Annotated in this window: 32 protein-coding genes (1 of these 32 cut by a window edge); 10 read left to right on the forward strand and 22 right to left on the reverse strand. The window is 50.2% G+C overall.

Annotation, left to right across the window (positions count from 1 at the left end; all coding sequences use genetic code 11):
• Positions 1-35: 35 nt before the first annotated feature.
• Positions 36-1,202 carry an ABC transporter substrate-binding protein gene (locus tag L6H65_RS03445; RefSeq protein ID WP_236338996.1) on the reverse strand — a complete coding sequence of 389 codons (1,167 nt, stop codon included), beginning with the start codon at positions 1,200-1,202 and terminating at the stop codon, positions 36-38.
• Positions 1,203-1,453: 251 nt separating this feature from the next.
• On the opposite strand from L6H65_RS03445, the gene L6H65_RS03450 reads away from it, so the two are divergent.
• Both L6H65_RS03450 and L6H65_RS03455 read left to right on the forward strand, forming a co-directional pair.
• Positions 1,454-2,179 (forward strand): response regulator transcription factor, encoded by a 726-nt coding sequence (locus tag L6H65_RS03450; RefSeq protein ID WP_236338998.1) that lies wholly within the window; start codon positions 1,454-1,456, stop codon positions 2,177-2,179.
• 674 nt (positions 2,180-2,853) lie between these two features.
• The gene (locus L6H65_RS03455; RefSeq protein WP_236339000.1) at positions 2,854-3,273 is read left to right on the forward strand and encodes a DUF4395 domain-containing protein; all 420 of its coding nucleotides are present in this window, start codon (positions 2,854-2,856) and stop codon (positions 3,271-3,273) included.
• An 84-nt stretch (positions 3,274-3,357) separates the two neighbouring features.
• On the opposite strand, the gene L6H65_RS03460 is transcribed toward L6H65_RS03455, so the two are convergent.
• From L6H65_RS03460 to L6H65_RS03475, 4 genes are all read right to left on the reverse strand, one after another.
• The gene (locus tag L6H65_RS03460) at positions 3,358-3,810 is read right to left on the reverse strand and encodes a DMP19 family protein (RefSeq protein ID WP_236339002.1); all 453 of its coding nucleotides are present in this window, start codon (positions 3,808-3,810) and stop codon (positions 3,358-3,360) included.
• Between the two features lie 55 nt (positions 3,811-3,865).
• Positions 3,866-4,369, reverse strand: a complete 504-nt coding sequence (locus L6H65_RS03465) for a hypothetical protein (RefSeq protein WP_236339004.1) — start codon at positions 4,367-4,369, stop codon at positions 3,866-3,868.
• A 117-nt stretch (positions 4,370-4,486) separates the two neighbouring features.
• Positions 4,487-5,365 (reverse strand): AraC family transcriptional regulator, encoded by an 879-nt coding sequence (locus tag L6H65_RS03470; protein WP_236339006.1) that lies wholly within the window; start codon positions 5,363-5,365, stop codon positions 4,487-4,489.
• A 236-nt stretch (positions 5,366-5,601) separates the two neighbouring features.
• Complete coding sequence (locus L6H65_RS03475) at positions 5,602-6,267, reverse strand: hypothetical protein (protein WP_371877631.1); 666 nt, start codon at positions 6,265-6,267, stop codon at positions 5,602-5,604.
• Between the two features lie 686 nt (positions 6,268-6,953).
• Here L6H65_RS03475 and L6H65_RS03480 point away from each other — a divergent pair.
• Together L6H65_RS03480 and L6H65_RS03485 are read left to right on the forward strand one after the other, a co-directional pair.
• The gene (locus L6H65_RS03480) at positions 6,954-7,280 is read left to right on the forward strand and encodes a YnfA family protein (protein ID WP_236339008.1); all 327 of its coding nucleotides are present in this window, start codon (positions 6,954-6,956) and stop codon (positions 7,278-7,280) included.
• Positions 7,281-7,659: 379 nt separating this feature from the next.
• Entirely contained in the window at positions 7,660-8,046 is a 387-nt protein-coding gene (locus tag L6H65_RS03485) for an SET domain-containing protein (RefSeq protein WP_236339009.1), read from the forward strand.
• Positions 8,047-8,535: 489 nt separating this feature from the next.
• Here L6H65_RS03485 and L6H65_RS03490 read toward each other — a convergent pair whose 3' ends face one another.
• The 3 genes from L6H65_RS03490 to L6H65_RS03500 form a co-directional block, all read right to left on the reverse strand.
• Positions 8,536-12,177: a glycoside hydrolase family 44 protein gene (locus L6H65_RS03490; RefSeq protein ID WP_236339010.1), complete on the reverse strand. Its 3,642-nt coding sequence runs from the start codon at positions 12,175-12,177 to the stop codon at positions 8,536-8,538.
• Between the two features lie 779 nt (positions 12,178-12,956).
• The gene (locus tag L6H65_RS03495; RefSeq protein WP_236339011.1) at positions 12,957-13,406 is read right to left on the reverse strand and encodes a hypothetical protein; all 450 of its coding nucleotides are present in this window, start codon (positions 13,404-13,406) and stop codon (positions 12,957-12,959) included.
• 898 nt (positions 13,407-14,304) lie between these two features.
• A complete protein-coding gene (locus L6H65_RS03500; protein WP_236339012.1) occupies positions 14,305-14,664 on the reverse strand; it encodes a DUF4870 domain-containing protein in 360 nt (119 codons plus the stop codon).
• Between the two features lie 289 nt (positions 14,665-14,953).
• Here L6H65_RS03500 and L6H65_RS03505 point away from each other — a divergent pair, with 289 nt between their 5' ends.
• Both L6H65_RS03505 and L6H65_RS03510 read left to right on the forward strand, forming a co-directional pair.
• Positions 14,954-17,065: a sensor histidine kinase gene (locus tag L6H65_RS03505; RefSeq protein WP_236339013.1), complete on the forward strand. Its 2,112-nt coding sequence runs from the start codon at positions 14,954-14,956 to the stop codon at positions 17,063-17,065.
• Entirely contained in the window at positions 17,019-17,699 is a 681-nt protein-coding gene (locus L6H65_RS03510; protein ID WP_236339014.1) for a response regulator transcription factor, read from the forward strand. The genes L6H65_RS03505 and L6H65_RS03510 overlap by 47 nt, the downstream gene beginning before the upstream one ends.
• A 114-nt stretch (positions 17,700-17,813) precedes the next feature.
• Here L6H65_RS03510 and L6H65_RS03515 read toward each other — a convergent pair whose 3' ends face one another.
• The 3 genes from L6H65_RS03515 to L6H65_RS03525 form a co-directional block, all read right to left on the reverse strand.
• Positions 17,814-18,236: a VOC family protein gene (locus L6H65_RS03515; RefSeq protein ID WP_236339016.1), complete on the reverse strand. Its 423-nt coding sequence runs from the start codon at positions 18,234-18,236 to the stop codon at positions 17,814-17,816.
• Between the two features lie 100 nt (positions 18,237-18,336).
• The gene (locus tag L6H65_RS03520; RefSeq protein ID WP_236339018.1) at positions 18,337-18,591 is read right to left on the reverse strand and encodes a hypothetical protein; all 255 of its coding nucleotides are present in this window, start codon (positions 18,589-18,591) and stop codon (positions 18,337-18,339) included.
• 69 nt (positions 18,592-18,660) lie between these two features.
• Complete coding sequence (locus tag L6H65_RS03525; RefSeq protein ID WP_236339020.1) at positions 18,661-19,719, reverse strand: AraC family transcriptional regulator; 1,059 nt, start codon at positions 19,717-19,719, stop codon at positions 18,661-18,663.
• A gap of 166 nt (positions 19,720-19,885) precedes the next feature.
• Between L6H65_RS03525 and L6H65_RS03530 the strand changes: the two genes are divergently transcribed.
• On the forward strand, positions 19,886-20,467 hold the full coding sequence (locus L6H65_RS03530; protein ID WP_236339022.1) for an NAD(P)H-dependent oxidoreductase: 582 nt from the start codon (positions 19,886-19,888) through the stop codon (positions 20,465-20,467).
• 166 nt (positions 20,468-20,633) lie between these two features.
• A complete protein-coding gene (gene thrC, locus L6H65_RS03535; protein ID WP_236339023.1) occupies positions 20,634-22,022 on the forward strand; it encodes a threonine synthase in 1,389 nt (462 codons plus the stop codon).
• Positions 22,023-22,145: 123 nt separating this feature from the next.
• Here thrC and L6H65_RS03540 read toward each other — a convergent pair whose 3' ends face one another.
• Together L6H65_RS03540 and L6H65_RS03545 are read right to left on the reverse strand one after the other, a co-directional pair.
• Positions 22,146-22,829, reverse strand: coding sequence for a DNA alkylation repair protein (locus L6H65_RS03540; RefSeq protein WP_236339024.1), 684 nt, complete (start codon positions 22,827-22,829; stop codon positions 22,146-22,148).
• Positions 22,830-22,870: 41 nt separating this feature from the next.
• Positions 22,871-23,488, reverse strand: a complete 618-nt coding sequence (locus L6H65_RS03545; RefSeq protein WP_236339025.1) for a DNA-3-methyladenine glycosylase family protein — start codon at positions 23,486-23,488, stop codon at positions 22,871-22,873.
• A gap of 154 nt (positions 23,489-23,642) precedes the next feature.
• Between L6H65_RS03545 and L6H65_RS03550 the strand changes: the two genes are divergently transcribed.
• Positions 23,643-24,056 carry a phage lytic cycle repressor MrpR family protein gene (locus L6H65_RS03550; RefSeq protein ID WP_236339026.1) on the forward strand — a complete coding sequence of 138 codons (414 nt, stop codon included), beginning with the start codon at positions 23,643-23,645 and terminating at the stop codon, positions 24,054-24,056.
• Positions 24,057-24,075: 19 nt separating this feature from the next.
• Here L6H65_RS03550 and L6H65_RS03555 read toward each other — a convergent pair whose 3' ends face one another.
• Complete coding sequence (locus L6H65_RS03555; RefSeq protein WP_236339027.1) at positions 24,076-24,939, reverse strand: hypothetical protein; 864 nt, start codon at positions 24,937-24,939, stop codon at positions 24,076-24,078.
• A 613-nt stretch (positions 24,940-25,552) separates the two neighbouring features.
• Between L6H65_RS03555 and L6H65_RS03560 the strand changes: the two genes are divergently transcribed.
• Complete coding sequence (locus L6H65_RS03560) at positions 25,553-27,838, forward strand: S8 family serine peptidase (RefSeq protein WP_236339028.1); 2,286 nt, start codon at positions 25,553-25,555, stop codon at positions 27,836-27,838.
• Between the two features lie 1,404 nt (positions 27,839-29,242).
• Here the strand turns inward: L6H65_RS03560 and L6H65_RS03565 are convergent.
• The 8 genes from L6H65_RS03565 to L6H65_RS03600 form a co-directional block, all read right to left on the reverse strand.
• Positions 29,243-30,121 carry an ABC transporter ATP-binding protein gene (locus tag L6H65_RS03565; protein WP_236339029.1) on the reverse strand — a complete coding sequence of 293 codons (879 nt, stop codon included), beginning with the start codon at positions 30,119-30,121 and terminating at the stop codon, positions 29,243-29,245.
• 162 nt (positions 30,122-30,283) lie between these two features.
• Positions 30,284-31,015 carry a ZIP family metal transporter gene (locus L6H65_RS03570; RefSeq protein WP_236339030.1) on the reverse strand — a complete coding sequence of 244 codons (732 nt, stop codon included), beginning with the start codon at positions 31,013-31,015 and terminating at the stop codon, positions 30,284-30,286.
• A gap of 276 nt (positions 31,016-31,291) precedes the next feature.
• Positions 31,292-41,155, reverse strand: coding sequence for a non-ribosomal peptide synthetase (locus L6H65_RS03575; RefSeq protein ID WP_236339031.1), 9,864 nt, complete (start codon positions 41,153-41,155; stop codon positions 31,292-31,294).
• Positions 41,156-41,193: 38 nt separating this feature from the next.
• Entirely contained in the window at positions 41,194-44,403 is a 3,210-nt protein-coding gene (locus tag L6H65_RS03580; RefSeq protein WP_236339032.1) for a non-ribosomal peptide synthetase, read from the reverse strand.
• 30 nt (positions 44,404-44,433) lie between these two features.
• Entirely contained in the window at positions 44,434-47,829 is a 3,396-nt protein-coding gene (locus L6H65_RS03585) for a beta-ketoacyl synthase N-terminal-like domain-containing protein (protein ID WP_236339033.1), read from the reverse strand.
• Positions 47,826-52,652, reverse strand: a complete 4,827-nt coding sequence (locus tag L6H65_RS03590) for a type I polyketide synthase (protein WP_236339034.1) — start codon at positions 52,650-52,652, stop codon at positions 47,826-47,828. The genes L6H65_RS03585 and L6H65_RS03590 overlap by 4 nt, the downstream gene beginning before the upstream one ends.
• Entirely contained in the window at positions 52,645-54,018 is a 1,374-nt protein-coding gene (gene fabD, locus L6H65_RS03595) for an ACP S-malonyltransferase (protein ID WP_236339035.1), read from the reverse strand. Before fabD ends, L6H65_RS03590 begins: the two co-directional genes overlap by 8 nt.
• Positions 54,011-57,671: the 3' portion of a non-ribosomal peptide synthetase gene (locus L6H65_RS03600; RefSeq protein WP_236339036.1), read on the reverse strand. The gene runs 152 nt beyond the window's last position; the window shows 3,661 of its 3,813 coding nt (coding positions 153-3,813); its start codon lies off the right edge, out of view; it ends in the stop codon at positions 54,011-54,013. Before L6H65_RS03600 ends, fabD begins: the two co-directional genes overlap by 8 nt.

Below are 57,671 nucleotides of genomic sequence, written 5' to 3' on the forward strand. Positions count from 1 at the left end.
GTTCGCTTCTACCATCATTCGTCCGTCATGAACGGCTATTTGGCCAAATATTCAAACACTCCATTGCGCAGCTGCTTCATGACAATGCCCATCTCCTGAACATCTCCACTGTCAGAGAATGAGCGTGAGCCTGCCGCGCCTTCCCATTGCTTCAACTCAGTCAAGTGCGTGGATATTTCCGCAGGACTTCGCGAGCCTGCTCCTTCAATTGCATCAGCGAGCAGCTTCAGCGAGTCATAGGCCTGAGCAGCCCATTTGCCGGGTTCCACCCCATACTTAGCAATAAACTGCTGTTTGAAATGTTCATTGATCTTCGACTGCTCAAGCGGATTGTACACCGAGGCTACTACAGCATCCTGCACATCCTCACCTGCTGCGGCAAATTCCGCCGAATCAAGCGCATCTCCGCCAATAATCGGTGTATCCACGCCTGCAGCTCGAAGCTCTTTAATGAATGCTATGCCATCTGCCGCTGATGTCGCGACCAGAATAAGCTCGCAATCAAGCGCTTCCCATTTATCCGCTATCCTTCGGACATCAGAGGCTTCCTTGTATCCTGACAAGCGATCCACGATTCTCAGATTGGACTTGCCTGCTTGATCCTCGAACGAATTGGCCAGCCCTCGCCCGTATTCATCATCCGTATAATAAATAGCAATATTGCGATAATCTGTTTCTGCTGCATACAAGGCCAGCGCTTGTCCCAACTGATCATCATTCGGTATGTTGCGGAAAATATAGGAGCTGTTCACATCCGTTAATTTGGGCGAGGTTGAGGCAGGAGACAGGAGCAGAATTCCAGCATGATCATAAATACGCGATGCGGGAATTGTAACCGAGGAACTTCGGTGACCGATCACAGCGGCAACAGAGGTATTCTCAGCGAATTGCTGGGCGATTGCCATTCCTTTGGTTGTAGACCCTTCGTCATCCTCCTCAATTAAACGGATTTTCTTCCCTCCCAGAACGCCCTTCTCGTTCACTTCCTCAAGAGCAAGCTGCAGCCCTTCGCGAAATTGATCATTGCGCTGGGCGAACGGCCAGACAACACCAATGACCACTTCCCCCGACTGGCTCTTAAGCTCCTTCTCTCGTATCTGATCCGGCCCGAGGTCAGAAGAGCATCCAGATAGAACAACCACCATTGCAATTGCAACAACTTTCCATAGCAGCATTCGGCTAGAATGGGCAATGGTTTTCATGTTAAAGAACTCCCTTCAGTACAAACTTTGGCATGACATTGCGTTTAACGTACTCATTATAAGCCAGCCCAAAATCATTAACCATCAAGCCAATGTGAAGTTAACCTCAATTTAATTTAAAATTTCATCCGGGCAATCGACTTCGCAGCCTTAAAATGCGATAATTCTAAATAGAAATCATAATTTGTCGAAAATAATCGAAACACATCATACTTTATTACTAGATTGCTGCAAGAAGGAGCGGCGCAAGCATGTTGAAGAAGACAATACTTGTTGTAGATGACGACTATGAGATCAACGAATTGCTTACCATGTCCTTGAAGCGTGAAGGATATAACGTACTATCCGCATTCGAAGGCAATGAAGCATTGGCCTTAGCTGGCGAGCACTTGCCCGATCTGGTCATTCTGGATGTGCTTCTTCCTGGATTAGATGGATTTCAAATTTGCAGCGAGCTTCGCAAGACGAGCAATGTGCCGATTCTGTTCGTCAGCTGCAAGGATGAGGATATCGATAAAGTGCTGGGGCTCGGACTCGGAGGGGATGACTTCATCTCGAAGCCGTTTAGTCCTATAGAGGTGATTGCCAGGGTGAAAGCGCACATAAGACGGAACTATCTGCTGCACAAAAGCGGCGTTGAGGCTGATCAGACATTGAGGTATGACCAATTGGTCATTGAGCCCGCAACGCATCGGGTACTTGTTGACAACAAGCCGATTTCCCTATCGGCCAAAGAATTCAAGCTGCTGTTCCATCTCGCCAAAAACCCGAACAGGGTATACAAAAACGAGCAGCTGTTCACGCTGCTCTGGGATGACGTACATATGGGGGATACGCATACTGTAATGGTGCACATCTACAATCTGCGCAAGAAGCTGGAGAAAAACCCTGCCAAGCCGCATTATATCCACACGATTCGTGGCGTTGGCTACAAATTCAACGATAAGCCGATTGAGACGGCAGTGGAGCAGCTCTAGGAGGACGATCACTCTGTCCACAAAACCAAGACTAGCCTATTGCGTGCGGCTTCATTTCATATAGGCTGCTGAACCATCGCATAGCCTGCCAACAAGGGAACCCGTTATTGAAAACGGAGTCCTTTTTTTTATTTCGCTTTAAATTAATAGTTGTACGATTGTCCGCATCAACCATACGCGTCATGAATCGCACCGAGCTTAACCCTTGGTCCAAGAAACATGTGGAAACTTATACATTTGATTTTGTACGAGATACCATATACAAAATAGAGGATAAACGCAATGGCGAAATCCTTCCTCTTCATTATATGAAGAATGATAAAGTGACTGTATTTGTGGAATATCGGGGAGAGCCTTACGAAAAGGGGTAATTTCTAGCCAATATTGTGTTTGTAAATATTGGATTAATTAAAGAAGAAATATCTTGCCTTGGTGTTATGGGTCTTATTAATGACAATGTACAACCGCCCGCACTAATGCTGGCAGGTTGGAAATATGATTGGGAATTGCCTGATCAAAGCTAATCACTTTCCGTGGTCTATGAATTCGCAACTTAACAATGAGGGGAGAACTGTCTGTTAGCGATAGCTGGAATGTTGCCCCTATTGCTATTGTGTCAATGATCGAATATGATGAAAACAAAGTAATCCTATCGACATTGAGGTGGTGAGGATATGCGCGAAGTGCCTATGCGTTATGTGAAAGCCAATCAGACCGGAATCGTCCTGTTCGTCATTCTCTCCTTTCTCTTCCAACAGCCATGGATATTGGCCGCATTATGGATCATACAAGCAGCAGGTTTGGTTTCCGAAGGAAAGCTCAACCTCTTCGTAGTCACAGCCAAGCTTATTCTGAAAGGAAAAGGTACAGAAACGCAAGCCGCCGAGCTGCAGCGTTTCAATAATACGCTGGCCGTCATCTTCCTCACACTGGCGCTCATCTCCTTTGCCTTCGGCTGGCAGATTATTGGGTACGCCTTCTCGGCCATGCTGCTTCTTGCCGCAAGTGCGGCATTGCTCGGTTATTGCATCGGATGCACGCTTTACTTCTGGTTTAAGCAAATTCGCGCGGGCAGACGAATCCGCAGAACGTAATCGAAGCCCTAAAAGGGCCGCTTCCATTTCACTGGAGGCGACCCTTGTTCACAGGTGTCCTGTATTAGCGAGTTACGGAATTTTTCAAATAACCGCTACAAAATTCACTTTATGCAATACATAATAATCTTCCAATAAATCAATTACTCTCGGATTGCATTCATAATATTGACTATCAAAGCTTGCATACTCCCCTTCTCTAGAAGCCGCGACAAACTCAAAGATGTCTTTCAATTCCCTTCTAAATTTCGAAGAATATCGTCCATAAGCCTTATCCAATAATTCCGCTTGTTCCATTGCGCCTACAGTCTTCAAAGCGAATATCGTTTCATCGACTTTTGCTGTACCTTGGTTTTCGAAGTATTGAATATGCCCGCCATTTTGAACTTCTGAATCATACCAGAAACATAAATGAGCAACCCTTTGAATTAGATTTAGATCCGAATACGCCTCCATAGCTAATAAATCGATATATGCATTCCATTCTTCATAAGGCGTTTGTTCGAGGATTTCTTTAGATATCCGTCTTATTATCATTGACGTGCCTGCTTTCAGAAGATAGAGATAGAAATTGCCGTTCATACTCGAACATTTATTTTATAGCACCTGCATCTACACTGATGTCCATAACATGTCCATCATTAGTCGTTACATAGACTTTCCAATCCCCTGTCATTCCGCTGCCATCCCTCATTGTGAATGTTCTTGTCAGGCCTTTCCCAGCAGCAACATCAACATATCCAAAGTCTTGTGTACCTTGAGATACTTTGAACATGACTGTTCCGGAACGATTGTTATTCTTAACCTGTATATTTAGTTTGCTTCCATTGCTTGGCGAAGGGGTGAACGAGTTCTCGAATGAGGAAGCACCTACTTGATTGGCGTTATTAATGAAAATCACGTTGTAAGGTGAATCAACACCTGATTCATATTGTATTTCTTGTGGACCGCTCGGCAAATTGACTGAACGTTCAGATGCTGCCGCATCTTCGCTGCCGGCTTTGTAATTCTCTTCTTTGGCTAAAGATATCGAGGATAATAATAACAGCACGACTATCAACGCCATAGCAAGACTAATTCCAGTACGTTTCTTCATATAAAGATAACCCCCTAACTCCTTATCCGGTCGCTTAATAGACGGGCAATAGGGACATTATACCACAAAAAGATGCCCACATTCAGGCATCTCCATGTCCAGGAGCCCAACGTGGGATCATCTTGCTTTTTTTGATACAGGTATCCATATTTCACTTTTGAACGTTGGCGAAGTAACATCTTTATGCTCGTTCCACAACATTTCCGGACCTTCTGCCAGTTCATAATTGGAGGATGGAAACCATTCGGAATAGATGCGTCCCCATACATTTTGCAGCGTGTCAGGGAAAGGGCCGACTGCTTCAAATACAGCCCAAGTATGAGCAGCTACTTCAAGCTGTGACAGGTTATCCGGGCCATCATTCGTTGTAGCTGCTCCAATGTAATGGTCGAACTCGCCCTTCTCCTCCATCCGGCCTTCAGAAAAGTTGGTAGACGCGCTTATAAGGCCCGACGGAGCAACATTAGACAGTCCTTTCAGCGTGCCGATCAGTTCTTCGGTTAAGCTTTGCCACATCGATGCAATTTCCGGATTAACCCCTTGGAAAATAATAGGAACTCTTTTCGTAAGACCAACGATTCGAAACGCTTCTTTTTCTTCAATACGATAGTTCATTTCACTGCCTCCTTTAATGGACAACTGAAAAGTCATGCGTGGAAAGGCTTTGAGCGGTTGACCAGAATTTTTTGCTTCAGAAGGCGTTATGCTGTGCAAGCTTTGGAATGCTCGCGCAAATGAGTCCGGCGAGTTGTATCCATACTTAATCGCAAGATCTATGATCCTTATATTGCTCTTATTAAGCTCCATTGCTGCAAGAGAAAGTCGTCTGCGGCGGATGTATTCCGACAGTGTTACGCCAGCCAAAAATGCAAACATTCGCTTAAAATGATATTCCGAGCAGTAAGCCAGCCTCGCTACTTCTTTAAAATCAATTTCTTGCGCAAGATTTTCCTCAATATAGTTTAATGCCTCATTCATGTCCTGGAGCAAATTCATTTGCAACCTCCCTCCCACAACCCTAGAATAGCAGAAGCTGAACGTATCTATCCGACAATCCGTGCACAAAGAAGTCGTGTATGCGTTGATGTCATCATTATAAAATAAGAGCGGCTGCCCCTCAACTTACCCTCAACTATGGCTATGGCTCTGCTCGCCCCTTGCGATCAATAAACAAATCGAAAAACCGATACTGAATCGTATCGGTTAGTCCGTATTCAATCATTGCTTCTACATTACCTGAAAGCATTTGGGAACTGCATCACGATTCCGTTTGTGAATGCATCCGCCATTTCCAGCGCCTGTTTCTCAATCTGATCATAGGCCTCGATATCCGCTTTATAATTACCGGTCAGCCTGAAAACCGCTTCTTCCTTCGTCATTCGCAAATGCTCATACAGCATATTCGTCAACACCTGCTTCGGCCAGTATGGATTGATGCTGCTTAGGAAAGCAGCGAGTTCATCCGCATTGGCATACCATTTCTTCTCCGCATCTGCGGCTGCCTGGCTATCGCCAGCCTTGGCCGCTTTAACAAGCTGGGCAGCAAGTACGAGATGCTCTCTCATTAAATTGTTAAACCGCGCTGCAATCTCATCACCATAGTAACGCCTGAACACGGCCGCCATGTCGGGTGCATTTCGAAGGAGACGCTCCGTAACAAACGCTTCATCCGGCAAATTCGCAGCTATGCTAATGATCAGCATCCTCGTCCACGCAACATGCTGGCTCCATAGCATTCGAAAAGCCTGGTTTAATTCAAGCTCTGCCTTACTGATACATGCAGCGTGTTTGGTTCGGATATTTCCTGGAAATGGTTCGGATGGTTGAGCATAAGGAATATAATTCAACTGCCCGTTGATGAAGTAAGGCGGGTACGTTCCTTGATAGCTGACATTCATTGCAAGAAACGAATTTGGAAATCGCGGATCTGAAGTCCATGTCATCGAATCATACATACTTGCGTCCTCCCAAACATAGTTATTCACCTAATAAACATATGTAAGGGGGATGCCAATGGTCTGGGCTGATGGACCACTTCTTGCATCGTTGCGACCTATTCCTTCCTGTCGAAAACTAGCCCCCTAATTTTCTCTTCAGTCTCCGCAATTGGTATTACATGCAGCTAGCATCACGATCGATAAAGTCAGAACTAGCCCGACTGTCGTCTTTCTGTTCCTTTGTTTACGCTTGCTACGCTGTTGCAGCATGGATTCCTCTCCTTTCATTGTAGCCTCCATATAAGTACTCATTGCTGTGACTTGTATAGCTCCGATATCTCTTCATATTGAGCTGACTGTCTTAACCGCACGGCAACTTTATTGCTCCGCACTCACGTCTATTTCCTTATGTATTTAATCCGGAAAATATCTTTCTCGTATGCAATAATGTTTCCTTGAGGAAACATTTAAAATATATTCCCTAGCGGCTGATTTGTCAACATAATTAGTTCCCCAGCCAAACGGCTGAAGAGCGGAATAATTAGCAGCAGGTTTTCATATCCAACGGTTCCGATTACAATAATATTATTGATTAAAATAAAAATGATAATCGTTTATACCATTAAATAAGAAGGGAACATGGTCAATTGATATTCACTATTTTCATTTTCTTTCTTGCGGGGCTGGCTGAGATTGGCGGCGGCTACTTGGTTTGGCTGTGGCTTCGTGAATCCAAGCCTCTATCGTACGGTATTGTCGGAAGTGTAATTCTCGTCGCATATGGAATCATTCCAACTTTGCAAAGCTTCCCGTCGTTTGGACGGGTGTATGCAGCATATGGCGGTGTATTTATTGTTCTTGCTGTGCTTTGGGGATGGCTTGTCGATAAGAAAACGCCAGACCTGTACGATTGGATTGGGGCTGCTGTTTGCATAATTGGAGTTTCAATTATGTTATGGGCTCCGCGAAGCTGAACACACGCATAAGTAAAAAGAAGACCGTCGTTTCCTATTCCTATAATACCTATTCCTATAATAACGTCGCGTTCTCTCGATCTGACAATGCCGATGGAATGATAAATGGATTTCACATTGCGGGCAAATCGCCGATTCGAACGGTCGCCGAGATCCCGTTCTATCACAACAATGGCAAAAACAAATCATCCCAATGCGTTTGAATATGCCCCCTCCACTTTGCCGCCCTCTCTATCTAGCATCCACTTTGAAACAATCCACATTGAAACAACTTTGAAACAACTTGCCCTTTGACCGAGGGTGGGTTAAAATTATTGTTTCCACAGGTATCACGAGAATAAAGGCATGATCCAGACTATAGAGTGCGTAGGTGATTGACATGATTGAGATAAAAACATCCAAACTAAGCAACGGAGAGTTCAACAGAGGGGTATTTGCGACACGAAATATAACTAAAGGCGAGCTGCTGCATGAAGCGCCGGTCATCCCTTATCTCAATGAGGATCACGAGTTCATAGAGAAAACGATACTTGCAGATTATGTGTATGAGTATGGAGCTAACCACACCGCCATACTTTTGGGATATGGTAGCTTGTTCAACCATTCCTATACGCCTAATGCCACGTACGATATTAATTTTAAGAATCATACCTTTGACTTTTACGCCTATACAGATATCTGCGCAGGGGATGAGATTCTGATCAATTATAATGGCGAAGTCGACTGCGACGATCCGCTATGGTTCATGGAAACAGATAAAGAATAATCCGTTCACACCGTGTGCCCCAATAAGAAAAGCCGTCAGGGATTTTCATCATGACGGCCTTCTTTGGTTTGGAGATCAATGCGGCGAAAACTTCGCTCCTCGATATACCCTATCTGATCTGCGCAATGCTCAAAGTAATCTCATCGCTCGGGCTGTAAAGCGATTTTTCATGCTTACACGAACGATCGCGCAACTTTTGAGAGCTGTAAGCGTGTTTTGTCCGCTTACAATCCCCGCCAACGTCCCGCAGCACTCGCCGCATATCAGCACAACCTTCGCTCACTAACAGCTTAAATCCAAGCTAAGGAGTCCGAAGTCCAGAAAATCTTTCCTCCTCAACCGCTCACCGAATCCATGACTGCTGTTCTGCTCAGGCCGCTTACAACGACGGGGCGTCCAGTAGTCAGTTTTTACTGACTTTCTGGACAGCCCCGTTAATACAGCTTGCATTCATCTCTATCTGAATAGCGTCAGGTTTTCATCTAACGCTTATTCAGGAATAACAATAAGCGTAGCAGAGCGCTTCGGCAGCTTCAATGAGACAACGCCATCTTCGCCTGCTTCGATTTCGCCGCTCTTTGCAAGACGCGAGCCCGCATCGAAGCGGTATACATCTGCAGCGCCGTCAAAATTTTGCCCAGCATTAACGCTAACACTGCGTGACAATGTATCCTTGTTAAACAGCAAAATATACGTCTTCCCGTTCGTTCCTTCAATCGTATAAGCACCCACTGCGTCGAAAAGCGTGGAGCTCGTCTTAACGCTGCTGCCTTCGATTTTGGAACCATTGCCATCATAGTCCAGATACAGCTTGAATGCGTCCTCAATTGGCGTACCCGCACGGAAATTGCCGAATCTTGTCGCCAAATCCACACCTTCTCTGCCGAAAATTGCGAGTGCCTCCGCTTGAGCCAGACCGGCAGTAATTCCGTTGCCGTTGCCGAAATTATACTCCGTAATTGCCAGCTTGATCCCCGGCATATTATTGTCCACGATCTCCTTCATTCTCGGAATCAAACGAATCGGCTCTTGAATCCAAGAGTTGTCGATGAAATCATCGTCGTATAGAGATTTCAATGCCTGGAAGCGCCTTTTGGCCGTTTGCGGCCCCTCGTCTGCTGTCGGCACCGGAATCTCCTGTGAATAATAGTGGATGTCCAAATAATCGATCAAACGAACGCCTGTGTTGTCCTCATGCTGTTTTGCCTGCTGCAAGTACCACTCCAGAAAAGGCTTGCCGTCATGGGCAGCACGGTCAGGACCCTCTGCGCAATTGTCAGCGGACGAATAGAAATATGCGCACCAGCCCCATGAGACCGGGCCGAATAATTGGGCATCCGGGTCCTGCGCTTTAATCGCGGTTCCGTATTGTAACGTCTTATCCCACAGCTCGTCATAGGTCGGAGCCTCAGGATGTACATCGCGATGTGTAACATGCCAAATTTCCGGCTCATTATCCAGAGCGTACATATGAACACGGTCATTCGTTCTTTGAGCCATATGGTCGATCCAGCGCGTAGCAAAATCTGTGCCGACCTGCTTGGACGTGTCCGTCGGATCATTGCCTGTAACGAGTGATCCATCAGGACGAACACCGTTTCCTGCATCTCGAAGCTCTGATGCCCATTCCCGCTGCACCCCATATTTTTGCTGAGAAAATCCGTAGCTTATCGTGCGGTCCTTCGGTGTCCATCCAATCGTCGGAATCGTCATCAATACATTACCGCCGCCTGCATGGACTTCGTCAATAAATCGGTCCGACATCGATCCGCCAGGTAGCTGCTCCGGCTGATCATTATCATATGGATAATTGATATAAAACCAGTCGTTCGCCCGATTCGCTACGTCCAGCTCCCAGTTGTAACGTGTCGTCTGATTGCCGCCCCAGCGCTCGATCGGGAACGTCAGCTCGGAGTCTGTCGGATTGCTCTCATCGTAATTGATGCCGTAAATATCATTATTAATCGGCTTGCGCGCTGCCGCTTGATCAACAGTTACTGTAATAAGCGGCAGCTCAGGCTCAGGCAGCTGACCTGAATTCGGATTGCGAAGCAGCACGATATCATCGAAGTACACCGCTCCTTGATTGTCCTCAGTAGCCGCTTGCAGTATGAGACCGTCAAATTGACCAAATTCGACACCAAGGTCCGTCATGCTAACGGTCACCTTGGACCATTGTCCTGCGGGCAAAGAATTACCCGGCAGCAATTCGTTCAGATCAACAGCACCAAGGGATTGATTGCCGTCATAGGCATGAAGCATGAGCAGCTGTCCGCCAACTGTCCCGCCATGCAGCCAAAATTCAAAGCCGTAATAATGCTCAACTTGTTTCTTCTCATCGCCGGTGATCCACACACCGTCCCAGCCGTCCGGCTCGAATTTGATTGAACGGGAGCCGCTATGCGCCTCTTCTTCGTTTGCAAAATCTTTCTCATGCCAGCTTAGATTGCGGAATCCGTCACTTAACGCATCCTCGTAGACCAGCTCGGAAGCTACATCCGTCACTTGAACGTAGGCATCTGCCGTTAGTCCCTTATAGGATGCCGTCACTTTCGCAATTCCCGCAGCATGTGCTGTGAGCTTGCCCTGCTCCACAGATACAATATCCGAACGGTCAACCGACCATTCCGTTTGCTCCGTAATTTGCCCTGTTTCACCAGATGCCAGGAAGGATTCGCTTTGCAGCTGCTGCTCTTCACCAGGAAGCATTACGATCCGAGGCTTGTCTATTCTCACCTCAACAATGGCAGCTTGAGCGGCTTTCTTGGATAAAAGCGCGATATCGTCCACATACATCTCCGTCTGAGCACCTGATGTTGCACCTACCAAACGGAATCCGTCGAACAATTGATTCGTCAGATTCATATCCGCAAGCGTTACCTCTACAAGCTTCCATTCACCGGCTGAGATACCTTCTGGCAGCCAATGATTCAGCCCCCGCTCGGCAACCGCAACTCCTCCTGCTGTCAGGACAAGCTTAACATCCTGACCGCCGGAATCGCCGCCATGCACCCAGAATTTCAGCCTGTCAAATTCCTTGACAGTCAGAATGCGGTCGCTGTATAGATACAGCGCTTCATCACCGTCTGGCAAATATTGAATCGCCCGTTCGCCCGTATGAACAACGGATTCTTCCTCCAGACTGACCTCGGCCCAGCTGTAATTGGTTATTGATGAAGCCAATGCATCATCGAACAGGTAAAAGCCCTCCACCGGTTCAACAGGCAGCACCGGGTCGCCTTCGGTTACCTCGACAGGAAGTAGCGCTTCAAAGCCTTCATACGCTGCCCGAATAAACGTCGAGCCGCTCTGAAGACCTCTAACCAATCCGCTGGCAACTACGGCAATAGTCTCATCCTGAGAGGACCACTGCACGCCATCGCCGGCTGCTGTCAACGAACCGTCTTCATGCAACACATGAAGCGTAGCAGGCCCAAGCTTACCGCTCTTCAGGTCAAGCTTCTCCTGTTCAAACACGATCCCGGTTACAGCCGCATCACCTTCGGGCTCTTCGTTGGGATCTGGCTCTTCATTAGGATCTGGCTGTTCGTTTGGATCAGGCTGTTCGCCGACATTTTTTTCATCGAACGACATATCGTCCATGTAGATCGGCTCTTGCTGACCCGATCCCCATATCAGAATACCGTCCAGCAGACCAGTAACGCCGAATTGTGCGAGCGGCACATGAACGAGCTTCCATTCATTTGCTGCAACTCCGTCAGGCAGCAATTGGCTGGAGTCGATCTCTGCAATGCTTTGACCGCCCAGCGTGAGCCATAGCTTGAATTTCTGCCCCCCGTCTGCTCCTCCATGAACCCAGAAGCTCAGCGACTCGTACTCCTGCGCATTCATAACTCTGTCCTTATAGAAATATAGGGCCATGCCTTCATCTGGGTCAAACTGAATCGACCGGCTTCCACTATGGACCATTTCCGTCTCTTCAAGACTCATTCTTGCCCAGCCATAATTGACGAACGACTCGGATAAAGAATCGTCATACACGACCAGCTTGTCCGATGATTGCCCGTATGATTGCGATACAGGCATAACAAACTGCCCGAGTAGAAGCGCCGCAACAAGCAGCGCCGCCAATGTCTTATTCCTGAAAACTTTATTCCTTGCATTCTCCATTACGTATTTCCTCCTCTTTAATGACATCACTTGCTTTCCTGTACCAGACCTTCTTGACGGTCCAGCCTGCTGGAAGGTTCGAAACCGAGTGTGCGATCGATCATCTTCTTCTTAGCTCCTACGTTAGCGGATGAGGCTCAGAATCGGCCGTTTGCGCGATGAATTGGCCACGCTGAAGCTCCTTTCCACGCAGACTCCAGTAACAGCGCTGCGATGTCTCTGTTCTACGCATACGCATTCAAAATCCGTCCATATACGTCCAATAGCGGGACTTGCCACATGTGGTCGACCGCTGTCATGCAACGCCACACCCGCGCAGGGATTCCAGCCGGGTGCATACCGAGCTGACGCGGATCGCCCCTCTTCATTCACCTGCTCATCGAACAGGTCATACATCCCTCCTTCCGCGCTCTATAATCGTTTTGCCGACTTATTCGTTCGAAGATCATAGCCAACCCAATGGTTGTCTGCTTGGGATTTTGTGCAATGGGTTTCTTTTTCTTGGAGAAGACTTGTGAATTTCAATGAAGTAGTGTCTGAGTTTACTAGCAGCTTTTACCGGAATTCCGGGAGGGGAAGTCGAATTCGATTGGGAACGGGCGAAGTACTCGCTTATCTGATCGCGACAGACATACGTTTATCGCTCAGAGCAATCCTTTCTCATACAAGCAAACCTCGTTGTGGTTAAACGCTAGCACATATCGCCCTACTACGTGCTGAGAGCTGAGCGTAGTACAGTGCAATGCAGGGAGTAAATTATACCGTGCTCATTGTCAGCATCACGGCTTCTTCTCATAGACGAGCGCGCCGGTCACTGTTTTTTTATTCTCCTGATCTAGCTGGAGGTTGAACACGAACAGCTCATTGTTGGTTGAGCCTGAGAAGCTATAGAAGCCGGCTTCTTCAATTTTGAAGCTTTCCTTATAACCGGCCTTGTCTGCATAACCCTGATACAGCTTCACAGCCTCCTCGAAGGGCATCTCCGTTTCAATTGCAACCGTAATGTTGCCGGACGCCTCGCTTTTTAAAGAGGATGTAATCTTAATCTCTGCTGGAAGTGGAATATCGCTCGGAAAGCCCTCGGGAACCTCCGTTTTGCTGGAGATCGTAAGCTGCTTCCCTTCATCAGTCTCATAGGTCAAACTGCCATTGTCCTCAGAGCAGCCTGCAGTAAACATCATTACAGTCAAACTAATGGCTGCGATTGCAAAATACCGTTTTCGTCTCATTTCATTCCTCATCCTCTCTCATCTGTTGTTCTCCTTTTTCGCTTCGAGATCGAGAGCGTGCGGGCGAGAATTCCATACCTTCGTCCCCCTAGCTGCAAGTTTCGCAAAAAAATGATCCTTTCGAAAATAATCCTTTCGAGAGATACGCACTCTGTTAGGCGGTTTTTCATGCTTACAGCGCGCTCGCCCTCGGATTTTCTGTCTGTAAGCAGGTTTTTCACGCTTTCGGGTGCGGGGTGGCACTCCTTTCGAGCGATACGCACTCTGTTAGACGGTTTTTCATGCTTACAGCGCGCTCGCCCTCGAATTTTCTGTCTGTAAGCAGGTTTTTCACGCTTTCGGGTGCGGGGTGGCACTCCTTTCGAGCAACAAGCACTCTGTTAGGCGGTTTTTCATGCTTACAGCGCGCTCGCCCTCGAATTTTCTGTCTGTAAGCAGGTTTTTCACGCTTTCGGGTGCGGGGTGGCGCTCCTTTCGAGCGATACGCACTCTGTTAGACGGTTTTTCATGCTTACAGCGCGCTCGCCCTCGAATTTTCTGTCTGTAAGCAGGTTTTTCACGCTTTCGGGTGCGGGGTGGCGCTCCTTTCGAGCGATACTCACTCTGTTAGACGGTTTTTCATGCTTACAGTGCGCTCGCCCTCAAATTTTCTGTCTGTAAGCAGGTTTTTCACGCTTTCGGGTGCGGGGTGGCACTCCTTTCGAGCAACAAGCACTCTGTTAGGCGGTTTTCATGCTTACAGCGCGCTCACCCTCGGATTTTCTGTCTGTAAGCAGGTTTTTCACGCTTTCGGGTGCGGGGTGGCGCTCCTTTTGAGCGATACGCACTCTGTTAGGCGGTTTTTCACCGCTTACAAGGGGCGCAATCCCGCACGATTCGAGAATTTGGCAGGGAGTGTTTATTTGTTTGGAAACGATCCCTGAATAAGCTTCAGATTTCCGATGAGAGGCATAGGCTCCATTCTGCCGCGGACTGCATGAAGAACACCGATAACTGCAACCGCAAGAACGCCCAGCACACCAATTGGAATAATGATCAGCCAGCCGATAAAAGGAAGAATTGCGCCAACGAAATGGATGATTAACACAGCCAGCAGCAGCAAGAGACCTTGATTCGCATGATATCTGGCGAATTTCGATTCCTTGGCCGCAAGTAAAGGGATAAAGAAGAGGAGATAAGCGAGGACTGCCACTGCCTTGTTGTTGTCAATATCTGATTGCTCCGTTGCATTAATGATCGAATTGTCTGTGTTTGTCATTCTGTTCACTCATTTCTGTTCATCATGTGAGGCATCTGCGAGTATGCGAGCAGCTTCTGCAGCTTCAATCGTTTGTTTGCTTTCCATTTGCGATTCACTCCTCCCTGAATTGAAGCCAAAGCATGCGGCATCCAAGCCTTAACTATCGTACTAGCAGCTCATTCCCGCTCACAAGAGACACCTTCCCGAGTGAGTCGGGAATTATTCGGGAACTCTTTTCCCATCGCTGGAGGGATTGCCCTATGTTATACTTTTACAATAGATTGTTCTCATAGAAAGGAAAGCGGCAATGGGCAGTCATCATATCCAATTTCGAGACTCTCTCCTTCGGACGGGAATGCATGTGCTATGGTGGGCGCTTGCCATCTCGTCGGCGTTTGTGTCGCTATTCAGCCACGGATTAGGGTTCAATATCTATCATCTGTCTTGCGGCAGCGACCCCTGCAGCAGCTTTCTTCAGATGAATACAGCGCAGCTCGAACAGCTGGCAGCGGTCGGCATAAGCCCTGATCTATACGGCAGTCTGACTGTCGTACTGCTCGCGCTGCAGAACCTGTCCTCCTGGGTCGTCGGTATTCTGCTGTATCGATACGGGTGGAAGGATCATTACTGCATAACGGCCTCTATGCTGCTTATTGCAACGGGCACTATATTCAGTACAGACGAGGTTCTGTTCGGAGAACTGCCTCTGCTGAACACCTTATTCCAGCTGCTCAATATACTTGGGGGAACCTACGTCTCCTTTCTGATGCTTTTCCCTAACGGGCATTTCAAGCCGCGCTGGACCTCTATTCCCGCCCTGCTTTGGATTGTTCATATTGCTGGCGTTTCCCTCCTCTCGTTCATCCCGCAATTCCAGAGCTATTGGCCTCCTCAAGCAATTGTTTATTTCTTTGTCGCCTCGATGCACATTCTGGCTATTGTTATGCTGGCTTACCGCTACACACAGGAGACATCGCCTGGAATACGGCGTCAAATGCTATGGCTAATCGTTGGCATCAGCGGGTATGCAGGCGCGGGGATTATCGGCAATTTGTTCAGTGATCATGCAGTAATGATCATGCTTGTCCAGGTAACGCTGTATTCCAGCCTGCTGTTCATTCCTTTCCCGATAGGAGTCATCGTCCTGGAAAGTCGGGCCAGACATATGTCGAACACATTCAATAGGACGATGGTTTATATCGTATTAAGCGTCCTGGGTGTGCTGGCGTATGCCCTGCTTGTCGGGGTGTTCGGATTTCTGATTCATGGAAAGGCCAATGCGATCGTATCGCTGCTTGCTACAGGATTGCTAGCCATATTGTTCCAACCGCTGCGAGAACGGGTTCAAAAGGCGGTTAACCGTCTGGTCTATGGCAAATGGGAGGACCCGAACCGCGTGCTTTCAAGGCTGACCAAGCAGCTGGAAGAATCCTTAACACACACAGGGCTGCTTACCTCCATCGTCGAAAAGGTAGCAACTGCTCTGCAAATCCCGTATGCGGCCATCGAAGTATACGTCTCCAATGGCATGGAGCAGCTCGCGGTCTATGGTGATCCTGTTGATGAGGTGCGTTACATCGAGCTGGAGGTGCAAGGCTTGCCTGTAGGCCGGCTGATCCTTGGCGATCATCGGCATCAGCAATCAATGCCGCCCGGCATGCACAACATGGTCGAGGATTTGGCCCGTCAGGTAAGCATCGCCGTTCAAAGCTACAGTCTTGCGGACGATCTGCATCATTCGCGTGAACGGCTCATCAATGCGCGGGAAGAAGAGCGAAGAAGACTGCGTCGGGATCTGCACGACGGTCTCGGCTCATCACTGGCCAGCATGACGCTGCGACTGGACGAAGCGCTTCAACATCATGGGATCGATCCGGACCGATCCAGACAAGCGCTTGAGACTGTTCGGCATCAAATGCGGGAATCGATAGCCGATATCCGGCGGCTTGTCTATTCCTTGCGGCCGCCCGCATTGGATGAGTTCGGATTGGCATTTGCCCTGCAGGAGCTGTCCCTGCAGTATGAGACTCCCTCGCTCCAGGTCGTTATGGAAGGAGCCGAGCGCGGTCTCGACCTGTCAGCTGCCGCTGAAGTGGCCGTCTATCGAATCGTGCAGGAGGCACTCACGAATGTTGTGCGTCATGCGAATGCGAGCATATGCCGTATTGGGCTTCGGATGGACGAGAACGTCCTCCATATCCGAATTAAGGACAATGGGATTGGAATGTCGGCGAGCATAACGCCTGGCGTTGGAGTTCGATCTATCAAGGAGCGCGCGGAGGAGCTAGGCGGAGCCTTCGCTCTGGCTTCTGAGCCGGGCAACGGAACTGATATTCAGGTTAGCTTGCCAATCATGAAAGGGAGCGCTGATCATGCAAGAAACAGAAAAGGAAAGATTGCGAATACTGCTGGCGGATGACCATCCGATGTTCTGCGAGGGACTGCTTTCAATTCTTCAATCCGAGGAAGGATTAGAGGTGATCGGACAAGCACATGACGGAATTGAGGCTGTGCGTCAGGCTGAGCTTCTGCAGCCTGATGTCATATTGATGGATGTCAATATGCCGGGCAAGAACGGTATCGAGGCGACACGGGAAATTATCGGGACCTCCCCTCATATCGGAGTTTTAATGCTAACCATGTTCGACGACGACATGTCCGTCTTCTCCGCCATGCGATCAGGCGCCAGAGGTTATTTGCTCAAGGGAGCCCAGAAAGAGGAGATTGTCAGAGCCATACAGGTGGTTGGTGGCGGGGAAGCGATCTTCAGTTCAGTCATCGCGCGTAAAATGATGTTCTATTTTGACGCTATGATGAACAAAACTGCCGGAAACGTCCTGTTCCCTCAATTGACCGAGCGGGAAAGAGAAGTGCTGGAATGGATTGCGCGCGACCTTGGCAACACGGATATAGCCCGGAAGCTGGGACTTTCGCTGAAAACCGTCCGCAACCATGTATCCAATATTTTAAGCAAGCTGCAAGCAGCGGATAGGACTCAGGCGGTCATTATTGCGAGGGAAGCCGGAATGGGCGGGCTGAATAGCTTGAGCTAAAAGCGGGCAATCGTTGCTGCAGTCTTATTCTATCTCTTAAGCGACGGAGAGGCTGAACCCTGGCAGCAAACTGCTGGGACAGCCTCTCTTTCACATCGACTTCACGTGATCACATTAAAATTCATTTATACCGAGATTAAACTGCCAATGTATGCCGAACTTGTCCGTTAAACTGCCGTAGGCTTTGCTCCAAAATGTTTCTTGCAGCTCCATCATAACTTTACCGCCTACCTGCAGCTTATTAAATGCGGACTGCAAGTCCTCCAGCGAGTCAATAACTAATGAAAGACTAATGTTGTTGCCTTCGACAAAAGGCATCCCGGGAAATACATCGGAGAACATCACATTGCTGCCATGAATTTGAAGCCGTGTGTGCATGATCAGGTTTTTGGCTTCCTCTGGAAGGGGATATTCCGGATTAGGCGGCGCTTCTCCAAAAGTCATCAGCTTCGGTGCTTCCGTCCCGAAAACCTCTGCATAAAACGTTGCCGCTTCACGGCAGTTTCCATTAAAATTCAAATAAACATCAACAGACACAATCTCAGCTCCTTTGAAAGTGTACACTTTGCATGCAACGTTATTTCATTTATATAATAATGCATTCACCATTCGTAATCAAACGTCCGTTCCGAAGAGGTTATAAAAAAATAATTACGAAACAGGAGATCAGAATGACGAATATCCCCATAACTACTGCTGAATGACCAATCGTATCCTTCGTCATGATCCCAATTGCCACCGCAGCCAAGCTATCCAGAATGGCCAATACCAACGGAAATAAAGACTCCACAATAAAAGTGAAAACGAAACAATGTAAAGCTATTATTGCCAGTAATAAAGCGAAATAGGATTTCATTTCCGCCGTATCTGCTTCTGAAATAAATTTCTTCATGTGCACCATCCTTTAATAAGCAGTAATTTCTTTCTTTCTTCACAATTACTTTGTTCACAATTTTTTTATTCACAGACTGCTGGTCTGGACTCCGATGTGATCAACCCGAATGCCCTCGCTCCACAAATCCATCCTGTAATGTCTTGGCGTGACCCCCGTCCACTTCTTAAAGGCGCTTTGAAAGGCGCTTGGCTCTGAGAAATGGAGCAGATAGGCAACCTCTCCAATCTTATATTCCGGCTTAGCCAGATATCCCATAGCAAGCTCTCTCCGAACCCGATTCAAGACATGCTGAAAAGTCGTATCCTCCTGCTTCAATCTCGCCTGAAGGCTCCTTACACTCATCTTGAATGCCTTGGCGGTATCCTTTAAGCTCGGAAAATAATTCGGCATGCGCGCAATAATCCAATTGTACAGCTGGTCCGAAAATATTCGACCCTGAAACAGCCGCTGCTTCGCATCCTCGGCAATGGTCTCGAATGTAGCTAATAGCTTCGCATCCGCGAACAAAATTGGATAGTCCAAAATATCCTTGCTCAACGTAATCAAATTTGACGTCTTGCCGAACTGCGGCGTAATCCCAAGCACCTCGCTATACACTCCAATCGCTGTCACCAGTCCATGCTGAAATTGAATCTCCTTGAGCGTGATCGCTCTGCAGCTTAGCCGTATCATCAAATGATACAACGAGCTGGTCATTTCCTCTATGCAGTGGCGGGACGGCGATCTGCGAGGACTCGAATAGGATATCTCAATAATGATCTCGTTCCCCTTAGCTTCCCAGTCAATGTTCAGGCCGCTGCATATGAGCGCATTATATTTTTGATACGCAGTTAACGCCTGACCGAGCGTCTTGGAATGCGACATCACATATCCGATAACACCCAAATCCGCTACCTCCAGATGCTCTCCCTGATGCAATCCGAAGGATGTATCCGCTGTGATGTCTGCAGCCAGCTCTAACAGCTGCAAGTATTCATCCCCAGACAATCTGTTCTCTGAATCATAAAACAAGGACTCGTCAAAATTCGCCCTTCTAAAAAAATCATCCTTGTTATATCCCTTGGTCACAATCGTTTTCACAATGGGATAAACAAAGGAAATCGAAACTCCCGTATCGTGTGACAACCGCTCACCCCTCAATTTTATGCATCTATCATAAATTTTTAGGCATCTTTCATCATGTTCTCATCGTTACAAATGTCTTACGCTTATTGTAATCTTAACACGCACTGCGTGGAAGATGAACGATTTAAACCAAATATTTGACATATAATTTCGAGGAGGCAATGAAATGAAAACCAATATCGCCATCATCAACGGGCATCCCGATATCCGCAGCTATAACACAGCACTGGCCGAAGCGTATAAGAAAGGAGCGATCGATAGCGGAGCGAATGTTCGCAGCATTCATGTCGGCTCCTTGAAATTCGAGCCGAGTCTGAAGTTCGGCTACCATAAAAGAATGCAGCTGGAAGAGGATCTAATTAGCGCGCAAGAGACAATCCGCTGGGCCGACCACCTTGTATTCGTCTATCCGATTTGGTGGGGAACCGTGCCTGCTATACTGAAAGGATTCATTGACCGTGTGTTTCTGCCTGGCTTTGCCTTTCAAAGTCGTCCGAATTCCATCCTCTGGGACAAGCTGCTGGTCGGCAAATCTGCTCGCCTCATCGTCACGATGGACTCCCCGTCCTGGTATAATCGATTGGTGTACAGACAGGCGGGACATCGGGTTATGAAACGCGCCACGCTGCAATATTGCGGCATCAATCCTGTCAAAATTACAGAGCTGAGCCCGATCCGTTCATCCTCAGAGCTGACACGCGCACAGTGGCTCGCCGAGGTTGAGAAGCTGGGAATGAAACGCAGCTAGCGGGGCTATTCCATGCCGATTCCTCGTCAGCTCCACCTTGCAGACGACGGAATTCAGCAAAATTGTCTGTTTTTTTAAAAATGGATTCGATTATTCTTCCAAACGATGATATGATTTTATCTAATGAATCACGTTATTCGCGCATATCATTTGGGAGGAATTACGAATGAAGTTTAAGAGTACAAGAGGAAATGTCGGCAAGATAGGCTTTATCGACGCTTTTATGATGGGGCTTGGCGATGACGGCGGCTTGCTGGTGCCGGATGAAATCCCGGTTGTATCGACGGAAACACTGGAGAAGTGGCGGGAGCTTAGCTATCAGGAGCTGGCGCTTGCAATTTTTGAGCTATACATGAATGGAGAAATTCCAGAGCAGGATTTGAAGAAGCTCGTCTATGACAGCTACGCGACTTTCCGCGATCCGGCAGTAACGCCTGTACGCAAGCTGAAGGATGACCTGTACCTGCTGGAGCTGTTCCACGGCCCTACCTTCGCCTTTAAAGATATCGCCCTGCAGTTCATGGGTCAATTATACACGTACGTCGCGAAGCAGCAGAATAAGCAAATCCATATTCTTGGCGCTACCTCGGGCGATACTGGCGCATCTGCCATCGAAGGCGTTAAAGGCAAAGAAGGCATCAAAATTTGCATTCTGCATCCACACGGCAAAGTAAGCAAGGTGCAGGAATTGCAAATGACGACGGTTCAGGATGACAATGTGCTTAACTTGTCGGTAGACGGCAATTTCGATGACTGCCAGCGAATGATCAAGGAGCTGTTCGCTGACCTCGACTTTAAGGCCAGCAACCACCTTGCTGCGATCAATTCGATTAATTTCGTGCGTATTATGGCGCAGACCGTCTATTACTTCTATGCCTACTTCCAGGTGGCAAAGCAAACAGGCGCGAAGCAGGTCAGCTTTAGTGTGCCGACCGGCAACTTCGGCGATATTTTTGCCGGTTATTTGGCGAAGCGAATGGGACTGCCTGTCGGCAAGCTCATTCTGGCCACGAATGAGAATAATATTCTGGAACGGTTTGTTCTGGAGGGCGTGTACAAGCCTGGCGACTTCCGCTCGACGTACAGCCCTTCAATGGACATTCAAGTAGCTAGCAACTTTGAACGTTATTTGTATTATGTGCAGGGCGAGGATGCGGCGCAAATCCGCACACTGATGGAGCAGTTCAAGACCGCAGGGGAAATCGTTATTGCTGGCGAGACGCTTGCCAAGGTGCAGCAGGAATTCGGCGCGCATGGCGTGCAGGGGCAGGAATGTCTGGACACGATCAAGCATTACGATACAGTTTCCGGCTATTTGCTTGATCCCCATTCCGCATGCGGCGTAGCTGCGGCGGACAAGTATAGCAGCGGGCAGGAAATTATTGTATCGCTGGCAACAGCACATCCGGCAAAGTTCAACGAAGCGATCAAGCTGATCGATATTGAGCAGCAGTTCCCGGAGCAAATTTCGGCGCTCTTCGAGAAGCCTCAGCGTCAGACGCGTGTTGACGGTTCGCTCCAATCGGTTGTGCGCGAGCTGGTCGCTTTTTATTAAATCAGCCTATAACGGATCAGGGGGCTGCAGCGGAAGGATATATCCTTCTGCTGCAGCCCTCTGTTAGTTCTGGCAAGCCTTCTGCTTCTTCGAAGTGCAGTCCGTAACAGGTGCGCCTCATCTTCATTTTCGTTTCATACTGCGAATGAGCAGCTTCGTTTCCTTATCCACTCGGAAGGATTCCGTCATTTTCTGCAACGCTTTGTTGTAAGTGAAATCGTCCAGCGAGCATGTCCTCAGGTAGGTCATCGTAGGCTCAGGCAGCTTCATATAGCAGATCGAGACAGCCCACGCCACTGCCATCTTGATATAATAGCCGTCATGCTTCACACGATCCAGCAGCTCCAGAACCTCGTTAATATACTCCTCCTCGATGTAGAAATTCAAAAGCATGACGGCACCGAATCGCAGCTCATATTCCTGCTCCGACTTTAAATACGGCTGCAAAAAATCCCATACTCGGCCTTTATTCGTTTTTGTAAATTTCAACCCGATGCAGAAGCAGTCGCATACCGACCAATTATCAATTTTCGGCACAAAATCAGCCGTGCAGCGCAGCGACTCTTCAATATCCGCCCCAGCATAGCCGATAACCATGCCTTGCAGCATCGTTTCCTCGAAGTACTGATTATCAGCCTCTTTCAGATAGGCGCGCCAATCGTCTTTGGCAATTCTCTTAGCTAGCTTGCGCAGCTCCGGCAGTCTTACGCCCACTAGATTGTTAATCGTTGGAATAAGAGCGGCCGCGAATTTTTGATAATCTGTATCAGCCAACTCCAGCAGCTGATCCTTGATTGCTTTTTCCAAATGCAGTCTTCCCTTCTCTCCACCGCTGCTTCTCTGCTCTTCTACTCAAATGAAAGTGCCCACAGGTATATGGAAGCCACTGATCCATGAGGGGAATAAGCAATACGATACTGATCAAACTGCTCCCTTGTTAAAGTTTGAAGCCCATACAGCTTCATCATGCCCCGGCGAATGGCAATATCGCCCCAGCTGACGACATCCGGGCGCTCCATCGCATTGATCAGCAGCATTTCTGCCGTCCATTTGCCAATGCCATTTAATGTCGTTAATTTACGAATAACCTCACTATCTGGCAATTGATGCAGCGTTTCCAAGTCAAATGCGCCTCCATCAATGGCATGGGCAATTTGTTGAATGCAAACCGCTTTTTTCATCGTCATTCCGCAGCTTTGAATCTCATCGGCAGACTGCATAGCCAAGTGATGCGGAGAAATGTCTTCGAAACGCTCCTGCAGCCTTCCCCAGATTGTGTGAACGGCCTTCACAGAAATAAGCTGTCCCACAATAGCATAGACGAGCGCTGTGAACAGATCCGGTATAATGACTCGCTCCACCTTGCCCAATCGCGACATCGCCGCACCAAGCGTTTCATCCACGCTTTTCAAATAATCGATTTCCTCTTGGCCATAGTCAAAAAGTTTGGTTGGTATGGTTCGCACACTGCTTGTCCTCCGCTGTTCCTGTTATCTAGTATCATCACTAATATACCCTACCCCGCTTCATAAGTGCGGATATTGAAGTATAATAGCAATATATCGAAAGTAATGTGCATTCGCTTCTGTTGATAGACAGATCCTATGAGGAGGGTATTTCGTGTCACGTTCAAAGAAAAATCAAGTTATATCTATCGAAGAGCATCTGGTGAATTTCCAGGATCGGGCTATTATTCTGCTTCTGAATGAAGGATTGACCAAGGAACAAATTCTTGCCCTGCAAATAGATGATGTGGACAGCGTTAACCTTAAGCTCCGCCTCTCGCCCGGCTCCGATTCGATCGCGCTCGATGAATATTTGAAAAATATTATTATGAAGGCCTATGAGGAAGAGGAATATTATGCCAACAACGGCCATTCCGAAATTAAGAAACGATTGGAGAATCAGTCCGGCTATGTGATCCGATTCGCTGAGGGCGTGCGAAGAGATATATTTGGCATCAACTTTAGAATCAAGAACATCGCTCTTCGCTATGAGCTTCAAGAGCCTTACCCTTGGGAGAGCAGCCGCTAACCCCCTGTAAGCATTCCTGCTATTGCCTGTCGCTCGCCCTGGATGCAACCTGCATAATCTCCATCCAATCGAGTGGCAGCTTCATATCGTCATGAGAGCCGCTGGTGCTGCTGTCCGCTTGCACTGGAGCATTATCCGCTTCATGATCTTGCAGCACTTTAAAGCTGCTTGCAGCCTCATTGAATATGTCGCGATTTTGCTTGATGGCGAAATCTCTGGAGAAGAAGGTCAATTGATAGAAATGATTTTCCGATTCCAGCACATATACAACGATTATGATATCCGTATCGTTTATTGTGCAAAAGATATCTGACTGTACGGCCGACAAGCCGTTTAGCTGCAATTCAGTCGGCTCGGATGCTATCCCGTTCTCAATCCTGCTCAACCATTTCTCAGTGACCAGCTTATGATAGTCCCCTGTCGTCGTATGTTCCCGCAATAATTTCTTATTCTCTGCGATGACAAGCATCGATGATAGCGACGAAATCTTGGCTGCCTGAATAGCAGCCGCATTATTGTATCCCGATAGATTAGACCATCCATATGGCAGCTTAATTTGCATCCTGCTCTCGTCATCGGAAACTACGATTTCCTTAGGTTCGTCAATGATCGTCTTTGGAAGCTGTTTAGCCGTCGTCGTTTCTTCGTCTTGCAGCACTAGGCCTGGCTCTTGGTTGTCGGCCGCTTGTGCGTCCTTCCCTTCAATATTGCCGCCTGCAGCACTCAGCTCTTCGTTATTCTCCCTCGCAACACCCTGCTCGCTGCTTATGTCCGCCGGTTTCGAATCACTGTCACCGCTATACAGCGCCATAAGCAAGATGATAATCACGATTACAATAAATATAAACTGCTCTTTATAACGAGCTCTCTTAAACCCAAACATCTTACTCCCCCTAAATCTAGCTCATCCTTCTATCATAATCCGCATTACACACTAATCTACATCCCCTAGTATAAATTCCCGAGGTATAAATTGATAGTATGGGATCACAAATAATGTTAACTATTACTAGCATTTTACACCGAAATAACGAAACAATTCTCAAACTATCATTTATTAAAAGCAATAAAATGATAAATTACATTGACTTTCAAAATAATAATTTTGTTATCCGTCTGTAAGATTATAAAAAACCTTTCATTTATTCATAAAAAATCCCGAAATAAATATATCCTATGTACCTGTTATTTTTTTGATTAGAATCATTTTACCCTTAACCACTTCATGATATCGTTACGAAAATAGGTATTATAAACCTTTTTTAGATCATGGAGTGAAAGTCGGACTTCTCTTTGAATATTATATTTCGCTAGTAATAGCAAGAATACAAAGGAATTCCAGTCATTTCGAACTCGTTCTCAAGACTCATGCCTAAATCGGTAGACGTGAATCCAAGTAACATCATCCATCCCCAAGCATAATGACCTATTGTCAGAAATGGTAGTTGATTGATATATAATTAATGTCATTACCAATTTTGCAAGGGAGGAATATTATGTTTGGGAAGTTTATGAAATGGACAGTTATCGCATCGATGATGTCTCTGTCCATCGCCGCTGCAGGTCCGGCATCGGCAATTGCCAAAGAGCCGCAAAAGTTCGTGGACGAGCAGCTGTTGAAAAATCCGTCGGAGGAAAAACGGATCATCGTGCAGTACAAGCCCGAAGCAGCTGCGGAGCGAAAGGCGAGCAAGAAGAAGTATAAGAATCACAAGCAATTCAAGCATGTTCATGCGGAAGCGATGACCGTAACTCAGAAGGAGCTTGAGGAATTAATTGCTGATAAATCCATTCTTTCGATTGAAGAGGATGGCATCATTCAAGCAGACGCTCAAATAGCAGACTGGGGAATTGAGCGCGTACAAGCGGATAAAAGCAGGGCGAATGGCGTTACAGGCGATAATATTAAGGTCGCTGTATTTGATACCGGGATAGCCGACCATGAAGATCTGAACATTCTAGGCAAAATCAATTACACGGTCAGCAGCACAGCCAGCGATCTTAATGGACACGGGACGCATGTGGCCGGAATTATCGCAGCACTCGATAATACGGTTGGAGTAGTAGGTGCTGCGCCGGATGTCGACCTTTACTCGGTCAAAGTGCTTGGGGATGACGGCAATGGCCTTTATTCTTTTCTCATCGACGGTATTGATTGGGCTATCGACAACGATATCGATATTATCAATATGAGCTTAAGCGGAACGAGCGATGCACCGACATTGGAGGAAGCATGCGATACCGCCTATGAGAACGGCATTCTGATATTCGCGGCGGCTGGGAACGAAAGCACGAACTCCAGCGGCGATGATCCGACGCGTTATCCGGCCGGTTTTGACTCTGTAATCGCGGTCGCTAATGGAAATATGACGGATGGGCGGAACACACAATCCAACAAAGGTCCCCATCTGGAGCTGACAGCGCCGGGTACAGCCGTATTCAGCACTGCTATCAGCAACGCATATACGAGCAAGTCCGGCACCTCGATGGCATCGCCGTATGCAGCCGCAGTTGCTGCCTTGTATATGGAGCAGAATCCAACGTACACGAATGTGCAGATCAGGAACAAACTTATTGAAACTGCCGATGATCTGGGCGATCCGGGGCGCGACAGCTCCTTTGGCTATGGAATGGTTCAAGCGCCTTTCCGCGAGCTTTCAGGCACGGGGCTTTATGCGGAATATTATAACAATGCGGATCTCACAGACCTCGTAATGACAAGAATTGACGACAAGGTCACTTTCGGTTGGGGATTGGGCAGTCCGGCAGCTGGCATTGACCCGGATACATTCAGTGTAAGATGGTCGGGTCAGGTACGTCCGCTTTACTCCGAAACCTATGAATTTACGACGATTACAGATGACGGTGTTCGACTATGGGTCGACGGTCAATTGATTGTTGACGACTGGAACAACCAGACGGTAACAGGCAATACTGGAACCATCTCGCTTACAGGCGGGCAGAAATATGACATCGTTATGGAATACTATGAAAATACCGATAGCGCAAGCGCTGACTTAGCATGGTTTAGCCTCCATCAAAATTATGAATTTATTCCTAAGCGCCTGCTCTATCCTGCTGTGCCTGTCTCTAGTCTGGCAGCACCAACTGGACTTACTGCAACGGCCGGTGTGGGCAATGTGTCATTGAGCTGGAACGCTTCCAGCGGCGCAACAGGCTATAATGTCAAACGCTCAGCTTCAAGCGGCGGTCCTTATATGACAATTGCTTCAAATGTAACGGGAACAAGCCGTTTTGATATCGCGCCACCGAACAATATGACCTATTATTATGTTGTCAGCGCTGTAGACGGTGTGGCAGAAAGCGCGAATTCCGCCCAGGCTAGCGCTCTGGTGGAAGCAAACGGGATACAAGGCCAATATTTCAACAACATGGATTTCACGGATTCGATAGCATCGCGCGTTGATACCAACATCAACTTCAACTGGGGCACGGGCAGCCCTGCATCCGGTGTTGATCCCGATACATTCAGCGTGCGCTGGAAGGGACTTATTAAGCCGCAATATTCGGAAACCTATACCTTCTATACCAATACGGATGACGGGGTGCGGCTCTATGTGAATAACGTGCTGGTCATTGACAATTGGACGGATCATGGGCTCACTGAGGACAGCGGAACGATCACATTGGCAGCCGGACAGAAATACAATATTAAACTGGAATACTATGACAACATCTTCGATGCGGTCGTTCAGCTGTCGTGGTCAAGCAGCAGCCAGGCGAAGCAAATTATTCCGGGAAGCAGATTGTACTTGCCGTAATGCAACATATATAGAGAGGCGGTCCTGCAAGCAGCTTGCTGCTAATAGGGCCGCCTCTCTGCTTTTAGCTGGTCGGGTTACTCTGTCCCTGTGAAGCTCCATTCGATACAGGAGATGTATTTTACACTAAAATAATAATTCAAAGTAACTCCTAGCCACCTACTCCCTACACTCCCTACTCCCTACTCCAAATTTTCAAATTTCCAAATTTCCAAATTTCCAAATCACAAATCACAAATCACAAATCGCAATGCGCAACTCATAATTCATAACTCGTAACTCGTAACTCGTAATTCACAACTCACAACTCGCAACTCGCAACTCATATTTTCATACTGGGGGATGTGTCAACGCCGTGGGAGTTTTGCAGGCTGTTGAGAAGGTCCACGGGGACATTTTTCAGCTTGGCGGGGTCCGCATCAGCCATCGCTTGCTCTCGAATATCAAGCGCGCTCTGCGTGACTGATTCGTGCTGAAACGTAGCATATCCGCCTTATGGAGATAGCCAAAGAGCTTTCTGCGATGCATTGGCATCTGTAAGAAGGTTTCTCAGCCTTACAGCGTGCCTCAGCCCACTTTTCCGAGCTGTAAAGCGGTTTTTCCGCCTTATGGAGATAGCCAAAGAGCTTTCTGCGATGCATTGGCATCTGTAAGAAGGTTTTTCAGCTTTACAGAGCGCCTCGCGCCGCTTTTTCGTGCTGTAAAGCGGTATTTCCGTCTTATGGAGATTGCCGAAGAGCATTCTGCGATGCATTGGCATCTGTAAGAAGGTTTTCTCAGCCTTACAGCGTGCCTCACCCCACTTTTCCGAGCTGTAAAGTGGTTTTTCCGCCTTATGGAGATAGTCGAAGGGCTTTCTGCGATGCTTTGTCGTCTGTAAGCGGGTTTTTCAGCTTTACAGAGCGCCTCGCGCCGCTTTTTCGTGCTGTAAAGCGGTATTTCCGTCTTATGGAGATAGTCGAAGGGCTTTCTGCGATGCTTTGTCGTCTGTAAGCGGGTTTTTCAGCTTTACAGCGTGCCTCACCCCACTTTTCCGGGCTGTAACGCGGTTTTTCCGCCTTATGGAGATAGTCGAAGGGCTTTCTGCGATGCATTGGCATCTGTAAGAAGGTTTCTCAGCCTTACAGCGTGCCTCAGCCCACTTTTCCGAGCTGTAACGCGGTTTTTCCGCCTTATGGAGATTGCCGAAGAGGATTCTGCGATGCATTGGCATCTGTAAGAAGGTTTCTCAGCCTTACAGCGTGCCTCAGCCCACTTTTCCGAGCTGTAACGCGGTTTTTCCGCCACATACAGTGAATGTCTGGACTGACCTGAAGCACAAAAAGCATGACGACTCTCAGCTAACTAGAGTGGTCATGCTCATTATGTAGTGTTGATACCCGTCTGTCTGGACGGATGCTTCCGCTACTTAGCCATACCGACAAGCTCTCTTTCCTCCACGGTTGATACAACCGCCGACGCAGGTATTTCCTGCAAAGGCTTTTGTGGAACATGTGCCGAGCCAGCAAGCTCGAATGGTATGCATAACGGTACGCCTGTTCGCGGATCAGCAAGAATATCGGCCTCAATTGCGAATACCTCGCGCAGCACCTCTTTGGTCATAACATGCTTCGGCGCACCCTCGCTGACAACTTTGCCGGACTTGATCGCAACCATGTGCTGGGCATAGCGGGAGGCATGGTTTAGGTCATGAACGACCATTACAATTGTCCGTCCTTCATCCTGGTTCAGCTTCTGCAACAATTGCAGCACCTCCAACTGATGCGCCATATCCAGAAAGGTAGTCGGTTCGTCCAGGAACAAAATATCCGTCTGCTGAGCAAGCGCCATCGCAATCCAGGCACGCTGCCTTTGGCCGCCTGACAGTTGATCAACTGGACGATCCATAAAGGCATCCATTCCTGTCACTCCGATTGCCCAGCGAATGATCTCCTTATCCTCGCGGGTCAAGCTGCCAAAGCCCTTTTGATGGGGAAAACGTCCATAGCCGACAAGCTCGGAAACGGTCAGTCCGTCCGGGGCAGTCGGATTTTGCGGCAGAATAGCAAGCTGCCGAGCCACTTCCTTCGTTGATTGCCCGTGTATCGTCTTGCCATCCAACAGCACATCGCCTGATTGCGGCTTCATGATACGGGCCATCGTCTTCAAAATAGTCGATTTGCCGGAGCCATTGGAGCCGACAAGAGCAGTAATTTTCCCAGTCGGTACAGATAAATTCAAATTGTTCACGATCAAAGTTTCCGCATAACCGATATTAAGTCCCTTCGTATTCAATCGTTCCATATTATATCTTCCTCTCTATTCATCAATCCGCTACGGTGATAATGATTCTCATTTTTAATGACAATTTATCAAACTTCATCTTCACCTGTCAATAGATAACCCGATTCTTTTTCACGGGCGCAGGTAAAATGAAGGCTGAATTGTGAATTATCCGTATTCGGTTTATCCAAACCAATGGCTGATATAGACCATCATCAACAATCCGATAATAAAGGAATAGGTCGAAGATCGCTCAAAGCCATGTCCATGGCTTTCAGGAATCAATTCTTTATAGACAATGAACAGCATTGCTCCAGCGGCAAAAGCCAACCCCACACCAATCAAGCCTTCAATATAGTTCGCCGTATAATATCCCGCCACCGCTGATACAGCCTCCATCAAGCCAGTCGCGAAAACAATCAGGGTCGATTTCAGTTTGTTTACGTTTGAGTTTATGAGGAATACAGCTAGAATAAGACCTTCAGGAATATTCTGAGCGCCAATTGAGATCGCCACCATCGGGCCTAACCCTTCATTCTGGCTCGCATAGCTGAATCCAGTGCTCAGCCCTTCAGGAATGTTATGAATGAACAGGGCGATAATAATCAGGATGGATTTGGAATCAAATGATTTGACATGGCTGTCGTTCTCCACATCAATATGAGGGATATTCTTCTCAATAAGATCCAGGGCTACGATTCCAAGCAAAATGCCGATGGTCAGCGCAACAATACCCGATTCTTTAATCGCTTGCGGCATCAAGCCAAAGGTTGAGGCAGACACCATAATTCCAGCCGTAAAGGCAATGAGAATATCCTTCCATCTCTCGGACAGTTTGCGTATAAAAAATATAGGTGCGGCTCCTAAGATGGTAGCCATAGCTGATAGTATACTCCCGAGTAAAGCTGCCTCCACGAATGAATCTCCTCCGTATTATTCTGCATCATCGATCATCGATAGTGTACTTAATCTGCAGATTTAATGCAAACTACTGGTGTGAAGGATCAATGCTGACAAGGCCAGCTGCGATGCTGGCTGCTTCCGGCACATGAATCGAATTGCAGAAAAAACAAATAAGCTGTCCCAAAAGCAACAGAAACGTTACTTTTGGGACAGCCCTCGTATTCGCTGCGGCTGTTTGTCATTGCCGCTTACCCGGCTCTAAAGCCGCCTCTAAAGCCTATCCTGTCATCATCCGGTCGTTACGCCAAGATGGGGCTGAATAACAGCTGCCATTGCTTTAATTGTATTATGCTCGTAAATATTTATTTCTCCTGCTGGCAGACCGCTGGATTCCAGCTCAACCTCAAGTCGAATAGCAAGCAGTGAGTGTCCGCCAAGATCAAAGAAATCGTCGTTCACTCCTACTTTGTCTACCTTTAACACTTGCATCCATACGGCTGCGATTGTATTTTCTAGCGCAGTGGATGGCGCATCATTGCCCTCGCCGCCTTGAAGCTGACGCTCCTCGGGTTTCGGCAGAGATTTCCTGTCGAGCTTGCCATTCGGCGTAAGCGGCATCTTCTCCACTCGAATGATGAATGAAGGAACCATGTAGCTTGGCAAAGAGCGGGACAGCTGCTCCTTAAGCGCGCTCGCCTCTACCCCGTTATCCGCCGTAAAGTAAGCGCACAGACTCGCTATTCCCGTTTCATCCTCAATCGTTGTCACTGCCGCTTCGTATACTCCTTCTTGCTGAAGAAGAGCCGTTTCTATCTCGCCCAGCTCGATTCGATGACCACGGACTTTGACCTGTGTATCGATTCTGCCTAAGCAAACCAATGTTCCATCAGGAAGCCATTTTGCCAAATCACCCGTTCTGTACATCATTTTGCCAGGAAGAAATGGACATGGAACGAATTTCTCCGCTGTCAGATCAGGACGGTTCCAATACCCTCTTGCCAGCCCGTCACCTGCAATGCACAGCTCTCCGGCAGCGCCATGCGGCAGTAGCCCGTCATACTGATCTACGACAAATACTTGGGTGTTGGCGATTGGTCGCCCAATTGTAATGTAATCACAATTCGTGACCTCCTGCATAGTAGACCAGATCGTCGTTTCTGTCGGGCCGTACATGTTGTACAGTCGGGCATTCGTAAGCTGCTTCAGGCTGTCCAGCATGAGAGGCGGCAGCGGTTCCCCGCCTAGCAATATTTCTTTAACATACCGCAAGCAATCTGTTTGTCCGGCATGCAGCAGCATCTGCATCCTGGATGGCGTCATTTGCAGCATATCAATGTCATAACGGCTGATGGCTTCTGCGATTCGTTTAGGGTCCTTCTGCGTCTGCTCATCCGCGATGACAACTGCTGCTCCAACCGCTAGCGGCAGAAGTGCTTCTAGGACGAATATATCGAATGAAACCGTCGTCAGAAGCAGCACTTTTTTCTCAGCGCTGAAATCGATCGCCGACGTCATTCCTGTCATGAAATTGACAACCGACCGATGCTCAATCATGACGCCCTTCGGCTTGCCTGTCGATCCCGAGGTATAGATCACATAAGCGAGATCCTCCGGTCCGGCAGCAGCAGCTAGCTGCGCTGCGCCTGCGCTGCTCAGATCCCCCTGCGCTGCGGCCAGCAGATCATCGAAAGACATGATGGCGCCGTCGAAATACAGGCTGCTCGTCTCAACGCCTTTGGACAACAGCAGCTTCGCTCCGCTGTCCTCCAGCATATGGCGAATACGGTCCACCGGATATTCAGGATCAATCGGAACGTAAGCCGCTCCTGCCTTCCATATGCCAAGCAGTCCGGTAATCAGATCAGGGCTGCGCTTCATCATAATGCCGACAATGCTGCCGCGGCCTACGCCTGCTGCCGTGAGGCCCGCGGCCAGACGCGACGACTGCTCGTCCAATTCCGCATACGATAGCGCCTGCTGGTCCCCGATAACGGCTGCTGCTGCAGGAGTTGTCCGCGCCTGCTCTGCGATCCACTCGTGGACTGTAATATCTTTCGCGTACGTCATTGCCGTTTCATTAAATTGAATTTCCAGCTTGCTGCGTTCTTCCGGCGCTATCATTTGGATGGCTGACAGCTGCCCAATAGGGTCAGCAATAACCGCATCCAGAACACGATGCAAATGGTCCATCAAACGGATAGCTGTCTCTTCCGTAAACAATTTAGCCGCGTAATCCAGATAAAACTTGGGCTGACCGTCTGTTTCCACCACTTCCAGCAGCAAATCGAATTTGACCATCACATGCGGAGTATCCATCGGACGAATATGAATTCCACCAACGGAGAGGGTGTTCACCTCCACATTTCTCATAATGAGCATCGTATCGAAAATCGGATTGCGGCTTGGATCACGGCGGATGGAGAGCTGGTCTACCAGCCACTCGAATGGCACAGCCGCATTGTCGAATGCCTTGAGGGCATTGTTTTTCACTTCCTCCAGAAACGCCAGGAACGTCTTCTGTCCAGACGGATAATTGCGCATCGCCAGCGTATTGACCATCATACCAATCATGCGATCCAGATCGGCATGATTGCGACCGCCGACAGGCGAGCCGACAATGACATCCTCTTGCCCGGCATGCTTGGACAGCACTATGGTATAGGCGGCGAGCACGACCATATAAGGCGTAGCGCCGCTTCTCTCCGCTAGCCGCTTCAATTGCTCCCATTGCGCAACATCCAAGTTGCGCGAGACCGTTCCACCCTCGAAGGACTGGGCTGAAGGCCGCGGATAATCGGTTGGGAGCGCCAGCACCGGCAGCTCGCCGGATAATGTATGTTGCCAGTATTGCTTCTGAGCGTCCAGAAGTCCAGTTTCAAGCTGCGCATTTTGCCAGACTGCATAGTCCTTGTACTGCAGCCGCTGCTCGGGCAGGCTCCGACCCTCGTATAAGGCAGCGAACTCCTCCGTAACAATATCCATCGATAATCCATCGGCTGCAATATGATGCACATCGAAGAGAAGCAGGAATCGCTGCTCCGACAATTCGATAATGCCGAAGCGGCACAATGGCGCTGATTCCAGCGCGAATGGCTGGATGAACGAAGCGATGATGCCCTCCGCATCTTCATTGTCTGCAAGCTTGTGGTAGAACAAACGAGCATCCGCCTGCTTGTGAATGCGCTGAACCGGCTCCCCTTCCTCCCATTCGAAGGTGGTGCGAAGCGCTTCATGCCGCTCGACTATCGCCTTGAAGGCTCCCTCCAAACGATCAATATCAAGCTTTCCTTCAATCAGCCATGTGCCCGGCATATTGTAGCTCGTCTCCACGCCTTCAATATGCTGCAATATAAAAATTCGCCGCTGTCCCGGTGAAAGCGGGTAGACCTCCCTTTCAGGAGCGGGCTCAATGGCAACATGACGAACTACCTCTGCGTTCTCCATCCGTTGTGCCAGCCCTTTAACCGTTGCGTTCGCAAAGACATCTCCCAGTGAAAGCTCGATATCCGCAGCTCGATGGAGCTGCTTGATCATGACGACAGCGTTCAGCGAGTGACCGCCAAGCTCGAAGAAATTGTCGTTCACCCCCACCCGTTCAATACGAAGCACCTGCTGCCAGACAGAAGCAACCACATTCTCAAGCTTAGTGGACGGCGCTTCATAACGGTCGCTATGCTGTACAAGCAAGCCGCTGTCCGGCTTCGGCAGTGCCTTGCGGTCCAGCTTGCCATTCGGCGTAAGCGGCATCCGATCCAGCCTGATTAGATAGGCCGGAACCATATAGCCAGGCAGCGTCCCGGCGAGATGGTCGCGGAGCCCGCCCAATTCCTGCCCATCCTTCGAAACATAGTAAGCGCACAAGCTCTTTGCGCCCGCATCCTCTTCCACTGTTGCAACGGCTGCTTCAAGCACATGATCGGCCTGCAGCATCTCCGCCTCAACCTCTCCAAGCTCAATGCGATGTCCGCGAATCTTTACTTGAGAATCTGCTCTGCCCAGACATTCCAGCGTCCCATCAGACAGCCATCTTGCCAAATCTCCTGTCCTGTACATGAACCGGCCTGGCAGAAACGGGCAAGGAATGAACTTCTCCTCTGTCAGCTCTGGGCGGTTCCAGTATCCTCTTGCTAGACCGTCACCTGCAATGCAAAGCTCCCCTACAGCCCCAATCGGCTGCAATCCGCCATATTGATCGACGACAAACAGCTGCGTATTGGCGATTGGACGCCCAATTGTAATATGCTTCGCATGCGTGACCTCCTGCAGAGCCGACCAGATCGTCGTTTCCGTCGGTCCATACATGTTGTAGATCCGCGATGGCGTGATCTGTTTCAAGCTATCCAGCATATGTGCCGGAAGCGGTTCGCCGCCAAGCATAATCTCCTTGACGCCTTGCAAGCAAGCCGTTTCTCCCGCATGCAGAAGCATCTGCATTCTGGACGGTGTCATCTGCAGCATATCGATGCCATTGCGAATGATGAGCTCCGCAATCTCCTTCGGCTCCTTCTGCTGCTGTTCATCTGCGATGACCACTGCTGCGCCGACAGCTAGCGGAAGCAGCGCCTCCAGTACGAAAATATCGAAGGAAACAGTCGTTAGAAGCAGCACTTTTTTCGCCGGGCCAAAATCGATTGCAGACGTAATGCCCGCGATGAAATTGACGACAGAGCGATGCTCGATCAGAACGCCCTTCGGCTTGCCCGTCGATCCGGAAGTGTAGATCATATAAGCCAGATCATTTGGCTCTGATTTCGGTTCCACCCTAGTGGCGGTGGCGGTGTCGTTATGACTGGTTCCCGCCGAAGCAAGCAGATCATCAAAGAATACGATGCTTCCGCTATACTGCAAGCTCACCGCACCTGAGCCGTCCGTCAGCAGCAGTCTCGCGCCGCTGTCCTCCAGCATATGGCGAATGCGATCTGCCGGATATTCGGGATCAATCGGAACATAAGCTGCCCCTGTCTTCCAAATGCCAATCAGACTGACAAGCAGATCGGGACTTCGCTTCATCATAATACCGATCATGCTTCCGCGCTCCGCGCCCGCTGCGGCAAGGCTGTGAGCCAGACGCTCCGCCTGTTCATCCAGCTCGCGATAGGTCAGGGAACGTTCATTCCCGATTACAGCCACAACATCCGCAGAGGCCGCTGCTTGCTCGGCTATCCATTGATGCACGGTCTTATCCGACGGATACGGCGCGGCTGTATCATTGAACACTGTAGTCAGCTTCCGCCGCTCCTCTGACGAGATCATCTCAATGGCAGACAGCTGCTGCTGCGGATTCGCCATTACGGAATCCAGAATGTGCAGCAAATGATCCACCAAACGCATTGCTGTCTCTTCTGTAAAGAGCTTCGTCGCATATTCGAGAAACAGCTTGTGCTGGCCATCGGTCTCCAGCAATTCCAGCAGCAGATCAAACTTCACCATCACTTGCGGCGTCGAATAGGGTCGAATATGAATACCATCCAGTACAAAAGAATTGACTTCCATATTTCGCATGACGAGCATCGTATCAAAAATCGGATTCCGGCTCGGGTCCCTGCGAACAGAAAGCTCCTCCACCAGCCATTCGAATGGCACATCCTGGTTCTCGAATGCCAGAAGCGCATTGTTCTTGACCTCATCCAGAAAAGCGAGGAACGTTTTGTCGCCTGTCGGATAATTGCGCATAGGCAGTGTATTGACCATCATTCCGATGATCGAAGTCAGGTCGGCATGGCTGCGCCCTCCAACCGGCGAGCCGATAATAACATCCTCTTGACCCGAATATTTGGACAATACGAGCGTGTAGGCAGCAAGCAGCAGCATATATATCGTGACGCCATTGCTTTCAGCAAATAGCTGCAGACGCTCCCACTCAGCTGGACTCAGCTCCTTGGTGACGACGCCCCCTTCAAAGGACCGGGCTGCTGGACGCGGGTAATCAGTCGGAAGCTGGAGTACGGGCAGCTCGCCGGAAATCTGCTCCTTCCAATAACGCTTCTGAGCATCCAGTTGGCCAGTATTCAATTGCTCATTCTGCCATACAGCAAAATCCTTGTATTGAATACGCAGCTCCGGCAAGCTGCTGCCTTCACAAAAAGCAACGAATTCCGAGGTAATGATATCCATTGATAGCCCGTCAGCGACAATATGATGAAGATCAAACAGCAGCAGGCTGCGATCCTCGGCCAGCTCTACAATTCCGACACGGAACAGGGGCGCTTGATCCAGCGCGAAAGGCCGGACAAAAGCGTTAATATGCTTCTCCGCATTCTCGCCATCCGCCAATTGATAAATGGTGAGCGGAATTTCCACCTCTTTATGAATGCGTTGAACCGGTTCGTCATTATGCCATTCAAAGGTTGTTCGCAGCGATTCATGCCGATCCGCGAGACTTTGAAAAGCTTGTCTCAGCCATTCCTTGTCCAGTTTCCCTTCGATAAGGCGTACATCGGGCATATTATAGCTCGTACCGACACCCTCCATATGCTGGAGAATAAACAATCTTTTTTGCGCCGAAGTAAGCGGATAAACATCATTGAGCGGAGCCTGCGGAATCGAAATATGCTCGATTGTATTCGAGCTGTCCAACTGCCGGGCAAGCTCCTGAATTGTCGGATACAGGAAGACATCACCTAGTGAAATATCAACATTCATCTCGCTATGAATCAGCTTCACCAGTGTAATGGCATTCAGTGAATGACCTCCCAGCTCGCTGAAAGTGTCTTCAATATTAATGGTATCGAATCCGAGAATTTCACCCCAGATTGCTGCAATCCGCCGCTCGGTTTCTGTTGCAGCATTACTCGTTACAGCAGTCAAGCCTGCCGCTTTGCTTGGCTGCTCGCTGCCAGAGCGAGCTGACGAATCCGCTTGATCAGCAGCCTTCCGCTGAACAGTAATCGCTCTGATCGTTGCTATATGCTGACGCAGCTCATCGGATATCCGGATTGGCAGACGATCAACCATTTCCCATACTTGATGCGTCAGATTCAACTGGCCGATAACGACATTCGTCAGGCCGCTGTCCAACGCCTTGGCAAAGGCTTGAAGGGCTGTCCTCGTACCCAGACCCGAGAAGAACGATTCTTGTGTCCCGTAATCGACCGCCATCCCCGTCTCGCTCCAGCCAGCCCAGTTGATTGCCAGCGTTCGTTTCCCTTTTCCCCTGCGATATGCCGCATAACTATCCAGAAAGCTGTTGGCAGCCGTATAATCGCCCTGTCCTGCAGCGCCCGCAAGCGTTGCAATCGAGGAGAACAGCACGAAGAAATCAAGCGATTCCTGCGCGGTAGCAAGGTCAAGCACAACTGTTCCAGCAACCTTCGGACTTAACACCTCACGGAAAGCAGAAGCTTCCTTACGGGCGATAAAGCCATCTCCCGCTGCGCCAGCAGCATGAATGACGCCGTTAATACCGCCGAAGAGACGCTTCACATCGGACACAATCTCATTCATCCGCTTCTCATCGGTGATATTGCCGTCATAGCAGACGACAGTTGAGCCGGATTGCTCCATCTCGCGGATCGCTGCGATTTGTTTGACCAGCCTTCGATTGATGCCTGAGCTTTCAATTAGCTCATCCCATATAGCGCGCTCCGGCATGATGGACCGATTAACGAGTATGAGCTTGACATTATTTAATGTTGTTAAATACTTGGCGATTTCCAGGCCCAGTCCGCCTGTGCCTCCTGTTATGAGATAAACGCCGCCAGGTACAATTGAAATATGTCCGGCAGTCCCAAGCTCCTCGATATCAAGCTCGTCCAACTGCTTGACATGTCTGAGCTCGCCATCGTAAACAGTGATCTGGCTGCTGCTTGAGGAGGTCAGCTCACGCAGCAAGCTTGCGACAGACGTTCGTTCATCGATGTCGATGCCCCTGCAGCTTATATGGACATACTCTTCCGAGATGACCTTGCTTAGTCCTATTAGCGGCGCATACGCTGGATTAACAATACGAGCAGCCGACAAGCCTGCCATCGCACCATATGCAACAATCAACAGCTCCAGCGGATTGCGCTGCTTTAATTGACCCAGAGCCTTCACGAGGTTGAACAGACTCCACACGCCGCGCTGTTGTGCGTCCTCCAATTCGGCGCTCGCTCCCACGTCATTGCTGACTGCCGCGAGCATATGCACGATTTGCGTAATCCTTCCCTCTCCGGCTTCGTTCAGCAGCTTCTCGTAATCGTCCGGCGCTCCCGAAATCGTGAACCGGTTGGCTGATTCCTTGCTGTAACGCTCGCCCCATATAACATCAATGACATCAGCGCCCTGTGCCCGATAGACGTCTGACAGCTCACGCCCGGTACCTTCTTCAAGACGCAGAATAAGTACGGCGCCAGCTGGCCGCGTCTTGAGCGAATCAGCTGAGAATGATCCGCCCGTCCCGTCCGGATCTGCCAAGTCGCTGCGCACCCACTTCACTTGGTGGTACAGACTCCCGTTGCCGCTTAATGCCTGGCTCGTCTTATGGGCATCCTCAATCACAATTGAAGCATGACCCTCAATCTCCAGCAAAACAGCTCCTGTGTCATCCATAATGGACAGATCGTACACCGTTTGTTCCTGTCCTTGTTGCACGAGTGGACCATTGCTTCCGCCTGGCCACGAAAGGCGGCTGAACAGCTTTCCTGTGAGCGGCGCGTACACGTTAACGCTTCTCATCCCAATCGGGAATACGCGATGTCCGCTCCCCATATTATATACGGACGCCTTTTCCAGCAGCGCAGGATGCAGACTATAGGCGTCCAGATCATCGGCAAATTCAGCAGGAAGCTCAGCGGCAATAACCGCTTCATTCTGACCTTGGCCATAGGAGGCCATGCCCTGCCATCTCGGTCCATAGCCGAATCCGCCCCTATCCTCAGCAAGCAAAGCAGTTGAATCAGGAGTCATGCTGCCGCAGCGCTGCTGAAGCTGTCCAATATCGGCTTTCTCCGGCACGCGCGAGCCATGAACCGCCGCCTCGCACACCGCATGGATCGTCCAATTCTCCGAAGAGGAAGCATCACTGCCCGCCGAGCTGGCAATTTGGATACTTAAACGCTCTCCAATCACCTCAATAACAGTACGAAGAACCTGCTTCTTCCCTTCCTGGGCTATGAATGGCGTGTAGAATTGAACATTTCGCAGTCCAATCGTGTCCTGCTTGAAATGCACCCTCGCTGCATAGACAGCCATATCCACATATGCCGTACTGGGAAGGGTATTCATATCCGCCAGCTTGCGCTCCTTCAATACCCATAGCGCAGAGAGCTGGATATCGCTTTCGAATACCCATTTCTTCACCGATTGCTCCACGCAGCGCTGCATAAGCGGATGCATGTCATTTTTACGGCTGCGAGGCCCGGCATAGGCGCGATTGCTGCTCGCCCTCGCGAGCTTGTCAGCTATCTCGCGCTGCTCCTCCTCTGTGAATAGCGGCAGCTCCCGCAGCGGAGTCGCTGGCTGCTGCAGAGCAAGGCTGTAGAGCAGCAACAGCTTCTCAACGATGGCATTAATCGTATCTCCGCTGTATATCGTTTCATTATATTGCACTTGAATGGCAAGCTCGGCTCCGGATTTCTTCTCGAAGCGGAAGAGAAGATCGATCGGCAGCCCTTCAATCAGCTTCGGATCATGGATAGAATCCAGCATAATGCAGGCATGAACGAGCGGTTGCTCCTGAGCGTCCGCTGGCAAATCCAGCAATTCCCCCAGCTTCTCCAATGGGAAATTGCGGTTTGCATTCGCTTCCGTCACCGTCTGCTTGACAATGGCAAGCAGCTCCTTGAAAGAGCTGCCCGCGTTGACTGCTGCACGGAGCGGAACGATTGCATTGACGAGCGGTGCTGCCTCCTTGCCCGGCTTAAACACCGGCATGCTTGAAGCAGCCTCCTCCCTTCCTGTATAAACAGAGAGCAAATATTGAATACCCGACAATAAAATAACGTACAGCGCATAGTCCGATTGATTGGAGATGGCAGCCAGCCTGCCGCATGTTTCTGAGGAGATTCCAGCTTCCTTCACAGCACCCTTATACTCCCATTGAGCGGGGTATGGATGATCAACAGGGAATAACCCGAAGCTGAATTCGCTGCCAAGCTTGTCGATCCAGTATGCTTTTTCCTTATCCAGCTTGCCGCTGTTGAGCAAAATGTTGCGCGTTAACTTATCTATCATTTCACCACTCCTATAAGGACTTCTTCAAAGCTGGTTCATTAAAAAGCAAAATCAATCTCGTCTGTCAGCTCTTCTTGCTCGCTTTCCCATTGAATCTGGCTCCATGCAATCTCTTTCAGAGATGAATCGCGGTTATCGGCGAGCTCGGCCAGAATGGCAGAATAATCATCCATCATGCGAACAATTGTCCCCTTCTCGAACAAATCCGTACTATAGCTGAGCTGCAATGCAATGCCTGCCGCCGATTGCTTGGCCTCGATGACGAAATCATAACGCGACAATGCCAGATCAATGCCGGAAGAGCTGATCGCAAGTCCCGGAATACGCATCTCCTGATCCTCGAAGTTCAGGAAGGTGAGCATCACATCGTACAGAGAACGGCTGCGATCGCGTTTTTTCGGGGCAAGCAGCTGCTCCAGCCGGTCAGCAGGAAACTCCTCATGCGCAACGGCCTGCAAGGAGCGCTCCTTAACTTCCCTAAGAAACACGCTGGCTGTCTTATTGCCCTGAGGAAAATTACGCATCGGCAGCGTCTGAACAAACATGCCTGGAATATCCGCCCATTGGGCCGCGCCTCTGCCCGCGCTTAGAGAACCGACAATGATATCCTCTTGTCCGGTATATTTATACAACAGAATATTTAATCCCGTTAATAGAATCATATATAGCGAGCTGCCCGTCTCGACAGACAAGCGGTTTACTTTGCTGACCGTCTCACCTTCAATGGTGAGATGGAGCGTTTCGCCGCGTCCGCTAAGCGGCCCGTTCCTTGGACGATCAGTCGGAAGCTCCAGAACAGGCAGCTCGCCTGAGAATTCGTTCATCCAGTACAATTCCAGCTTGGCCAACCGGTCAGCAGTGAATGCCCCCTCCTGCCATACAGCAAAATCCTGATACTGCAGCTTGGGCTCGGGCAATACCGCTCCCTCATACAGCTGAGCAGTCTCATTCATAAAGATGCCGATCGACGCGCCATCGAATATGAGATGATGAGCATCGAAGAGCAGCAAATGCAAGCTCTCTGACAGCTTCACCAGCTCCATGCGCAGCAGTGGAGCGCTTCCCGTGTCAAAGGGACGCACAAACCTGCTAATAAGGCCGTCCAATTGCTGCTCATCCCCGTCTATGACCGGAATGGTCAGCTCGACATTATGATGGATAACCTGAACCGGTATGCCGCCTGTCCATTTGAACGATGCCCGCATCATATCATGCCGCCGCACGAACTGCTTGACAGCATCGCAGAATCGGGCGGCATCAAGCTCGCCCTCAATCCGTATCATTCCAGGCATGTTCCATGAAACCCCGCCTGTATCCATCGCAGACAGAATATACATCCATTTCTGAGCAAAGGACAGCGGGTAATGGTCTCGAAGTCCAGCCGATTCAATCGCCGCAGCCGCCTCTCGATCAGAAGCTTCGATACAGGCCGCGAGCTGTCTGACCGTTGGATTGTCAAAAATATCGAGCAGGGAAACTTCCACCCCGAACTGCTGGCTAATGCCGGCAATGAGCATGTTCGCCTTCAAGGAATGGCCGCCCCATTCGAAGAAATGGTCCAGAACGCCAAGCGAGCTGATACCGAGCACCCCTCTCCATAACGGGAGCAACCTTTCTTCCGCTACACTTGATGGCAGCTCAATCTCGCGGGTTCCCGATTCCAGCGGCTCAGGCAGAGCGTTGCGGTCCAGCTTGCCATTGCGCGTAAGTGGCAATTGCGCAAGCGGGACGAAGTGAGCGGGAATCATATAACTTGGCAGTCCTTCAGCCGTAAACGCATGAAGCGATGCCGCATCTGCTTCCATCTCCGACCTGGGAACGACATAAGCGCATATACAGGGCTCGCCTCCGGCATCGCGCCGAGAGACGACTGCGGCCTCGATCACATCAGGATGCTGAAGCAGCCGCGCTCTCACCTCGCCCAATTCAATTCGAAAGCCTCTTATTTTCACTTGATCATCGGCTCGGCCGATAAAAGCAATATTGCCGTCCGAGAGCCGTCTAACGATATCGCCTGTCTTGTACATCTTGCGTTCGGACTCCAAGGATTCGAAGGATTCGAAGGAATCAAAGGGATCGGGAAGAAAGCACTGCTCCGTTAATTCTGGCAGATGGAGGTAACCACGTCCTACGCCAGCGCCGGAAATGAACAGCTCCCCCGTCCCTTCTCCTTGAATGACGGTCCTATCTTCATCGAACAGATAAACCGTTTGATTGAGAAGCGGCTTGCCGATTGGAATCGAAGCTGCTGTCTCCACGCCTGGTCCTGGCGGCACAATCTGATAGGCCAACGAATCGACGCAGCATTCTGTCGGACCATAAATATTAGTAACAGCAGGCTTATGTTCGCCGAAGCAGCTATAAAACGCCTCTATCGTCTGACCTGTCAGCTCCTCGCCGCCAATGATGAAATGCTGGACTGCCGTTGATTGGCCTGCGGCCGACATCGCATAAGATAATAAGCTCAAATGCGCCGGAGTGCCGTCCGTAATCGCAATGCCATGCTCGGCGTAGAAGGCAAGCAGCTTGCGTCCGTCTATGCGGACATCCTCTGGCACGATATATAAACAATGTCCGAACAGCAAAGCCGCAAAAATTTGCTGTACAGACGCATCAAAATAATAAGGTGCGACAAGTGCGATTTTCAGAGGAGTCAACGAGTAGTGCTTGTACACGATATCCTGCAGGCCCGCCATCAAATTCAGCACATTCCGATGCTCGATCATGACCCCTTTTGGTCTTCCTGTCGTGCCGGAGGTGTAGATGATGTAGCTGAGATCATTCGGTTGATTCGGATAATTAACTTTCTCGGAGGAAGCTGCCGCAGCCATGACTTCATCTACAGCCAGCACGTATCCCGTACATTCGATCTCGTCAACTACATGCGCCAGCTCGTTCTGCGTGACAAGAGCAAGAGCCTTGCTGTTGCCCAGCATGTAGGAAATCCGTTCATGCGGCAAAGCAGGGTCGATCGGCAAGTAAGCAGCACCTGATTTCAAAACACCCATAATAGCCGCGATCATTTCCACTGACCGATTCATCATGACCGCTACGATGCCGTCCGGACCGGCTCCTCGTGCCTGCAGCAAGGCTGCAATCGCATTGGCGCGGTCGTCAAGCTCCTGGTACGACAGCTGTCGACCTCCGCTGACAACCGCCGCTGCTTCTGGCCATCGCTGTACACTTTCGGCAAATCTGGCATGCAGCGAGCTGCTGCACCCTGCTTCATTGACTGTCGAATATGTCATTTCCGCCCCACACTCCCCTTCACAACCGCCTTAAAAATTAATTTCGAACTCAAACGCATCCATTTCCTCCACCGGCTCCAGATCGATGTCTGCAACACTCAGCGTTATATCACGGAACAGAATCGTCATGTCATTGGTTATCTGCTCCAGCAAATGCTTATAATCCAGCTCAAACCTGCTGATGAAATCATCACGGAACCAGCCCTGCACATAAGCAAGCTCGAAATGAAGGATGCCATCCTCTTCGCTCGCGCTTAAATCCAGCTCAGCCAATGGTTTGAGAACAGGCTCGATACCCATCTCCGTCCCCTTGCGAACCGCCAAGACTTCGTTCTGATTCCATGCATGCTCTTTCATGCCGAAGGCAGCCTCGAAAAGCGGTGCGTTCCTGTTAACCGCTTGCTTCTCCTGAACGGCTCCATTCAGCAGCTCCACCGGCAAATGCGCATACGCGTCCGCTTCCCGAGCATGCTCAGCAACTTCACTCAGAAAATATTCGAATGTTTTGTATTCATTGGATGGATTGCGGATAAGCCTCATGCTTGACAGCTGGCCGATCATCGTCGCCAGAACGGGATGCTTGCGCCAATTCCCTTTACTGATTACACCAATATCCGTCTGCCCCGAGTATTTGGACAGCAGCAGCATATATGCAGCAAGCAGCACGTTCTCGACCGTCGCATCCCCCTGTGACGCCAGCCTCTGCAGTTTGCCGGCAAGGTCTGCTTCCGCAGTGAAAGCGAGCCGGCCAGACGCAAGGCTCGGATTCAAGTCATGCGACACATTCGCCAGCTCCAGCTTAGGCAACGCTTCCGTCAAAATGCGGCTGTAATAGCTGCTGCCCTCAACTGGCTTGGCTAGAAGCTGTTCCTGCTGCCAGGCGCAGAAATCCTTGTACTGCAGGCCAGGCGCAGAAACCGCGACACCCGCGTACAGCTCTCCGAGCTGCTCAACCAGAAGCCTGGCGGAATGCTCATCTGCGATCAGCGCATGGAGATCCAGTGCAATAGCACTCGTATTCCCGGTCGCCTTCACATAGCCGACGCGAAACAGCGGCGTCCGCTGAATATCGTAAGGACGCAGCATATTTTGCAGCGCAAGAGTCTCAAGACTCTCCAGCCGTTCAAGCTGCACCTCCGCATGGCTGTGAATCTCCTGGACAAGCTCGCCATTGACCTCATAGAAGAAGGTGCGCAGCGGCTCATGCAGACGAACGAGCTCGCTGACTGCCCGTTCCAGCAATGCAGGATCAATATCTCCCTGCAGCTGCAGAGTTGCCGTAATATGTGGATCGCCAACATCCTGTGACCCGCCATATTCCCGATAGAGCCGATTTTGTTCCGCTGATACCGGATAATGCTGCCGCTTGCTTGCCGGAGCAATAACTAGCGCTGCCGGGACGTTTGTTTTTCCCTGTTCGATAGAAGATGTCTTGATTCCCGTGCCCTCTCCAGCCTCTGGAAGACGCATCCAGCATCTTGATTTCTCGAATGGATATACCGGCAGTCTGACCTTCCGTCTGCCTTCCCCGCGATACAGAGCTTCCCAATTCACTTCCGCTCCAAGCACATACCATTTGCCCAGCTCATGCCAGCTTTCCTCATTAAGGCGAACGTCTTCCGTCTCCATGATGCGCTGTACAATGAGTTCCGCCTGACTTGAGAACGTTCGAATCTCGCTATCCAGAAACTCCGTCTCAGCCCGTTCCGTTTTTTTGCCGCTAATCACTTTGTGGAAGCCATAGTGAATACGGCTCGATGGCGCTGGATTCGCCCTCCATTGACAAAGCGCGGCATGCAGTTCATCTGTCGTACTGACGAGAACCGCAAGCCGGTACGTATAATGTCCGCGCCCTGTTGATGCTGTATAACACAGATCAGCCAAGTCCATATCGCTGTCCGAGCTCAATCTCTGCTCGTAGCTGTCAACCAATTTGGCAAGTGCATGCTCGCTCTTGGCTGTCAGAGTAAAGAGCCGGTATGCTCCGCTTCCATCCTTGGCATTGGAGTCAATAATAGAATCTATCGCTCCTGCCGGGGCTTCCTCCAGCACAACATGACAGTTCGTCCCGCTAAAGCCGAAGGAGCTGACTCCGCAGCGCCGCGGCTGCGAGCCCGCTTCCCAATGTGTGAGCCGATCATTGACATAGACCGGCGATTGCTCGAAGCTAATTTTGCGATTCGGGAATTCAAAGTGAAGCGTTGGCGGGATTTCCTTATGCTTCATGGCAAGAATGCATTTGATAACGCCCGCGAGTCCGGCAGCGGCATCGATATGTCCGATATTCGATTTAACCGAACCGATCGAGCAGAATTGTTTCTTGTCCGTATAGCGTCTGAAGGCTTTCTGGATGCCATCGATTTCGATCGGATCGCCAAGCTTCGTACCTGTGCCATGCGCTTCGATATAGGAGATCGACGCTGGATCAACATCCGCGTCCTTCCATGCTCGTATGATGACATCCTCTTGCGCGATCGCATTCGGCGCCGTAATATTGATCGAATTCCCGTCCTGATTAATCGCGCTTCCCTTTATGACGGCATAGACGTCATCACCGTCCCGCAGCGCCCGCTCCAGCGGCTTAATGAACAGCGCCGCTATTCCTTCACTAAGCGAGGTCCCGTCTGCGCGGTCGTCGAATGCCTTGGCTCTGGAGTCGCTGGACTCAATGCCATACTTGACAAACCCGTCCAGCGGCAGCAGATTCAGCCGAATGCCGCCGACAAGCGCCTGCTCGCATTCACCGTTCTGAATCGCCTTGCAGGCTTGGTGCAGCGCAACCAGCGATGAGGAGCACGCCGTATCAATGAGCATGCTCGGTCCCTTCAGATCAAGCAGATGCGGAATTCGGCTGGCAATAATCGCCGAAATATTGCCGGCTACTGACATTTCGAAAGCTGCCGGGTCTACATAGGATACGAATTGGCCGTACATAGGCCAGCCGCTGTAACCAATGTAGAGACCTGTGCGCGAGCCTGTCAGCTTCTTGCCGCCATAACCCGCATCCTCCAGGGCATGCCAGGCGACCTCCAGAAATATGCGCTGGTTAGGGTCCATCAGACTGGCCTCTTTGGGCGATATGCCAAAGAAATGATAATCGAAATGGTCGATCCCATCGAGATATCCGGCCCTGCTGAAGGAGGTCTCTTCATCCTTCATATACGTAAACTGCTTGAAGGGCTCGACATCGGCAATTCTGTTGTCCGGAAAATCGCCGATGCTATCGGTTCCGCTGCGCAAATTGCTCCAGAATTGCTCCAGATTATTGGCCCCCGGCATCCTTCCAGACATGCCGATGATGGCCATATCGCCGGTCCCGGATGCAGCTGACTCCGCCTTGATGAGCTTTAGCAGCTCTGCACCAACGGATCTGTCCATCTTGCCTTTTGCAATATTGCCGAATATGGCTTGGGCGAGCTTGCTCATCTCATTCCCCCCAGTTTCATAAAGCTTTCCATAGCGCTCTCCACGCTGACTTCCCCTTGCTCCAATGCGTCCAGCAAGCTCTCGATCCCCAGATCAATATCTTCAAGTTCCACAATCTCGCTATCTGCCGCTGCTTCGTTTCCGGCATCCAAGGAGACCATATATTGCGCCATATCCGATACAGAGGTATAAGTAAACAAGTCGGCGATAGACACACGTCCCGGGAACTGCTCCTCCATCAGGGAATGCACCTTTGTAATCATGATTGAATCCCCGCCGATATCGAAGAAGCTGTCGTACACATTGATCTCCTCGAATCCGAGAACCACGCGCCAGATGGCGGATATCGCTGTTTCCCAATCCACGGCAGAGGAAAGTCCTTCCTTCCCTTTCCGTAATGCCGCCGCAGCTTTCTTCCCGTCTGCCGCTCGCACAGCAGAATCCTTCCGATTCAGCTTGAACTTCCGACGAATTTCTTCACTGAAGTTGATTGGCACATCGGACAAGCTGTAGCCGTTGAAGGAGCCTGCGGCATTAAGCTCCCCGACAATGATTCTCTCCGCAGATGGCGTGTGCAGAATCTGGTGGAAGGCATGAATGGCCTGTGCGGTCGGAAGCGCTTTGAGCAGATTATCCCCATTGGTTCCATGATCGACTGCCATGCCGGTCTCCTTCCATGCCGGCCAGTTGATCGTAATTGTCCGCTTTCCTTTGCGGTTCCGATAAGATGCGAATGCATCCAGAAAGCTGTTGGCAGCCGTATAGTCCGATTGTCCAGGCACGCCCATCAGCGTTGTATTGGATGAGAAAACGACGAAGAAATCTGGATTGTCGCCCTCTGTCAGCTCATCCAGCAGAAGCGCTCCATTGACCTTTGGCGCGAGCACCGCATGGAAATCATCGAGCTCCTTCTTAATGATATAGCCGTTAGCGGGCAGGCCCGCCGAATGAATGATGCCGTGAATCCGTCCGTACTTCTCCCTGATCCCGTTAAGCGCATTGGAGAGCGAATCGCGATTGCCCGCATCTGTTCGAATGAACAGGACGCTAGAGCCGGATGCTTCAATTTCCTCAATGGCGCGTATCGTCCTGCATAGCTTGAACTCGCTGCCATCGTTCACAATGGTTGACCATTGCTGGCGCGGCGGCAGCGCTGATCGTCCCAGCAGCACGATGTTCACCTGTGCTCTCAGAGCCAAATATCTGGCTATTTCGAGACCGATGCCTCCTGTTCCGCCTGTAATCACATACGTGCTTGCAGGTGCAATAACTTCTCCACCGCTTTCGTCCACCTGCAGCGACAGCTCCTGGAATTGCTCGATCCAGCGGCTGCCCCCGCGATAAGCGACCCGTTCTGCAGCCTCGCCTGGCGACAGCAGTTCCTTTAGAAGCAAGTCAAGTGATGTGTCAAAAGCGACATCGATCGTTCTGCTTTTCAAATTCGGATATTCCTGGCCGACAACTCGGCTAAGCCCGCTTAACGCCGCATATTCAGGAACGACGAACGATTCTTCTCCCGTTACACTGTAGGCATGTGAAGTGAGAATCGCAATATCAATCGACTGCCTGTAGTTATGGGCCAGCAGCGACTTCACAAGCTCGAACACGCTATTAACGCCATTCGCGAGCTTTGCATCTGCGGCATCCGTTCCGTCCGAATGCGAATGACCTGCTTCCCCGAAGGTCAGCATATGAATGATCCGAGAGATTGGCTCTCCCTTCACGGCCTGCATAAGCCGTTCCATTCCATCCCGGCTCAAAGCAAATTGATAGCTCTGCTCGCCCGTTTGCTGGAACTGATCCGCTGGATGAGCAACAATGACCGAATAAGCCTGCTTCCTTAGCGCAGCAGCCAATTGCTCCGTCCTTGCATCAGGACGCCCGATCATCAATACGCTTCCAGACACCGAGGTGCGAGCCGCTTCAACAGCTGTAATTTCCTGTTGTACCCATTCCATTTTGTGGAACAAATGATTGCTGCCTGCTCCCTGCGCGCCTAGCCGGTTCTTCCGCGCTTTCTTCAAGCTGTAGCCGCGAATATCCGCGATTACTGCGCCACCTGGACTTATCAGCATGATGTCGTAGCTGATTAATTCCGTCGTTTCGGTAATCGGCGACTTCAGTCGAACATAGCTGTAGAACTCTGGCGGCAGCTGCCGATAGACTGTCAGGCTTCCGTAGGAGAACGGCAAATAAATGCTGTCATCTGTCAACGAATTGACTTCGATTGCTTTGGCAATAAGCGGCATCGTTGTCAGCGCATTGTCCATCATCGAAGGGTAGAGTGTGAATTGCGACAGTTCCCCCTTGAACGCATCAGGAATGCGAATATGGGATAACAGCTCCGAATCTCCCACATACATTTCCCGGATATTGTTCCAGCGAGGTCCGAATTCAAACACAGATGTATCATTGTACCGTTCCAGATCAGGAACCATATGACCGGATTCCAGACGACGAATGATCGAATCTATCGACTCGTCATGATGCGCTCGATGTCCTTCACGGGGCTTCAGCTCGAAGCTGCCCTGCACATGCTTGGTAAAGCTTCCCTCTCCCGCTGTGCTCTCAACGGTAAACAGGTAGTTGCCGGAAGCTTTCCGAATGACAAGCTGAACATCGGCCTGCTCCCCCTCCTTCACCGTAAGCGGCGCATGGAATTGAACATCCTTGAATGCGACAATTACATCAGGATGAGATTGCGAGCATACTTGAAGCACCATTTCCAAATAAGCCGTGCCGACGAGAACACTGTCATTCATAATTTTATGCTCGCTCAATACCCAATGCCGCGAAACGTCATAGGATGTTGCGTAGATTTCGGTGTCCAGCGTTACAGCAACCTGCTTGTCCACTAATGGATGAAGCGCTGCAGCGCTGCCTCTTGCACGGGTATCTATCCAGCACCGCGTCCGTTCAAAAGGATAGATTGGCAGATGAACGCGCTGACGCGTTTCATTCCGATAGATCCGCTCCCAATCCATGTTGGCCCCCTCGGTATAAAACCGGCAAACATCGGACAGCAGACCGCTGTTCTGCCCTTGCTCATTTACGTATCCGTCCAACATGCCGTTGGCCATTTGTGTGATCGATTGGACCACATGCTCCGTTAGCTCCCCCGCTTCCTTAGTCGGTTGATTCGCTGATACGATGCGGTGAGCACCGTACCCTACACCATCAGTTTGAAGGCTCGCGAGCGATGCGGATTGTTCGGCCGCAAGCAGCTGCTGGAGCAATTCATCCTGACTGTGAAAAACAAATGCAATCCGGTGGCTGTACTGCCCCCGTCCCGTGTTGGCTGTAAAGCATATATCTCGCATAGCGGCCGCATCAGCCCAGCTGATTCGTTCCCGATAAGATGCAATAAGCCGCTTGAGCGCCTGCTCGTCCCTTGCAGAAAGCGTCAATACCTGGCTTCCGAAGCCCGCTGCGGACTGCGATGGCTGCGAGACAGCTTTGTCAGGCGCTTCCTGAAGCACGACATGACAGTTTGTTCCGCTTAATCCGAATGAGCTGACACCGCATCTTCTCGGATAGCGCGTGCTTACCCAAGGGGCAAGCCTGTCATTTACGTACACAGGCGACTTCACGAAATCAATCTTCCGATTCGGCTCCTTAAAATGCAGGCTGGGCGGAAGCTCGCGATGCTGCAGGGCAAGAGCAGCCTTGATAAAGCCAGCCATGCCTGCGGAATGATCCAGATGCCCGATATTCGTCTTCACGGACCCGACCGCGCAAAAATGCCGTTTGTCGGTGAATCTGCGGAACGCCCGCTGCATGCCTTCGATTTCAATAGGGTCGCCCAGCTTCGTGCCTGTGCCATGCGCCTCGATATATGTGATTGATTCCGCCTCAACCCGCGCGTCCTTCCAAGCGTTTGCGATAACATCCTCTTGGGCAAGCGCATTAGGTGCGGTTAGACCAATTGAAGTGCCGTCATGATTGACCGCACTTCCCTTAATAATGGCATATATGGCATCCCCGTCAGCTACGGCCTTGGCAAGCGGCTTTAGCAGAACCGCCGCTACACCTTCGCCTGTCCCTGTCCCGTCCGCACGTTCGTCGAATGACTTCGCACGGCCATCTCCGGCCTCGACGCCAATGCTAGTCTGGCGAATTGGCATCAGGTGAAGCTCGACGCCGCCTGCAATGGCCAGCTCGCATTCCTCGTTTCGGAGACTCTGGCAGGCCAAATGGATGGCCAGCAGCGAGGATGAGCAGGTCGTATCGACAATCATGTTCGGACCCTTCAAATCGAGTAAATAGGCGATTCTGCTTGCGATAATCGGATTCGTATTCCCGGTGTGCGCCCCTGCCAGCAATTCGGGATCAACAGCTGTGACGAGCTGCTTATATTCGGGATCTGAGCCATAGCCGACAAAAACACCTGTACGACTGCCGGACAGCTTCTTCCCGCCATAACCGCCATCCTCAATGGCTCCCCATACCGTTTCCAGAAACAAGCGCTGGCTAGGATCCATTAATGACGCTTCATTCGGAGAAATCCGGAAGAAGGAATAATCGAACTTATCCACTTCATCCAGATAGGCGGCATTCTCGAACGCGGCTTCCTGTTGGACGCCCTTCAGCAGACGCTTCATGTCCTCAGCGTCTTCCCTTCTCGTCTCAGGGAATGCCCCGATGCTGTCTACACCCTCGCGCAGCTGCCGCCAGAAGGTTTCGGGCGTATCGGCCTGGGGAAACTTTAACGAAATTCCGATAACGGCTACATCTTTATCGGAAACAGTCGGTTCTGCTGCGCTCTGCGGTGCTGGTGCTGCCTCCTTGCGGCGGTTTAATTTAATATCATTAAATTTAACCATGAACGACCTTCCCTTCCCCCTGCAGCAGCTCGCTCACGATGTCTCTCAGTTCAGCATCGGTTCCTGTTTCATCGATAATTTGTTTAAATCTTTCCTCCTGTTCGCTGGCAGGCGTTTTCTTCGTCACGAACACCGAGCGAAGCATGGCAAGCGCCTCCTTGGCTTGAAGAAGCGACGGTGATTTCCCTTCGTTCTCCAGCTCCAGCTGGAGCTTCATAATTTTGCGGTATGGCTCGATGACTCCTGCTGTATATTCATCGCTGTCATCGTTATCGTTTCTCGTGCATACCGCTATTGCCAGACTGCGAGTCAGCACTTTATCCAGCCCGCTGGCTGACGCTCCCAAGTCTTGCTTATCCATGCGGTCCGCTGCAGCACCTGCGGTCTGCGCATCGTTTCGTACAACGGAAGCGCCCACTGACTGAACGGCACTGATTTCAAAAGCCGCCAGAGCATCGACATCCTCCTGCTTATCGTAGGCAAATACGGTAACCGATTTGTCAATACGTCCCATCAAATTGCGCAGAACAGCTTGCGGTCCAAGCTCGATGGCATAGGTCACGCCCTGTTCAATTGCATAGCGCATCGCATCAACCCACAGCACGGGATACGTCATTTGGTTGGTCAGCATGCCGGCTATTTCAGACGGATCGCCATAAGGCCGAGCCGTAACATTAGAGATAACAGGCTGCTGCATAGGCGCAAACGTATATGATGCAAGAATGTCGCCCAGCTTGTTAGCCGCAGGCCGCATAAGCGGACTATGAAAAGGTGCGCTAACCTGCAGCGGAATGACAAGCGCACCCTTGGCTGATAATGATTTGCCAGCTGCGGCAATTCCCAAGCTCGTTCCTGATATAACGATTTGATCAGGCGCATTGTAATTGGAGATGACGACAGACTCGCCATCGCGAGATGCCAATTCACAGGCTTCCTTCACAAATTGAACATCAATCGCGCTTACTGCGGCCATCGTTCCTGCCCCTAATCCGACAGCCTCCTGCATGAACAGCCCGCGCTGGCGCACAATCATAACCGCATCGGCAAACTTGATGGAGCCCGCGCACGTTAACGCCGTAATTTCGCCAAGGCTGTGCCCTGCCAAAATAGCTGGCTGCTCCTGCTGTTCCTGCATATAAACTCGAAACGCCGCAACACTTGCAGTCAATATAGCAGGCTGCGCGTTCGCCGTCAGATTCAACTCTTCCTTCTTGCCATGAAAGCTAAGCTCGGCAAGATCAAAGCCAAGCGCCTCGCTGGCTTCTTCGTAAGCCTGCTTTGCCGCAGGATAACGCTCATACAAGCTCTTGCCCATGCCGACATACTGGGAGCCCTGTCCCGGGAAGAGAAGTGCGAATTTAGTCATTGCTTGCCCCCACCTTTTCATATTGTTGAATTAACATATCGATCAACTCCGTATAGCCGTCTGTCAGCTCTTCCGCCAGCTCCTTGCGAAGCTTCCCGCTGTTCAGGCTGCAATTCAGCCGAATCATGCCGTCCTGCTCGCCAACCTCCCAGATCAGATCAAAAAACGATGTCAATGCCGGTGCTTCAGCAGCTCCAGCTGCGGTCAGATCGCGATAGAGCGGCAATAGGCCAGAGGGCGTTCCAGCCCCCCGCTTCACACTCTCAGCGTGCTCCATTTGCAATGGCTGTCCTTCAAGCTTATTGTTGCGTATAAATTGAAACAGATCCGAAAACTGTTCAAACTCGTCCAGCTGCAGCGCCAATGCAATCGCCACTGCCTGCCCATTAAGGACATGAAGGCCGACGCGCTGCTGCTCAGAGAATTCCGACAGCAAATATACAAACATGCCCAGAAACAGATCGGGCAACGCAACGTCCTCCATCTGACTGACAGCTAGCAGACGCTCCCTCATCGTGCCAGGCAGCCAAGCGGTAAAGGTATAGCCGGCTGCTGCTGACTCCGGGATTACGAAATAAGTTTCAGGCAGCGGGATGGTTTCCAACAGGGCGGAGTCTCGGGATTCCTTCTCCGGCTGCTCCCTCTCGTCGATAAGCTTCGCCAGTTGAGCAATCGTCGGATAGCTGAACAGCTCCGTTACTGCGATCCGCCCTGGCTGAAGCTTGTCGAACCTGCTATGCATTTGAATAAGCAGAATGGAGTTGCCTCCGATATCGAAAAATGGATCATGCAGGCCGACATCCGCTCTACCCAGCACCTGCTGCCAGATTCCGATAAGCAGCAGCTCCGTTTGGCTGCTGTTAGCGGGATCATGCCGCTGGCCGCTGCTCTTGAACTGCGGCTCAGGCAGCGCCTTTTTGTTGATTTTTCCATTTGGGGACAGCGGCATTTGCTCTAGAACGACAAAGCTTGACGGGACCATATAATCAGGCAAGAGCGCTGCTGCGAATGCTTTGGCATCCGCAATCTGCTCGTCCCCGATTCCGACCAAATACGCGCATAGGTACGTACTGCCGTTATGATCCTGCCAATCCTTCACGACCGCTTCCTGAATCTCGTTATGGCTTAACAAAGCGGCCTCGATCTCTGCGAGCTCAAGCCGCATGCCCCGAATCTTCAGCTGGCTGTCGGTTCTGCCTACATAATTGAGCATGTCCCCTGGCAGCCAGTTGACCAGGTCGCCTGTCCGATACAGCTGTTCGCCCGCAGCAAACGGGCTGTCTACGAACCGTTCTACAGTGAGCTCGGGCGCATGATAATACCCTGCCGCAAGGCCGATTCCTCCAATATAGAGCTCTCCGATTATTCCTTCCGGCACCAAATTCATATGATGATCCAGAACATAGAGCTTGGCGTTATAGATCGGCTTGCCGATTGGAACGGCTAAGCCGGCCTCTGCCACGGAGAAATTAACGCTGTGATGGGCGGCAATATCGGTACATTCTGTAGGTCCATACGTATTGGAGAACTGTGCATGGAATCGCTGCGAACGATACCACGGCGCAAGCTTGTTCACATTAATCGGCTCACCGCCGAGAAATACCGTTCTGAGAGAAGAAAGCCGGATAAAGTCCGTGTCTTCATTGAAATCAATCAACGGATAAAACGCGCTGGGCGCACAGTTGATCAATGTCACCTTCCCCCTCAGGATGACATCGGACATTCGGTTGTAATCATACAAGCCCGGTTCAAACAAGGTCAGCCTGCCGCCTTTAATCAGCGAGCAATACAGATTCTTCTGCGCCAGATCAAAGCTGGAAGGCGCGATCAGCAGCACATTGTCCGCTGGTCCGATATGATACGATGTGCAGAACCAGTTCAGCAAGTTGACGAAAGCGTTCTGCTTAACCATAACACCCTTCGGATTGCCGGTCGAGCCTGATGTATACAGCACATAAATCAGACGTTCCGGGCTGTAGCTCCCGCCCAGATTATGCTGCGGCAGCGACGTCTGCTCCATAATATCGCTGATCCCGCACAACTCCGTTCCTGCAGGTACAGCCAATCCCTCACGAGCCTGTTTATCGACAAACAGCAGCTTCGTTTGCGAGTGGCGCAGCAAATATTCGATTCGATCAGACGGATAATCGGGATCAATTGGCACATAGGCGGCCCCTGCCTTGAGGATGCCGTAGATGCCGATGATCATTTCGAACGAACGGCCAACCATGACGCCGATAACATCGTTCTCGCCAATTCCCCGTTCCTTCAAGAACCAGGCGACCCGGTTAGCGTGCGCGTTCAGCTCCCCATAAGTCATCGTCGCTTGCTGCAATACGAGGGCAATTCTGTCGGGGTCCGCAGCAGCCTGCTCCTCGAACCATTCATGGATCGAATGATGAGGAGGGGTTGCGCCTTCCTCTCCGCTGCCCATCGCATGCAGCCTCGCTGCCTCGTCTTCCCCAAGCATCCCAAGGCGCGTCACTGGCAAGCCCGGATTGAAGGACATTCCCTCAATCAGCCTGACAAAGTGATCAGCCAGCCGCTGAATCGTCTCCGTCTTGAACAGCTCATTATTGTATTGAAATTGAAGCTGCAGCTGTCCCATCGTCGTGACCGTTAGCGCCAACGGGAAATTCGTCGACTCCCGCATGGAATGCCCTGTAATGGTCAAGCTGTTTCCTGCTCCAAGCACTGACTGGTCAAGCGGGTAATTCTCAAGCACGACGATGGAGTCGAACAGGCTCTCATGTCCTGTCATGCCGCTTCTTGCCTTGATATCTGTAAGGGCCGTTTGCTCGAAGCTCTCACGATGCTGAAGCGCCGCGCCGATCTGACGCAGCAGCTCGACAACCGTAGTATCGGCCTCTGTCCGCACACGCAGCGGCAGCGTATTGATGAACAAGCCCGCCATCCGCTCAACACCCGGCATAGAAGTCGGCCGTCCCGACACCGTCGTCCCGAATACGATATCGTCCGTATCGCTATACCTTTGCAGCAGCACAGCCCACGCGCCATAGATGAAAGCGGCTAGCGTAAGCTCATGCTGTTTGACAAAGCGGTCGATACGCGCAACCGTCTCCTCATTTAGAGATACATGGATATGCTGCGCGGTCGATGCCCGTTCTTTCTTCCTCTTATCGAACGGCAGCAGCGTCTTCGTCCCGAAATCACCAAGGATATCCGTCCAGAACTGACCCTGGCTTTCCTTGTCCTGTGATTGCAGGTGAGCAATAAACTGCCTGTACGTTGGTTTCGCCGGCTGCTTCCATTCCCTCTGCCGGGACATCTCCTCATAGGCCGACATAAACTCCTTGAGAATGATCCCTGTGCTCCATCCGTCGAACAATAGATGATGGTAGGTCAGAATGAGCGCATTCCGTCCGCCGCCAAGCGTACATAACGTGATCCGAAACGGCTGGCTTGTAATATCAATTCCGAGCGCATAGTCTGCAGCAACCGCTTCTTCAAGACCTGCATCCAGATCCGTCCCGGACGATGCGGACAGATCTTGAATAAGCAATGGAATTTGCAGCTGCTTCAGAATAATGGCTACGGGCTTGTCCAGCTTCTCCCAACGAAAGACCGTTCGGAGCATTTCATTGTTTCTGGCAACGGAAGCCCAAGCCTGTCCCAGCGTATATTCGTTTATA

The organism is Paenibacillus plantiphilus (genome assembly GCF_927798095.1).
Classification (GTDB): Bacteria; Bacillota; Bacilli; order Paenibacillales; family Paenibacillaceae; genus Paenibacillus_Z; species Paenibacillus_Z plantiphilus.

What these genes read in the sequence shown, in the direction of transcription:
- L6H65_RS03560 (WP_236339028.1), top strand. Translation starts at nt 25,553, where the DNA reads ATGTTTGGGAAGTTTATGAAATGGACAGTTATCGCATCGATGATGTCT.
- L6H65_RS03495 (WP_236339011.1), bottom strand. Translation starts at nt 13,406, where the DNA reads ATGAGACGAAAACGGTATTTTGCAATCGCAGCCATTAGTTTGACTGTA.
- L6H65_RS03450 (WP_236338998.1), top strand. Translation starts at nt 1,454, where the DNA reads ATGTTGAAGAAGACAATACTTGTTGTAGATGACGACTATGAGATCAAC.
- L6H65_RS03470 (WP_236339006.1), bottom strand. Translation starts at nt 5,365, where the DNA reads ATGAATTTGCTCCAGGACATGAATGAGGCATTAAACTATATTGAGGAA.
- L6H65_RS03455 (WP_236339000.1), top strand. Translation starts at nt 2,854, where the DNA reads ATGCGCGAAGTGCCTATGCGTTATGTGAAAGCCAATCAGACCGGAATC.
- thrC (WP_236339023.1), top strand. Translation starts at nt 20,634, where the DNA reads ATGAAGTTTAAGAGTACAAGAGGAAATGTCGGCAAGATAGGCTTTATC.
- L6H65_RS03475 (WP_371877631.1), bottom strand. Translation starts at nt 6,267, where the DNA reads ATGAATGTCAGCTATCAAGGAACGTACCCGCCTTACTTCATCAACGGG.
- fabD (WP_236339035.1), bottom strand. Translation starts at nt 54,018, where the DNA reads ATGACTAAATTCGCACTTCTCTTCCCGGGACAGGGCTCCCAGTATGTC.
- L6H65_RS03580 (WP_236339032.1), bottom strand. Translation starts at nt 44,403, where the DNA reads ATGACATATTCGACAGTCAATGAAGCAGGGTGCAGCAGCTCGCTGCAT.
- L6H65_RS03590 (WP_236339034.1), bottom strand. Translation starts at nt 52,652, where the DNA reads ATGGTTAAATTTAATGATATTAAATTAAACCGCCGCAAGGAGGCAGCA.
- L6H65_RS03500 (WP_236339012.1), bottom strand. Translation starts at nt 14,664, where the DNA reads ATGACAAACACAGACAATTCGATCATTAATGCAACGGAGCAATCAGAT.
- L6H65_RS03510 (WP_236339014.1), top strand. Translation starts at nt 17,019, where the DNA reads ATGCAAGAAACAGAAAAGGAAAGATTGCGAATACTGCTGGCGGATGAC.
- L6H65_RS03490 (WP_236339010.1), bottom strand. Translation starts at nt 12,177, where the DNA reads ATGGAGAATGCAAGGAATAAAGTTTTCAGGAATAAGACATTGGCGGCG.
- L6H65_RS03585 (WP_236339033.1), bottom strand. Translation starts at nt 47,829, where the DNA reads ATGAGCAAGCTCGCCCAAGCCATATTCGGCAATATTGCAAAAGGCAAG.
- L6H65_RS03445 (WP_236338996.1), bottom strand. Translation starts at nt 1,202, where the DNA reads ATGAAAACCATTGCCCATTCTAGCCGAATGCTGCTATGGAAAGTTGTT.
- L6H65_RS03575 (WP_236339031.1), bottom strand. Translation starts at nt 41,155, where the DNA reads ATGATAGATAAGTTAACGCGCAACATTTTGCTCAACAGCGGCAAGCTG.
- L6H65_RS03530 (WP_236339022.1), top strand. Translation starts at nt 19,886, where the DNA reads ATGAAAACCAATATCGCCATCATCAACGGGCATCCCGATATCCGCAGC.
- L6H65_RS03520 (WP_236339018.1), bottom strand. Translation starts at nt 18,591, where the DNA reads ATGAAGAAATTTATTTCAGAAGCAGATACGGCGGAAATGAAATCCTAT.
- L6H65_RS03465 (WP_236339004.1), bottom strand. Translation starts at nt 4,369, where the DNA reads ATGAAGAAACGTACTGGAATTAGTCTTGCTATGGCGTTGATAGTCGTG.
- L6H65_RS03485 (WP_236339009.1), top strand. Translation starts at nt 7,660, where the DNA reads ATGATTGAGATAAAAACATCCAAACTAAGCAACGGAGAGTTCAACAGA.
- L6H65_RS03460 (WP_236339002.1), bottom strand. Translation starts at nt 3,810, where the DNA reads ATGATAATAAGACGGATATCTAAAGAAATCCTCGAACAAACGCCTTAT.
- L6H65_RS03505 (WP_236339013.1), top strand. Translation starts at nt 14,954, where the DNA reads ATGGGCAGTCATCATATCCAATTTCGAGACTCTCTCCTTCGGACGGGA.
- L6H65_RS03555 (WP_236339027.1), bottom strand. Translation starts at nt 24,939, where the DNA reads ATGTTTGGGTTTAAGAGAGCTCGTTATAAAGAGCAGTTTATATTTATT.
- L6H65_RS03565 (WP_236339029.1), bottom strand. Translation starts at nt 30,121, where the DNA reads ATGGAACGATTGAATACGAAGGGACTTAATATCGGTTATGCGGAAACT.